Annotated in this window: 53 protein-coding genes (1 of these 53 running past the window's edge); 25 read left to right on the plus strand and 28 right to left on the minus strand. The window is 45.9% G+C overall.

Going from position 1 to position 57,671, the window contains the following annotated elements; all coding sequences use genetic code 11:
- The first annotated feature begins 313 nt into the window (after window positions 1–313).
- From QUA34_RS04975 to QUA34_RS04995, 5 genes are all read left to right on the plus strand, one after another.
- The gene (locus QUA34_RS04975; RefSeq protein ID WP_333384511.1) at window positions 314–580 is read left to right on the plus strand and encodes a hypothetical protein; all 267 of its coding nucleotides are present in this window, start codon (window positions 314–316) and stop codon (window positions 578–580) included.
- Between the two features lie 475 nt (window positions 581–1,055).
- The gene (locus QUA34_RS04980; protein WP_333327596.1) at window positions 1,056–1,562 is read left to right on the plus strand and encodes a hypothetical protein; all 507 of its coding nucleotides are present in this window, start codon (window positions 1,056–1,058) and stop codon (window positions 1,560–1,562) included.
- A 280-nt stretch (window positions 1,563–1,842) separates the two neighbouring features.
- Window positions 1,843–3,876: an ABC transporter ATP-binding protein gene (locus QUA34_RS04985; RefSeq protein ID WP_333327599.1), complete on the plus strand. Its 2,034-nt coding sequence runs from the start codon at window positions 1,843–1,845 to the stop codon at window positions 3,874–3,876.
- Between the two features lie 645 nt (window positions 3,877–4,521).
- Window positions 4,522–8,472: a GAF domain-containing protein gene (locus tag QUA34_RS04990; RefSeq protein ID WP_333384515.1), complete on the plus strand. Its 3,951-nt coding sequence runs from the start codon at window positions 4,522–4,524 to the stop codon at window positions 8,470–8,472.
- A gap of 327 nt (window positions 8,473–8,799) precedes the next feature.
- Window positions 8,800–10,098, plus strand: coding sequence for a cytochrome P450 (locus tag QUA34_RS04995; protein ID WP_333327605.1), 1,299 nt, complete (start codon window positions 8,800–8,802; stop codon window positions 10,096–10,098).
- 111 nt (window positions 10,099–10,209) lie between these two features.
- Here QUA34_RS04995 and QUA34_RS05000 read toward each other — a convergent pair whose 3' ends face one another.
- Together QUA34_RS05000 and QUA34_RS05005 are read right to left on the minus strand one after the other, a co-directional pair.
- Window positions 10,210–10,815: a chorismate lyase gene (locus QUA34_RS05000; protein ID WP_333072653.1), complete on the minus strand. Its 606-nt coding sequence runs from the start codon at window positions 10,813–10,815 to the stop codon at window positions 10,210–10,212.
- Between the two features lie 62 nt (window positions 10,816–10,877).
- Window positions 10,878–11,051 (minus strand): hypothetical protein, encoded by a 174-nt coding sequence (locus tag QUA34_RS05005; RefSeq protein WP_333384518.1) that lies wholly within the window; start codon window positions 11,049–11,051, stop codon window positions 10,878–10,880.
- A gap of 3 nt (window positions 11,052–11,054) precedes the next feature.
- Here QUA34_RS05005 and QUA34_RS05010 point away from each other — a divergent pair, with 3 nt between their 5' ends.
- Complete coding sequence (locus tag QUA34_RS05010; protein WP_333384521.1) at window positions 11,055–12,674, plus strand: NAD(P)/FAD-dependent oxidoreductase; 1,620 nt, start codon at window positions 11,055–11,057, stop codon at window positions 12,672–12,674.
- Between the two features lie 76 nt (window positions 12,675–12,750).
- Here QUA34_RS05010 and QUA34_RS05015 read toward each other — a convergent pair whose 3' ends face one another.
- On the minus strand, window positions 12,751–13,302 hold the full coding sequence (locus QUA34_RS05015) for an acireductone dioxygenase (protein ID WP_333327613.1): 552 nt from the start codon (window positions 13,300–13,302) through the stop codon (window positions 12,751–12,753).
- Between the two features lie 227 nt (window positions 13,303–13,529).
- Here QUA34_RS05015 and QUA34_RS05020 point away from each other — a divergent pair, with 227 nt between their 5' ends.
- The 3 genes from QUA34_RS05020 to QUA34_RS05030 all read left to right on the plus strand — a co-directional run bounded on the left by QUA34_RS05020 (window position 13,530) and on the right by QUA34_RS05030 (window position 15,934).
- Entirely contained in the window at window positions 13,530–14,495 is a 966-nt protein-coding gene (locus QUA34_RS05020; RefSeq protein ID WP_333384524.1) for a M48 family metallopeptidase, read from the plus strand.
- Between the two features lie 219 nt (window positions 14,496–14,714).
- Window positions 14,715–15,140: a DUF4359 domain-containing protein gene (locus tag QUA34_RS05025; protein ID WP_333384527.1), complete on the plus strand. Its 426-nt coding sequence runs from the start codon at window positions 14,715–14,717 to the stop codon at window positions 15,138–15,140.
- 227 nt (window positions 15,141–15,367) lie between these two features.
- Entirely contained in the window at window positions 15,368–15,934 is a 567-nt protein-coding gene (locus tag QUA34_RS05030) for a TerD family protein (RefSeq protein WP_333384530.1), read from the plus strand.
- A 157-nt stretch (window positions 15,935–16,091) separates the two neighbouring features.
- Here QUA34_RS05030 and hpsP read toward each other — a convergent pair whose 3' ends face one another.
- From hpsP to hisH, 9 genes are all read right to left on the minus strand, one after another.
- Window positions 16,092–17,312: a hormogonium polysaccharide biosynthesis glycosyltransferase HpsP gene (gene hpsP, locus QUA34_RS05035; RefSeq protein ID WP_333384532.1), complete on the minus strand. Its 1,221-nt coding sequence runs from the start codon at window positions 17,310–17,312 to the stop codon at window positions 16,092–16,094.
- A 47-nt stretch (window positions 17,313–17,359) separates the two neighbouring features.
- Entirely contained in the window at window positions 17,360–17,539 is a 180-nt protein-coding gene (locus tag QUA34_RS05040; protein ID WP_332977946.1) for a hypothetical protein, read from the minus strand.
- Window positions 17,536–17,883: a hypothetical protein gene (locus tag QUA34_RS05045; RefSeq protein WP_333156010.1), complete on the minus strand. Its 348-nt coding sequence runs from the start codon at window positions 17,881–17,883 to the stop codon at window positions 17,536–17,538. Before QUA34_RS05045 ends, QUA34_RS05040 begins: the two co-directional genes overlap by 4 nt.
- A 41-nt stretch (window positions 17,884–17,924) precedes the next feature.
- Entirely contained in the window at window positions 17,925–19,094 is a 1,170-nt protein-coding gene (gene hpsO / locus QUA34_RS05050) for a hormogonium polysaccharide biosynthesis glycosyltransferase HpsO (RefSeq protein WP_333384535.1), read from the minus strand.
- Between the two features lie 30 nt (window positions 19,095–19,124).
- Window positions 19,125–20,099, minus strand: coding sequence for a hormogonium polysaccharide biosynthesis glycosyltransferase HpsN (hpsN, locus tag QUA34_RS05055; RefSeq protein ID WP_333229987.1), 975 nt, complete (start codon window positions 20,097–20,099; stop codon window positions 19,125–19,127).
- Between the two features lie 18 nt (window positions 20,100–20,117).
- Complete coding sequence (locus QUA34_RS05060; RefSeq protein WP_333229988.1) at window positions 20,118–21,743, minus strand: glycosyltransferase family 39 protein; 1,626 nt, start codon at window positions 21,741–21,743, stop codon at window positions 20,118–20,120.
- Between the two features lie 211 nt (window positions 21,744–21,954).
- Entirely contained in the window at window positions 21,955–23,415 is a 1,461-nt protein-coding gene (glmM, locus tag QUA34_RS05065; protein WP_333230027.1) for a phosphoglucosamine mutase, read from the minus strand.
- 256 nt (window positions 23,416–23,671) lie between these two features.
- Complete coding sequence (gene rsmD / locus QUA34_RS05070) at window positions 23,672–24,214, minus strand: 16S rRNA (guanine(966)-N(2))-methyltransferase RsmD (protein ID WP_333229990.1); 543 nt, start codon at window positions 24,212–24,214, stop codon at window positions 23,672–23,674.
- 156 nt (window positions 24,215–24,370) lie between these two features.
- Complete coding sequence (gene hisH / locus QUA34_RS05075) at window positions 24,371–25,006, minus strand: imidazole glycerol phosphate synthase subunit HisH (protein WP_333327634.1); 636 nt, start codon at window positions 25,004–25,006, stop codon at window positions 24,371–24,373.
- Here hisH and QUA34_RS05080 point away from each other — a divergent pair.
- Window positions 24,996–25,559: a pyroglutamyl-peptidase I family protein gene (locus QUA34_RS05080; RefSeq protein ID WP_445242799.1), complete on the plus strand. Its 564-nt coding sequence runs from the start codon at window positions 24,996–24,998 to the stop codon at window positions 25,557–25,559. The genes hisH and QUA34_RS05080 overlap by 11 nt on opposite strands.
- Before the next feature lie 63 nt (window positions 25,560–25,622).
- On the opposite strand, the gene QUA34_RS05085 is transcribed toward QUA34_RS05080, so the two are convergent.
- The 4 genes from QUA34_RS05085 to lgt all read right to left on the minus strand — a co-directional run bounded on the left by QUA34_RS05085 (window position 25,623) and on the right by lgt (window position 29,029).
- Complete coding sequence (locus QUA34_RS05085) at window positions 25,623–26,105, minus strand: flavin reductase family protein (RefSeq protein ID WP_333084418.1); 483 nt, start codon at window positions 26,103–26,105, stop codon at window positions 25,623–25,625.
- A 149-nt stretch (window positions 26,106–26,254) separates the two neighbouring features.
- Window positions 26,255–27,094, minus strand: coding sequence for a dienelactone hydrolase family protein (locus tag QUA34_RS05090; protein WP_333327637.1), 840 nt, complete (start codon window positions 27,092–27,094; stop codon window positions 26,255–26,257).
- Between the two features lie 141 nt (window positions 27,095–27,235).
- Window positions 27,236–28,015, minus strand: a complete 780-nt coding sequence (cobM, locus tag QUA34_RS05095; protein WP_333384541.1) for a precorrin-4 C(11)-methyltransferase — start codon at window positions 28,013–28,015, stop codon at window positions 27,236–27,238.
- Between the two features lie 120 nt (window positions 28,016–28,135).
- Window positions 28,136–29,029 (minus strand): prolipoprotein diacylglyceryl transferase, encoded by an 894-nt coding sequence (gene lgt / locus QUA34_RS05100; RefSeq protein ID WP_333084423.1) that lies wholly within the window; start codon window positions 29,027–29,029, stop codon window positions 28,136–28,138.
- Between the two features lie 346 nt (window positions 29,030–29,375).
- On the opposite strand from lgt, the gene rlmN reads away from it, so the two are divergent.
- Window positions 29,376–30,491 carry a 23S rRNA (adenine(2503)-C(2))-methyltransferase RlmN gene (rlmN, locus tag QUA34_RS05105; RefSeq protein WP_333384544.1) on the plus strand — a complete coding sequence of 372 codons (1,116 nt, stop codon included), beginning with the start codon at window positions 29,376–29,378 and terminating at the stop codon, window positions 30,489–30,491.
- A gap of 235 nt (window positions 30,492–30,726) precedes the next feature.
- Here the strand turns inward: rlmN and QUA34_RS05110 are convergent, their stop codons facing one another.
- The 3 genes from QUA34_RS05110 to QUA34_RS05120 form a co-directional block, all read right to left on the minus strand.
- On the minus strand, window positions 30,727–31,836 hold the full coding sequence (locus QUA34_RS05110) for a class I SAM-dependent methyltransferase (protein ID WP_333384547.1): 1,110 nt from the start codon (window positions 31,834–31,836) through the stop codon (window positions 30,727–30,729).
- A complete protein-coding gene (purN, locus tag QUA34_RS05115) occupies window positions 31,829–32,542 on the minus strand; it encodes a phosphoribosylglycinamide formyltransferase (protein WP_333384550.1) in 714 nt (237 codons plus the stop codon). The genes QUA34_RS05110 and purN overlap by 8 nt, the downstream gene beginning before the upstream one ends.
- A gap of 261 nt (window positions 32,543–32,803) precedes the next feature.
- The gene (locus tag QUA34_RS05120) at window positions 32,804–33,379 is read right to left on the minus strand and encodes a GNAT family protein (protein ID WP_333327652.1); all 576 of its coding nucleotides are present in this window, start codon (window positions 33,377–33,379) and stop codon (window positions 32,804–32,806) included.
- A gap of 59 nt (window positions 33,380–33,438) precedes the next feature.
- On the opposite strand from QUA34_RS05120, the gene QUA34_RS05125 reads away from it, so the two are divergent.
- The gene (locus QUA34_RS05125; RefSeq protein WP_333384553.1) at window positions 33,439–34,329 is read left to right on the plus strand and encodes a sugar ABC transporter permease; all 891 of its coding nucleotides are present in this window, start codon (window positions 33,439–33,441) and stop codon (window positions 34,327–34,329) included.
- A gap of 132 nt (window positions 34,330–34,461) precedes the next feature.
- Here the strand turns inward: QUA34_RS05125 and QUA34_RS05130 are convergent, their stop codons facing one another.
- Window positions 34,462–35,052, minus strand: a complete 591-nt coding sequence (locus QUA34_RS05130; RefSeq protein WP_333384556.1) for a DJ-1/PfpI family protein — start codon at window positions 35,050–35,052, stop codon at window positions 34,462–34,464.
- Between the two features lie 78 nt (window positions 35,053–35,130).
- On the opposite strand from QUA34_RS05130, the gene QUA34_RS05135 reads away from it, so the two are divergent.
- Window positions 35,131–35,496 carry a hypothetical protein gene (locus tag QUA34_RS05135; RefSeq protein WP_333384559.1) on the plus strand — a complete coding sequence of 122 codons (366 nt, stop codon included), beginning with the start codon at window positions 35,131–35,133 and terminating at the stop codon, window positions 35,494–35,496.
- Window positions 35,497–35,795: 299 nt separating this feature from the next.
- Here QUA34_RS05135 and QUA34_RS05140 read toward each other — a convergent pair whose 3' ends face one another.
- Entirely contained in the window at window positions 35,796–35,942 is a 147-nt protein-coding gene (locus QUA34_RS05140; protein ID WP_332954628.1) for a photosystem I protein PsaX, read from the minus strand.
- A 126-nt stretch (window positions 35,943–36,068) separates the two neighbouring features.
- The gene (gene lipA / locus QUA34_RS05145) at window positions 36,069–37,025 is read right to left on the minus strand and encodes a lipoyl synthase (protein ID WP_333384563.1); all 957 of its coding nucleotides are present in this window, start codon (window positions 37,023–37,025) and stop codon (window positions 36,069–36,071) included.
- Window positions 37,026–37,223: 198 nt separating this feature from the next.
- On the opposite strand from lipA, the gene QUA34_RS05150 reads away from it, so the two are divergent.
- Both QUA34_RS05150 and QUA34_RS05155 read left to right on the plus strand, forming a co-directional pair.
- Window positions 37,224–37,775 carry a response regulator gene (locus QUA34_RS05150; protein ID WP_333384565.1) on the plus strand — a complete coding sequence of 184 codons (552 nt, stop codon included), beginning with the start codon at window positions 37,224–37,226 and terminating at the stop codon, window positions 37,773–37,775.
- Between the two features lie 286 nt (window positions 37,776–38,061).
- Window positions 38,062–39,153 carry a PfkB family carbohydrate kinase gene (locus QUA34_RS05155; protein ID WP_333384568.1) on the plus strand — a complete coding sequence of 364 codons (1,092 nt, stop codon included), beginning with the start codon at window positions 38,062–38,064 and terminating at the stop codon, window positions 39,151–39,153.
- A 163-nt stretch (window positions 39,154–39,316) separates the two neighbouring features.
- Here QUA34_RS05155 and QUA34_RS05160 read toward each other — a convergent pair whose 3' ends face one another.
- On the minus strand, window positions 39,317–41,059 hold the full coding sequence (locus QUA34_RS05160; RefSeq protein ID WP_333384570.1) for a CapA family protein: 1,743 nt from the start codon (window positions 41,057–41,059) through the stop codon (window positions 39,317–39,319).
- Between the two features lie 1,017 nt (window positions 41,060–42,076).
- Between QUA34_RS05160 and QUA34_RS05165 the strand changes: the two genes are divergently transcribed.
- The 6 genes from QUA34_RS05165 to QUA34_RS05190 all read left to right on the plus strand — a co-directional run bounded on the left by QUA34_RS05165 (window position 42,077) and on the right by QUA34_RS05190 (window position 47,953).
- Window positions 42,077–43,276: a HEAT repeat domain-containing protein gene (locus tag QUA34_RS05165; protein ID WP_333384573.1), complete on the plus strand. Its 1,200-nt coding sequence runs from the start codon at window positions 42,077–42,079 to the stop codon at window positions 43,274–43,276.
- Window positions 43,277–43,381: 105 nt separating this feature from the next.
- Window positions 43,382–44,467 (plus strand): glycosyltransferase family 4 protein, encoded by a 1,086-nt coding sequence (locus QUA34_RS05170; protein WP_333384575.1) that lies wholly within the window; start codon window positions 43,382–43,384, stop codon window positions 44,465–44,467.
- 136 nt (window positions 44,468–44,603) lie between these two features.
- A complete protein-coding gene (map, locus tag QUA34_RS05175; RefSeq protein WP_006635181.1) occupies window positions 44,604–45,365 on the plus strand; it encodes a type I methionyl aminopeptidase in 762 nt (253 codons plus the stop codon).
- Window positions 45,366–45,582: 217 nt separating this feature from the next.
- Entirely contained in the window at window positions 45,583–46,512 is a 930-nt protein-coding gene (locus QUA34_RS05180) for an LD-carboxypeptidase (RefSeq protein WP_333384578.1), read from the plus strand.
- Window positions 46,513–46,677: 165 nt separating this feature from the next.
- Window positions 46,678–47,460, plus strand: a complete 783-nt coding sequence (locus tag QUA34_RS05185; RefSeq protein ID WP_333384581.1) for a hypothetical protein — start codon at window positions 46,678–46,680, stop codon at window positions 47,458–47,460.
- Between the two features lie 355 nt (window positions 47,461–47,815).
- Complete coding sequence (locus QUA34_RS05190) at window positions 47,816–47,953, plus strand: hypothetical protein (RefSeq protein WP_333327691.1); 138 nt, start codon at window positions 47,816–47,818, stop codon at window positions 47,951–47,953.
- On the opposite strand, the gene QUA34_RS05195 is transcribed toward QUA34_RS05190, so the two are convergent.
- On the minus strand, window positions 47,950–48,453 hold the full coding sequence (locus tag QUA34_RS05195) for a YetF domain-containing protein (RefSeq protein ID WP_333327694.1): 504 nt from the start codon (window positions 48,451–48,453) through the stop codon (window positions 47,950–47,952). The two genes, QUA34_RS05190 and QUA34_RS05195, sit on opposite strands and share 4 nt — an antisense overlap.
- A 315-nt stretch (window positions 48,454–48,768) precedes the next feature.
- Between QUA34_RS05195 and hemE the strand changes: the two genes are divergently transcribed.
- From hemE to QUA34_RS05215, 4 genes are all read left to right on the plus strand, one after another.
- Window positions 48,769–49,833 (plus strand): uroporphyrinogen decarboxylase, encoded by a 1,065-nt coding sequence (hemE, locus tag QUA34_RS05200; protein ID WP_333327696.1) that lies wholly within the window; start codon window positions 48,769–48,771, stop codon window positions 49,831–49,833.
- 295 nt (window positions 49,834–50,128) lie between these two features.
- A complete protein-coding gene (locus QUA34_RS05205) occupies window positions 50,129–51,094 on the plus strand; it encodes an NAD(P)-dependent oxidoreductase (RefSeq protein WP_333327699.1) in 966 nt (321 codons plus the stop codon).
- A gap of 433 nt (window positions 51,095–51,527) precedes the next feature.
- Complete coding sequence (locus QUA34_RS05210; RefSeq protein WP_333327702.1) at window positions 51,528–53,120, plus strand: B12-binding domain-containing radical SAM protein; 1,593 nt, start codon at window positions 51,528–51,530, stop codon at window positions 53,118–53,120.
- Window positions 53,121–53,426: 306 nt separating this feature from the next.
- Window positions 53,427–54,323: a M48 family metalloprotease gene (locus QUA34_RS05215; protein ID WP_333327705.1), complete on the plus strand. Its 897-nt coding sequence runs from the start codon at window positions 53,427–53,429 to the stop codon at window positions 54,321–54,323.
- 128 nt (window positions 54,324–54,451) lie between these two features.
- On the opposite strand, the gene QUA34_RS05220 is transcribed toward QUA34_RS05215, so the two are convergent.
- The 4 genes from QUA34_RS05220 to QUA34_RS05235 form a co-directional block, all read right to left on the minus strand.
- Window positions 54,452–54,835 carry a type II toxin-antitoxin system VapC family toxin gene (locus QUA34_RS05220; protein WP_190743312.1) on the minus strand — a complete coding sequence of 128 codons (384 nt, stop codon included), beginning with the start codon at window positions 54,833–54,835 and terminating at the stop codon, window positions 54,452–54,454.
- A gap of 1 nt (window position 54,836) precedes the next feature.
- Window positions 54,837–55,058 (minus strand): type II toxin-antitoxin system VapB family antitoxin, encoded by a 222-nt coding sequence (vapB, locus tag QUA34_RS05225; protein WP_333225032.1) that lies wholly within the window; start codon window positions 55,056–55,058, stop codon window positions 54,837–54,839.
- A 244-nt stretch (window positions 55,059–55,302) separates the two neighbouring features.
- Window positions 55,303–57,177, minus strand: coding sequence for an ATP-dependent zinc metalloprotease FtsH4 (gene ftsH4 / locus QUA34_RS05230; protein WP_333384586.1), 1,875 nt, complete (start codon window positions 57,175–57,177; stop codon window positions 55,303–55,305).
- A 228-nt stretch (window positions 57,178–57,405) separates the two neighbouring features.
- Window positions 57,406–57,671, minus strand: partial view of a tryptophan-rich sensory protein gene (locus tag QUA34_RS05235; protein ID WP_333384588.1) — the 3' portion only. The gene runs 241 nt beyond the window's last position; only the last 266 of its 507 coding nucleotides appear in the window; its start codon lies beyond the right edge, outside the window; the stop codon is at window positions 57,406–57,408.

The following is a 57,671-nucleotide window of genomic DNA, read 5'->3' on the forward strand; positions in this document are numbered from 1 at the left end:
AGATTGCACTCACTTTTTTCACTTCTCTATTTTATTGCGATCGCATTCCTCTTTAAAAACTGTCCGGAGTATTGTAAAATAAATAGTTATTTTAATTTATGAAAGTAGTCCGGCAAAGAATCAAGCTATTCATGAAATTATCGAAACTTACAAGCGCACTTACCAGCAATAGTCAGTGTGGCGGGCTACCAGCGAAGTTAAGGTTTCTTTCTGATGCGGTCATCGAATCAGTGTATTTATGATATTATTTGTGCTGAGCAAGGTCATATCCTCAAAGATAAGTAGGGTGCGGGTGCAAGAAAAATCATAATTTGTGGGTATCGATCGCACACTGCAAAAAATCGCTAGAAAAACCTGCCCGGGAGAAAACAAAAACATGATGAACGACGGCAACCAAAAAGCTGAAGCGCCTGAAACCGAGGATGCACAAAATTTGTCCGGCATGGCGAAAGCTTTTCTTGTGAGCGTGGCTTGGTCTTACGCAGAGGCATTGGAGCGAATGAAACGATCGCGAAATCCACAGCAACCCGCGCCGGAATCTCCGACAGAACAAGTCGAACCCGATCCTGAAAAAAATTAATGAAAGACTATTAATGCGAGCGATTTGCCAAACTATCTGGGGGTGCGATCGAACGCAATAGTCAATTAGCTGTTTTGAGTTAAGAACAATCTACTCAGAACAGCGAACTGTGCAGCTTAAGCCGGATTTGTATTGGATTTTACAACAATAAAAAAAACTGAAAGCCCCGTGACAAGCGAATTTCAAAGGTGGTACCCGCCACGTGATTTATCCGTGGAATCAATCCACAATCTAAAATCTAAAATCCTCAAGCCCCCAAATTTATCCGTGGGGTCAATCCAAAATCTAAAATCTAAAATCTAAAATCGAATGACCCTTCAACAAGCTCAGGAAAAGCTTTAGTCCGGCGATGACAACTGCGTTGCAGGTTTGAACCTCAACCTATATCTGTCCCTAAAAGGGATTTAAACTAAACTAATGTACGGTTTTACCGCTACAGTGTACAAAACAAATAACCAATTTTTAGATCTGTCTCATGTCTAATTCAAAAATGATTGGTAAAGCGATCGCAGGTAGCCTTTGCTTGGGCATCCTCATTAGCTTCAACGCCTCACTCGGCCCCGCATCAGCAGCAACACCAACAATTGCTGAAGCTACAGCCCCGGCCACCAGCAACATCGACACGCAACTTCTAGGCCAATGGCAAGGCACAGCCTCAGGTCAGTCTTTCACCTTCATCTTTGCCCCAGAAGGCAAATTGTTCCTCATGGCTAAAGGCCCCGACGGAGCTGTCCGCGCCCAAGAAATGAGGTACAAAGTTAATCTCGGTGAAAAACCGATGCACCTTGATGTCGGCCTCAGCAGCACACAAACCGTTGAGACTGTTTTTGAGTTGACTGCTGAAGGTCAAATGCGCCTTCAGTTGCAAGGCACCAATCCCGGACAGGCGAGACCTAATGCCTTAAACGAACAGGCAACCGTGTTTAAAAAGGTCTCCGAAGCCACTGCACTTCCTGCTGACACTCAAATCATCGGTTTTTGAGGAAAATTGCAGGCAGAAGGCACTTATGGCAATTGTCAATTGAGTGAGGTACTGATTGGGATTTTCGATTTTCGATTGCGAAATTGCGAAATTGCGAAATTGCTAAGACAGCCGGCGAGTACCTCACCTGGTTGAGATCCGCTATAACTAGCTCTGAGTTTTCTGATTGCCACGCTTCGCGAGGAACGAAGCAATCTTAAAACTTTCCCCGTGCCTTCTGCCTTGAACAGGCCCTGCTACAATCCACTTAATCTCCCTTTAATTTTTGCCATAGACTTCCATGAGTGAAACCGTCCTAGAAGTTCGCAACCTGCGGGTTCAATTTCAATCTGCGGACGCAGGCGATGCGTCTGCAACCGTCAAAGCGGTTGACGGCATTTCCTTTGAGGTCAAGCGAGGGCAAACTCTGGGCATCGTGGGAGAGTCGGGATCGGGAAAATCGGTAACATCCCTCGCTGTTATGGGTTTGCTGTCGAGTTCGTCAACGAAAATCGACGGCGAAATTTGGTTTTATTCCACAAAAGACGGCGCTAGCAATGGGCCTGTGAATCTGCTGGAAATGCCGGACAGGGAAAAACAAACATACCGGGGCAGCCAGATTGCGACGATTTTTCAAGAGCCGATGAGTTCGCTAAATCCCGTTTATACGATCGGATTTCAACTCACAGAAGCCATTTGTTTGCACCAACAGGTGTCGCAGACAGAAGCGCGGCGCCAAGCTGCTTCTCTGCTGCAAGAAGTGAAGCTGCTACCGGCCGACGATGAGATCAGGCAGCGGTGTTTGGCTTTGCGGCAAGAGCATTCCCGGACTGCTGCGGGGAATCAAGCACTTATGGAGGACGATCGCGATTTGATGCAGCTCGTCAACGGTCAAAAACAAGCTATGCTCGATCGCTATCCCCACGAACTCTCAGGCGGCCAAATCCAGCGCGTGATGATTGCAATGGCCATTTCTTGCAATCCAACTTTATTAATTGCTGATGAACCTACCACGGCTTTGGACGTAACCGTGCAGGCAACAATCTTAGCTTTGCTGCGCGAGTTGCGCGACTCTAGAGGCATGGCAATGATTTTTATTACCCACGATTTGGGCGTCATTGCTGAAATTGGCGATACGGTGGCGGTGATGTACCGAGGCAAGATTGTTGAGTGCGGTGCGATCGAACAAATTTTCAGCAATCCCCAACATCCTTACACAAAAGGTCTGTTAGCTTGCCGCCCAACTCTCGATCGGCAACTGCGCCGCTTGCCGACAGTTTCCGATTTTATGGATGTCACCACAAATGCTAGCGGCGAATTAGTAATTGTCGAGAAAAATGCCGATTTAGACGGCGACAACAGCGGGGGAAATCCCGCTTTTGTCACAGGAAAACCGCCTCGGCTGCCGCATATTTCCGGCCCTTTGCTAGCTGTTAATAACTTGCGCGTCGGTTTTCCGGTGCAGGGGATATTTGGCGAAACTCAACGCTTGTTTATGGCGGTAAATGATATTTCTTTTGAGGTTTACCCGGGCGAGACTTTGGGTTTGGTGGGCGAGTCGGGCTGCGGCAAATCAACTTTGGCGAGAGCCTTGCTGCAATTAATTCCGATCGCCAGCGGTAAAGTGTTTTTTGAAGGTCAAGAAATTACGCCTCCTACGAAAAGTAGTTCGGCATCGCAGTGGATGGCTAATTATCGGATGAAAAAAGAGTACGATCGCAAATTGCGCTGGCTGCGGCGCGATATGCAAATTATTTTTCAAGACCCTTTTAGTTCTCTCGATCCACGCCTAAATGTTGGGGATGCGGTGATGGAACCGATGGTGATTCACCGCTTTGGTAAGAACCAGAAAGAACAGCGCGATCGCGGGGCTTATTTGTTGGATAGAGTGGGTTTAAATCCCGATTTTATGCGGCGCTACCCTCACGAGTTTTCCGGGGGACAGCGGCAGCGAATTTGTATTGCTAGAGCTTTGGCTTTGAATCCTAAGTTTATTATTTGCGATGAGTCGGTTTCGGCCTTAGATGTGTCGGTGCAGGCGCAAGTTTTAAATTTGCTGAAGGAGTTGCAAACAGAGTTTGGACTGACTTATATTTTTATTTCTCACGATTTGAGCGTGGTCAAGTTTATGAGCGATCGCGCGATCGTCATGAACAAAGGTAAAATCGAGGAAATTGGCACTGCCGAGCGCATTTACCGCCAACCGCAGCAAGCTTACACGCGACAACTTATAGCTTCTATTCCAGCAGGGAATTTGGAGCGAATTCGGCAACAGCAACTAGGTCGCCAAGCTGCGTGGCCCCCGTCGCCTGCAGATGAATCAGAACAAAATTGATATTTAGTGTTTTAAACTCGTATCAATTACCAATTACTAATTAGCCATTACGCGCGAACATATCGGGCTACCAAAAACTGCTACGAAATTTTTTTTCATTTTATCTTCCCAAATTAGCAGTTTATCTTGATTTTAACTTCATAATTTCTGGTGAAATTCTACCTGCTTGAACTTGACTAACATTCCGGGTTGTTCAAGCCACAGCCAGGGAACTCCACGCAGTATTTTCCTACATCAAACCCTGTTATTTCTAGACGCAAAAAGTGGGGTATAACACGCTACTCTAACACAGTAAGCAGCTTCAGGCTTAGCCTACATAATTAGGTTATGCACCCAGGAGTGCGAGTTTCTGCGTCCAGGACTAGCTAAATTAGGCCAAATGTCCAATGACTAACAACAATATGTCGCGTAGTATTATATGTAAACTCTCTTTCTCTGAGTCGGAAAAATTAGAAAATGCCTACCCCAGCTAAAAAAAGATTGATTGCTACTTCCGTAAAGACACTTAATTGTTTAGCCGGGTTGCGTAAATTTACGCAAATTTTAAAAGGCTAGATTTTGCAAGTTAGAAAAATTTTATAATATTTAAATATTTTTATGGTTATTTTGAATCACTGCAAGTAAAACGCAATCAAGAGTAAAAAAATGAAATCTTCTGTTCGTATTGAAGAATCGAAAAGCACTAAACTATCGAACCTACTGCAACTGTTGTTGATAAAAATTACCGCAGCAGTCACCCGAATAGAAAAGGCAGAAGGCAGAAAGCAGTATGAAAAAAAAATCAGCTTAGGGACGATCGCCCCTGGCAGTGTATTCTCAATTTTGATAATTGTACTGCTTGTCTTAAACGGGTGGCTCGTAGCTGGCAGCGGTGATAATTTCTACGATAGCCAACTCGCCCTGGGATTTTTGGCAATAGCAAATATTGTCTTTTTGGCAGTATCGGCGCGCTCAAACGCATCTGCTGTCGTAGCCCAAAACGATCGCCCATCCAGCGAACCCAACGGGGGCGATCGCTTTTTTAGCCTCTCGCTAGATATGCTGTGCGTCCTTAGTTTTGACGGTTATATAACACTCATCAACCCAGCAGCAGAAAAAATCCTCGGCTATTCCCCAGGAGAAATGATTGGCCAACTCTTCATTGAATTCGTGCATCCAGACGATCGCGAAATTACTTTAAAAGAAGCTGAAAGTATTGCTGCGGGGAATAATACCGTTGGGTTTGAAAACCGCTGGCGCTGTCGAAACGGTTATTACAAGTGGATAGCCTGGACTGCTACCCGTTTCTGCGAGGAAGAATTGATCTATGGTGTTGGCCGCGACATTACCGATAGCAAACAAGCAGAAGCAGCACTGCAAGAGAGTCAGCATTTTGTTGAGCGAATTGCCAATACCAGTCCGAATCTTCTCTTTGTTTACGACGAAACCGAGCAGCGAAATGTCTACAGCAACCGCGAAATCACTGATACCCTCGGCTACACCGCCGAAGAAGTTGAAAACATGGGCAGCAATCTACTGCCCACCATCATCCACCCTGACGACTTAGCTAAATTTCCAGGATATTTTCAGCAATTAGAAAATGCTCCCGACGGCGAAGTTATTGAGTACGAATATCGGGTGCGCGATCGACAAAATTCTTGGCACTGGTTAGTCAGCCGGAATATTGTATTTAGCAGAACCGAGGAGGGAACAATTAAGCAGCGTCTCGGTGCTGCTACGGACATTACAGAGCGCAAAATAGCAGAACAAGCTTTAGCAGAACAATTGAAACTTTCTCTATTCACAGCAGATGTGGGAATTGCTCTAACTCAAAACCAGACTTTGCTTGCAACTTTGCAATATTGCGCCGATGCAGTTGTGCGCCATTTGGATGTTGCCTTTGCTCGGATTTGGACGCTGAATGAAGAGGGAAATGTATTGCAACTGCAAGCAAGCGCGGGGATATATACTCATATTGACGGCGCTCACAGCCGCATTCCTGTCGGTGAGTTCAAGATTGGTTTAATCGCCCTGGAGCGACAACCTCACATCACTAATTCTGTGCAAGAAGATCCCCGAATCAAGGACAAAGAATGGGCCTCACGAGAAGGAATGGTTGCTTTTGCTGGATATCCGCTAATTGTTGACAATCAGTTGCTGGGAGTAATCGCGATGTTTGCTCGCCAGGAGTTGAACGAATCAACGCTGGTTGCTTTAGCGTTAAGTGCCGATGCGATCGCCCTGGGAATTAAGCGCAAACAAACAGAAGAAGCTCTCGCCAGACAAAAGCAAACTTTGAGGGCAATTATTGACAACGCTCCGATTTGGGTGTGGATGGCAAATGCTAGCGGGCGGATGTTATTAGTTAACAAAACTTTCTGCGAAGATGTGGGTATACCTGAATCAAGATTTTTAGCAGCCTCTCACTATTCCGAAGTTTTGGGCTTAGAACAATCTGCTAACTGCATGGCATCTGACGCGCAAGCGTGGAGCCAAGATATTCCATGTTATACGGAAGAAATTATAGAGCTTACTGATGGTGACTATCACCAGTTTGACACAATTAAAACTAAGGTCAAAGATGATTGTGGTAACGCGATCGGCTTAATCGGTTTGGGTTTGGACGTTACAAAACAAAAAGAAGCTCAAAGACAGTTGCAAAAGTCGGAAGCGAGATTCCGCAAATTAGCTGAGCAGGAAGCGCTGCTGAACCAGCTAGCTAGCAATATCCGCCAATCTCTGGATTTAGATACTATTTTGGCGACAACTGTGCAGCAAATTCGCGAGTTGCTCCTGCTCGATCGCTGTCAGTTTATCTGGTATTTACCCGACGCTTCGCCGCCGGTTTGGAATGTGAGATACGAGGCAAAGAATGCCGATTTGCCCTCGCGTTTGGGTTTATATCCTGTCGAGCCAACTGCTTCTATCGGTGAGCGGATTGCCAATTTGGAAATAATTCAGATCGACGATGTTGAGGCATTAACCGATCCAGCCGAACGGGAATTTTTAATGTCTGTAGGGCTTAATTCTCTGCTGGACATTCCCCTTCAAACACCGTCGGGTCAAATTGGCGCGATCCTCTGCGGTTCTTGCAGCGGGGTGCGGCTGTGGAGAGACGAAGAAGTGGAACTGTTAATGGCAGTAGGAACTCAATTGGCGATCGCCATTAATCAAGCCGAACTTTACGAAAAATCTCGCCTCGCCGCCGCCGAATCAAAAGCAGCAGCAATGCAGCAAAAATTGCTCAACCAGCTAGGCAGTCAAATCCGCGCTTCTCTTGATTTAGATACTATCTTGGCAACAACTGTGCGGCAAATTCGCGACTTGCTGCAACTCGATCGCTGTCTATTTATGTGGTATACGCCCGAGGCCGAGACGCCCGCTTGGGATATCATCCACGAAGCTAAAAATGATGACTTGCTGTCGCTTTTGGGTTATTACCCTGCTGAGGTAACGGGGACGCTGGCGCAAAAGATAGCTAATTTGGAAATCTATCAAATAGATGATGTTACAACTTTCAGCGATCCAGTAGAAAGGGAATTCTTTTTGCAGGTGGGTTACAAGTCTGTCTTGGATTTGCCGGTTAAGAGTGCAGGGGGTTTAACTGGAGTTGTTGGCTGCACTTCTTGCCGCGAGGTGCACAGGTGGACAAAAGACGAAGTGGAGTTGCTATCGGCAATTTGCGATCAATTGTCGATCGCCATCAGTCAATCCGAACTCTACACTAAAAGCGTCGATTCAGCCCGGATAGCGCAAGAACAAGCTGCCAAACTCGAAGTAACTCTGTGCGAACTCCAGCAAGCTCAAACTCAGCTCGTGCAGGCAGAAAAAATGTCGAGTCTCGGTCAGATGGTAGCAGGAATTGCCCACGAAATCAATAACCCGGTCAGCTTTATTTTCGGCAATCTTACCTACACAGAAGAATACACCAGAACCCTGATGAAACTGCTGCAAATGTATCGAGATGAATACCCGGAACCTTCTCCAGCGATTCAGGAGGAAATAGAAGTTTTAGAGCTGGATTTTGTGCTAGACGACTTGCCGAAAATGCTGTCTTCTATGCAGGTGGGAGCAACTCGCATCCGGGATATCGTGAGGAGTTTGCGGAATTTCTCTCGCCTCGATGAATCTGACATGAAAAAGGTTAACATTCACGAAGGCATCGACAGCACATTGATGATTTTAGAACACCGTCTGAAAGTTCAGCCTGAGCGCCCCGCAATTCAACTCGTTAAAGAATACGGACAATTGCCACTGGTGGAGTGCTACGCCGGACTCTTAAATCAGGTGTTTATGAATATTATTGCTAACGCTATTGACGTGTTACAAGAACCGCTCGAAAATCCGGGAATTATCCGCATTCGTACAGAGGTAGAAGGTACTCTCGCTGTGATTAAAATTTTTGATAATGGTGCAGGGATGACCGATCAAGTCAAGCAACGGATATTTGATCCCTTCTATACTACCAAACGTATCGGTTCGGGAACGGGGATGGGTTTAGCGATTTCCCATTCAATTATTGTCGAAAAACATAAAGGTGAAATTAAGTGTTTCTCGGTGGTGGGGAAAGGCACGGAATTTAGAATCGAGATTCCGATTAAAAGAACAGAAAATTAAATTGGTTTGTCGGCAAAAATACGAAGGTACATCAGTTGGAAAAACCGGATTTTTTTTACTAACCTTAAGACTGACGCACCCTACAGGCTACCAACCGAGAAAAGTTATTTGACCAGAAATTTGTCGGGTTGACAATATGCACGAGACAACTAAAATGGATATGATATTAAAAATCTAAAATCTAAAATTTAAAATCTAAAATCTCAAGACTCACCCTACAGGCTACCAACAGAGAAAACTTATTTTACCAGAAATTTGTCGGTGCGTATTGCCCACCCTCCAACTAAAATTGATATGATATTAAAAATCTAAAATCTAAAATCTAAAATGGCATTACCTCCCGGCAGTTTCGGTTTACCCCTAATTGGCGATAGCCTCAACTTTTTGCGAGATTCCCAATTTGCCAAAAAACGCCACCAGCAGTACGGGCCCATTTTCAAAACCAGCCTTTTCGGACAGCCTACCGTGTTTATGCGTGGCCAAGAGGCTAGTTTGTTTGTTTTAAGCAATGACAACCGATATTTTGTTGTGACTTGGCCTGCCAGCACGAGAGCGCTTTTAGGGTCGCTTTCCTTGGCACTGCAAACGGGTGCTAACCACCAAAATCGGCGCAAGTTGCTGTACCAAGCGTTTCAGCCGCGAGCGCTGGCGGGCTACATCGGCGGGATGGAAGATATCACTCAGCGCTATTTGGAAAAATGGGCTAAAATGGAAACCATAACTTGGTATCCCGAACTGAGAAATTATACTTTTGATGTGGCGGGTAAGTTGTTAGTAGGGATTGAAAATGGTTCGGAAACGGCGCTGGGACATTATTTTGAAACTTGGTGCAATGGTTTATTTTCAATTCCTTTAGATGTGCCGTGGAGTCAGTTTGGTAAAGCTAAAAAGTGCCGAAAGCTGCTGTTGGCAGAACTTGAAAAGATTATTCGCGATCGCCAGCAAGGAACCCCTAGTGGCAATGATGCTTTGAGTTTGCTGATTTCGGCTCGCGATGACGAGGGAAATAGTTTGAGTTTGGATGAGTTAAAAGATCAAGTGCTGTTGCTGCTGTTTGCGGGACACGAAACTTTAACTTCGGCGATCGCCTCTTTTTGCCTTCTCCTAGCTCAACATCCCGATGTGATGGCAAAAGTCCGCACCGAACAGCAGCAGTTCCCCGCTACGGAACCCCTAACATTGGAGCAACTCAAACAAATGACCTATTTAGAACAGGTGCTGCAAGAAGTGCTGCGTTTAGTTCCACCGGTGGGAGGTATTTTTCGGACAGTCATTAATGCTTGTGAGTTCGGCGGCTATGAAATTCCCAAGGGCTGGACTGTGCTTTCTCAGATAAATCAAACCCATCAGGATAGTCAACTTTATCCTGAACCCGATCGCTTCGATCCCGATCGATTTAACTCCGAGCGATCGGCTAAACCGTTCAGTTACGTGCCATTTGGTGGAGGTTTGCGAGAATGTTTGGGCAAAGAATTTGCCAGGTTAGAAATGAAGTTGTTTGCGGCAAAGATTGTTCGGGAGTTTGAATGGGAGCTTTTACCGGATCAGGATTTGAATTTAATCCGAGTACCGACTCCCCATCCCCGCGATGGTTTGCGAGTAAAATTTCGGCGGAACTATTCTTAAGAACAGGCAAGATGCCTGTTCCACAAGAGATGAATTTTATTGTGGGGAGTAAGGGTTGGGCACGCGAGCCCGCCCTGAAAGCCTGATTGATAATGGTGCAAGATCTCAGCCTCAATCAACATCCAATTGCATCGGCCCCAAATACTTAGTTAAATAAGGAGAAAAAACCTCATAAATCAGAGTCAATGGCTTCCCGTGATGCCAAAACAAATAGTGTCGCCCCCAAAAAGGCCCCGACTCTTCAAACGCTGATTCCAAAGCAGCCGAATTACCGCAATAAATGCCCTGCACATCGCGATACAATTCTGTCCGCAGTCTCGCTAAACTAGCCCAAATTGGCAAAGATTTATTTTGTAAATATTCGTCTACGTGGCTCGCTTCCCACCAAGAAGTTGCATAGGCTAAGCGCTGTCCCGAAGCAGTCCGCAGCCACACTTGTCGGCGCAGGCGCGGCCCCGGAACCGCGACAATTTGCTGGGGCGCGCCGTCTGCGTCTTCACCCACTAAAGACATATCGATCACATCTACTTCTGTTGGTTCCCCTGTCAGCAGTTGCAGGTGACGGGTGGGGGAACCGTCGCCCAAGAGCAGTATTTGCCACGCCGGTGCGAGCTTGGTGTGGGGCAAACCCTTCTGTACTGCGTCTTCGGCTCCTTGCCACAGGGGGTTGAGAGCGTGCCAGGTGCGGCTGTTTTTGGGGGTGAATGTTGCAGTCAAGGGTCTTTACAAAACTTAATTTTTTGTTTATTATAACGCTTCTGCAATTATCCACTCAAAAATTAAAAATTGATCGCCCAATGACGATCGCCCATAGGATGCCCGGTTAAATAGTTATAATACTTCTGTTCGGGATTTTTATTCTTCCTTCTTCCTTCTTCCTTCTTCCTGACATCCGTTACATCCGTTACATCCGTTACATCCGTTACATAATCCGTTGCCGAACTTCCTTCCACTATATGTTACGAATAACCGAAATAAAACTCCCCCTCGATCATCCTCAAGATGCGATCGCCAGCGCCATTCTCAAAAAGCTGCAAATTCCCCCCGAAGAATTGCTCAGCTATTCCATCTTCAAGCGCAGCTACGATGCTCGTAAAAAAGCAGAAATCCTCCTTGTCTATATTGTGGATGTAGAAACGACACAGGAAAAGCAACTTTTGGCGCGCTTCAAAAAAGATCCTCATGTAATGGTGACACCAGACACGAGTTATCGCTATGTAGCCAAAGCCCCCAGCAATTTGACGATTCGCCCCATTGTGATTGGTACAGGGCCGTGCGGGATGTTTGCAGGTCTGATGCTGGCAAAAATGGGGTTTCGCCCCATCCTTTTAGAACGCGGAAAAGCAGTGCGCGATCGCACGGCTGACACCTTTGGATTTTGGAAGAAAAAAACAGAATTCAACCCAGAATCTAACGCCCAGTTTGGCGAAGGTGGTGCGGGTACTTTTTCCGATGGCAAGCTCTACAGCCAAGTTAAAGATCCTCAGCATTATGGACGCAAGGTGTTGACGGAACTTGTGAATGCAGGAGCTTCACCGGAAATTTTATATATTAATAAACCGCATATTGGCACGTTCAAACTGGTGGGAATTGTCCAAAGTCTTCGCGCCCAAATAGAAGCATTAGGCGGAGAAATTCGGTTTCAAAGTCGTGTAGAAGATATCCACATCGAAAATGGAAAAGTGCAGGGACTTACCCTCGCCAGCGGAGAATATATTGCTAGTAATTATATAGTTCTGGCGGTGGGACACAGCGCCCGCGATACTTTTGAAATGTTGTTTTCGCGCGGGGTTTACATCGAGGCTAAACCTTTTTCTATTGGTTTTCGGGTGGAACATCCCCAAACTATCATCGATCGCTGTCGTTTTGGCGATCGCGCGGGCCATAAGCTTTTGGGTGCCGCCGATTACAAACTGGTTCACCATTGCCAAAACAATCGTTCTGTGTATAGTTTCTGTATGTGTCCCGGTGGTTTGGTAGTGGCGGCTGCGTCAGAACCGGGGCGACTTGTCACTAATGGGATGAGTCAATATTCTCGCAATGAACGCAATGCTAACAGCGGGATTGTGGTGGGTATCACGCCGGAGGATTATCCCGGTCATCCCTTAGCAGGAATTGAGTTTCAACGTCGCCTAGAAGAACGGGCATTTGAGTTAGGAGGTGGCACTTACAACGCCCCTGGGCAGCTTGTGGGGGATTTTTTGGCGAATCGTCCTTCCACGGCGCTAGGCAGTGTGCAGCCGTCTTATACGCCGGGAGTTGTGATGACTGATTTGAGCGAAAGTTTGCCAGATTATGCGATCGCAGCTATCCGCGAAGCACTTCCGGCTTTTGACAAACAGATTAAAGGATTTGCGATGGATGATGCGGTTTTGACTGGGGTGGAAACGCGCACTTCTTCACCAATTCGGATTAAACGCAAGGAAGATTATCAGAGTTTGAATACAGAAGGTCTTTATCCTGCTGGGGAAGGTGCAGGATATGCGGGTGGAATCCTGTCGGCTGGGATTGATGGGATTAAGGTGGCGGAGGCGGTTGCTTTGAGTATTTTGCAATCTTCAAACCACAAAATTTGAGGCTGGATTTGAGGATTTTTAGATGATTTGAAGATTGCCCTCAACCGTCAACTGTCAACCGTCAACTGTCAAGTGTTCAAACAGCAGCTAAACGCGATCGAATTTCCGTATCCGTGTACTCCGGCGTCCAGCCTTCTGTGGTGGTAAAATAGCGCACCGCTTTAATTTTCCGGGCTGCTGTCAAATAAAACCAGTGTTCTGTATTCGCCGGCACGTTGATAAATTCTTCCGGCTGCACTGTGAGTTCGACTTGGCTGCCGTCGGGCCGCACGAAGCCGAAAATGCCCTCGCCTGCTACGATATAGCGGACTTCATCATCGGCGTGGATGTGGCACTTGTTGAATTTGGACAGCATGGTGTCCAGGTTGGGAATGTCTGGGTGCAGTACGATTAAGTCTCGCGACTGATAGCCTGCACTTTCCGATAATTGTTGAAAGTAGCCGTCGAGGGCTTGCAGCACTTGCTCTTTTTGATTGTCGTCAAGAGCATCTTTAGCTAACAAATTTTGAATTTCAGCGCTGTCACCCACGGGCCAGCGGTTGAGTTGAATGTTTAAGGAAGCGAGTTCGCGGGTAATGTCGTTTTGTTGAGTGTAGGTTGTACCGTTTTCGAGTTGCAGGATAGCCATTTTTGCACGTTCCAATTTTTGGGTGAGGCGATACACAGGCACTGTGAAAGATGTTTGTCGATCGCGCCTGTACCAGATTCACAATTTTAACGCTAATTTGAACAGGCTTTCCGCCCTGTTCCACAACAGTTCAATATTTGTCGCGATAACATTGATAAGTCAGGCGCCAGCTAGCACCAGCAGCGATCGGCAATCCTGATATCTTAAATGTAACTTTTGCAACAACTATGCCTACTTATACGGGAATTTCTAGTGAAGCATTTCAGCATCCCCTTGATCGCCAAGCTGAGGAAGCGTTACGCAGTGTGCCTGGATTTGACTTAATTGCCAGCAAATTTGTAGAATTTGTCTACGAACGACCGCAATTCGTTTACCTAATGGGAAATAGCATTCAAGTCGGCCCGCGCCAATATGCCAGCATTTATCATATATTTCGCGAGTGCGTGCAGGCTTTAGATGTTTTTCCAGAACCGGGTTTGTTTGTTTCTCAGAATCCCTCAGTTAACAGCTATGCCCTGGGAAAAAACCAGCCTTATGTAGAATTAAACACTGGTCTTTTAGACTTGTTGGACGAGGCGGAACTGCGGGTAGTCTTGGCTCACGAGTTGGGACACATTAAATGCGGCCATCCAACTTTAAATCAAATGGCGATGTGGGCGATGAGCGTTGCCTCGACAATTGGCGAGATGACTTTCGGTTTGGGAAATATGGTCGGTAGCGGTTTAATTTTCGCTTTTTACGAGTGGCGGCGCAAGGCTGAATTGTCGGCGGATCGGGCGGCTTTGTTGGTGACGGATGATTTGAACACTGTGATGAAGACGATGATGCAACTGGCGGGAGTTAGCAGTAAATATGCTGATCAATGCAGTTTGCAAGAATTTATCCGCCAGTCTGACAACTATCAAGAGCTCGATCGAGACAATCTCAACCAAGTGTATAAATTTTTACTTTACAACGGGGGCCAAGGCGTGATGCTGAGTCACCCTTTCCCCGTGGAAAGGCTGAGGTATTTGCGAGACTGGGCCAGTTCCGAGGAATACCGCCAAATTAAGCTGGGGAACTACAAGCGGGCTGTATCCGAGGGCGCGGTTGATGTCAAGTCGCAAACGCCTAACAGTGAGACGGAGGCTTTGCGCCGTCAGATTGAAGAGTTGCAGCGGGAGATCGAGAGGCAAAAATCAAAGCGAAACTAAGTTTCCTCGTCCCCAGGCTCTGCCTGGGAACCAGCTAAATGTTTGTTGAAGATTTACCGGATTTGAGGGAGGGGGAAACGTAAAAGGAAGGTAAACCAGTGAGAGACTTACTCACAACTGGCCTCCAATCTAAAAACTGTCCCCTCCTTTCGGAAATCTGTTTCTGAGGAGGTGTAGTTTAAATCAAGAGAAGCTTATAAATCAACGGGGCTAAAAAAAATGAATATTGATAACGCAATGAATACTAACCAACCAACTTCTAGTTTTTTCGGCAATGTGGGAAAAGTTGCGATCGCGCTGACTCTTCTAGCTGCCGGTATGGCATTTACAAATCCTGGGAGAGACAAATACCTAACTTATGCTTCCGGGGTGCTACAAACCGAGTTGGAAAGCACTGTGTGTAAAGATTCTCGCGTTCCGAAAGCTTTGAGCGGCATTACAGATACTTTGATCGGCAGTTGCAAGAATTTGCTGACTTCGCAGCGCGACACGATCGAAAGCTTGCTCGACAATACAACGCAGCGTCATAATTTAGGCGTTGCCAGTATTTACACAACTGAATTAGGTAAAAAAAGCTATCAAACGGTTGGAGCTTTTGGTAATTTTGTTACCCTGCCACCTAGTTCTGAAAATGTTCAAAATTAGAGTCAAATTAAGTTCACGTGTTGAAACCGGGTTTTTTAGAAAGCCCGGTTTTTGCTTACGTAATCCTCTCTCAGTAAATCTCAATAAATTCGGAGAGCAATAGCACATATTTTTAATGAGACCCGCTATTAGAGAGAAAATATTAAGTTTTCTTAAAGAAGAAAAGTTATTGTCCCACTTAATATTAACATGAACGCTATAAAGTTTGATGTTTAACAAATAAGCAGATGGTAATGCAATTAAGTAAGGGTGAGAGATTTAATATATCTAAAGAAGCGCCCGGTTTGAAAAAAATGGCGATCGCCCTCGGTTGGCAGGTGACAGAGGCAGGACAAAGCTACGAGATTGATGTCTCTGCCTTTATGCTAGGTGCTGACGGCAAAATCCCTAACGATAAATATTTGATATTTTACAATAATCTGCAATCCGGTGACAGTTCGGTACTGCAAGTGATTCGAGATAAAAACAACAGAAGTCAAGAGAATAAAACGATTTACGGCGTTATTTTAAAAAGAGTTAATCCTGAAATTGAGGAAATAACTTTTGTTGTGACTATTCACGAAGCCGATAAAATTAATGGAAATTTTAGCAATATAAAAAATGCTTTTATCAAAATTAGAAATTTGGATACAGGAAACGAACTTGTTCGTTATGAATTAAAAGAGAATTTTTCGCGAGAGACTGCTGTAGAATTTGGTCGCTTGTATAGAAAGAATGGAGAGTGGAGATTTCAAGCGGTAGGAGCAGGATATCAGGCAGGATTGCAGAGTTTTGTTGACAAGTATTGCACCTAAAGTAGCAGCGTTGAAAAAATCTCGCCTGCAAATTCTGATAGCATCAGTACAACAACTCGCAGCAGGAGAAGAAGTAAAAGGTAAACCCCAGTCACATTAGTCAATATAGCAACCGTCAAGACAGTTAGGACGTTGTTAATGGCTGAAACGATAGATTTTACTGCTTCTTCCCTCTTCCTTCTTCCTTCTTCCTTCTTCCTTCTGCTATAGATGACAAAATCTCCTGGTAAGCATCGATGGTTTGTTGGGCGATCGCCTCCCAGTTATAATGCTTTCTTGCATACTCTTGGCCGTTCAATCCCCGGCGTTGACGTTCCTGTGGATTCAGGAGTGCTGATTTGATTGAATTGGCGATCGCCCCTACTTCCAAAGGCCCCACCCAACCAGCTTCTGCTTGCTGTATGTCTTCCGCAATATGTATGCGATCGGAAATGGCGACAGCTACACCAGCGGCCATCGCTTCTGCTACAGCAATGCCAAAGTTTTCGTAATAAGAAGGCAATACAAATAAGTCGGCTTTTGTCAACAGTTCAAGTTTTAAATCACCGCTCACAAAGCCAGTTATTCTTGTGTATTTTGCTAAGCTTGAATTCTGAATTTGTACTTTAATTTGTGTTTCATAATCAGCATCTTGGGGATTTGAACCAGCTAAAATAAAGTGAAACTCTATGCCCGATGCCAAAATACTTTCTAATGCTGGAATTAACAAATTAAGCCCTTTTTTAGGTTCAATTCGCGACATAAATAAGATGATTGGCACTTCTGATTCCCGCAATCTCTGAGGAAACAAACCTGCTCTCACCCCCAATGGAATCACCAAATCCCGTGGCACAGGCATCTTGCCTGTGCTACCCAAACCAAATCTTTCTGAGATTTTAGCCTCTTCTTTACTTGTGAAATGAATTGCGGCAGCGCCTGCTAAATTAGGGCCTTCTAAAAGCGTGGCATAAATCCGTTTCAAGCGCTTTTTTTTCTGCAAATCAGCGGGATCAAGCATACCGCAGGGACGCATAATATATGGCAACTTGTGATATCTAGCAATTGTGGCGGCAAAGGTAGTTACTGGTGAGAAAAGAGCGTGAATATGAGCCAGGTCAAATTGTCGCGCGTTTTCATTTAACCACTGCAATAACGAGAGTGAAAATTTATATCTGCGCCAGGGATAACAGCGGAAATAAATAATCTGATAACCGTTTTGTTGTATTGGTTGATTTAGAGGAACATCTAAAGGAAGTTGACCGATATCTCCGTTAGAATCTGTGGTGATAATGGTGACATCAATGTTTTTTGCTGCGAGGGCCGCAGAAAGTCCGAGTACCATTTGACTTGGCCCGCCGTATACCAAGGAAATTGAGGGGATAATTTGGAGAATCCGCATCAGGGATAGTTATTTAAATCAACATACCAACATCTCCCCTTACAAATTTAATTATCTGCAAAAGGCTGCCCGTCTAGCTGTTCAGCTTCCTCTCTTTTTGTTGCTGTAATTTGGGTATTGTGAGCCATTGTCTTGGAAAATTCATACATTTCACTGGCTTTTGCTTCCGCAGCTTTCACAATTTCAAGGATTTCCAGGAGTAGGCTTTCATCGGGTAATTGTTTCATGGCAATGCTTCTAATCTCTCAACTACTTTGTCTATCATAATTTTCGATTCAGGAGCCATCTTTAGCAAGGCTGCTAAATAATCTCCGGCTTTTTGAACATCTTCATCGGGCACACCAGCCATCAATACATTGCCCACAATGTGCTCGGCTTGTAAGCGAGTACCTGCTACGTTGAATTGAAAATTGGTGATGGAAGAAAAGTATTGCATCAGTATTTCATTCTGGGGAAAAAGAGACATTGCTCTTCTAAGTGCAAAAAGTCCCTGCGTTGCTTGGCGCTCGCTATCGTCTAGTACCTGGTAGAGCTCGTCAACCAAAGAGCGTATCTCGGAAGGAATAGACATTTACCAAAGTTTTTATTTAACACTTGCATTATAGCTAAAAGTTACAATAATTCTTTGTAGAATTCCAACAACTGCTCAGCTAAAGCTTTATTGGTATAATTGCTCATCGCTCTATGATAACCCCGATCGCCCAAATCAGCCGCCAACTCGCGCCGCTCCATCAATTGCTGCAAACACTCTCGCAAAACCCCTGCATTTCCTTCTGGGAATAATAACCCCGCATCGCCGATAACGTGGGGAATTTCCCCGCAGTCGGAACCAATCACCGGAATGTGACAGGCCATCGCTTCAATTAAAACGTGACCAAATTGTTCTTTCCAGCCCACGGTGGTCAAAGTTTTGAATTTATAGCTAGTTTGCGAAGGCAATACCAAACAGTTCATTAAGTTAATGTAAGGGGGAATTTCTTCGTGGGAAACGCTTTCAACCCAGATTATTCGGTCGCTGATTCCCCATTCTCTACATTTTTCGGCGAGGTGCGCTCGCAATTTTCCTTGTCCTACTAACAGCCACTTCCAAGAGATTTTTTTTAACCCTGCCAAGGCTTCAGCTAAAGTCAACAATCCTTTTTCTTCGACAAATCGCCCTACAAATCCTACCACAAAATCGGTCGGTTTAATTCCTAACCTGCGCGATAAATCAGCGTCTTTACCAGTGCGGCGAAACAAAGTTTCATCTACTCCGAGTTGTGGCATTACTTTTACCGCACCTTGATAGCCGCGCTGCCGCAAAATTTTAGCTCCATCTAAGTTGCCTGCAATAATTCCGTCGGTGTGCTGAAGATTGTAATTTTCTAAGACTGAAATGGGCCAATTCAATTGATAAGGCAGATTCCACCAAGTAAATAATATATTTTTTGCTTGCAGTTTTAGGAGTTTATTGAGTAAGATTAACTGAGCGCAAGCGAGAGATTTTGAACCTTGTTCAACTTGAATTATCTGCGGCTTAATTTTTTGCAAAAGTTCAATTAAATCTCTACCAAAAGTTAGCAATCCTTGATTGTTTTGACTAAAGTTGGAGACGGGGACTACTTTAAATGAGCCTTTTTGATAAAATTGCGTTTCTATAATTTTATTTTGTACGCCTCCAGGCTTCCAACGCTGCGGCACTACAACTGTTACTTCAATATCGGGTTCTAGGTTGGCTAATATCTTGAATTTTTCCCGATTAATGTCCACAATATAGGTGTGACTAGCCACGAGAATTCTCATTTATTGGGAAGGGCGAATGGGAATAGGTAATTATTGAGCGTTAATCTTGTCTTGATGGCTATAACTTTGTCCATCATTCCACAGAGATTGAATTAGTGTATTGATAGCACTGAGAAAACCCAGGATATAAAAAGCAAATCTAGTTATAATTTTAATGGGCGAGTGGCTTTTATAACAAGGTGGATTTCCCAAAACGTGGCAGTCAAATAGTTTGGCAAAAAATCGCAGGCATTGAAAAGCTGTTAAATTTTTCAATCCCATGAGGAAATGGTTGTGATAAAATGTTACTTGATATTCGATCGATCGCGTACTGACATCGTGACATCCGCCGCTCTCTTCCCCCAAGTGAACTAAAGACGCATTGGGATCGTACCAAATTTTCATGCCAGTCGATCGCAATCTCAAACAAAAATCCGACTCCTCCCGCACCGCACTCCCTGCAAACCGCTCATCAAACCTCAGCCCCCATTCGGCAAAAACCTGCCTGCGAAATGACATATTGCAGCCTCTAGCCGAGAGCACCTGCTGCGGTTTTACTGTATGCACCAAATCGATAAAATACCAGGCAATGCCCGCATCCATCGCTTCTGAGGGCAAATATTCGATCGCCAAATCGCCTCCAGAATTATCCAGTTTCATTCTGTCAAAAACCCTGCCCGCCACACATCCCACATCGGGTTTTTCTAAATAGTTGTCAGCGTGAGCTGCCAAAAAACCATCTGGCAATTGTACATCATCATCAATAAATAAAATAATCTCTCCAACTGCGCGCCGGACTGCATAATTTCGAGCAGCAGGCAAACTCGCCCAATCTACTCTAAACCAGCGAATTTGGCCAGCATTTGCCAATTGCTCTAAATAAACTTGAGTTTCCGATTCGTGGCTGCGAGTTTGATCAATTACCAGCACTTCAAAATTCGGGTAATTTTGCCGAATCGCATCAGCCAATGTCTCTCGCAGAGGTTGTTCACGGTTGTAGGTAGGTATCACAACAGAAATCATCATTTGCAGTTGCCACTTTGCTTATTTCTCTACACGCCAAAGCCAGCCATCGCCTGGTTTGTAAATTAATGTAATTTTATATTTTTGCACTTTTTCTAGTTCAAATTTTAATGCTTCTGTAGCTCGGTAGAGAAATACATCGCTAAAACCATCAGGAATTTTGACTTGTTCGGGTTTAACTGCCAGCAAAAGCTGTACTTGTGGCTTCAGCATATAGCTGACAGACAGTATTTTTCCTGTGATGTTGTTGCCTCCGTGAGTGATTACTAAAGGTTTTTTCGCTTGATTTACAATCGCCGCTACTTGCGGATTGTATTTAGTGCTAGAAGGATATTTGTTCCACCACAGTTGGGACTGTGAGCTGACGGCACAAGAAACTATTCCACTCGATATTAGCGCTATTAAACCGAACTGCCATAGCTTTTGTTGGCGGGGATTGGTAGCGACTTTAATTTTAGCGGTGAATAGGTAGGCAACAGCTATCTGGATTGCTAAAATATAGGGAACCAGATAGCGATCGGCAACGCCTCGCACTGCTATCAATACTATCGCTGTAATTCCGATCGCTGTCAAGACAAACAGCCAAACTCGTTTAGGACTTGAGCGGCAGAGCGAGTATATTGAATGTGCGATCGCTAACAGCAATACGGCTACTACAATCACTCGGATTAAATCTGTAGTCATATTTATAGAACCAGATTTGATGATTCCGCCTTCCCAATGCGTGTCGATAAACATTCGGCAGGTGATGAGAATTAAAGGTTGAAGTGAAGATATCAAAGGCATGAAAAAGCGGGGAAAGCCTACTGTTGACTTAATTTCTTCCGAATTATCAAGTAATACCCAAATCCAAGGAGCAAAAAGAATTATTGCTATCGCTGAAGCTAGTAAATAAGCAATTAATGTTTTGCTAAAACGCCAATTCTCCTTAATAATTACATAGATGCCGTGGGCGAATACTACTAAAAAAAATAATAAACTAGAATAGAGTCCTAAAGTCAGGGCGATCGCATAAATAGACCAAACAGCCTTGCTCAATTTAGATGTGATCGGAGAATTTTGTAGGGTGATAGCCCGCAGCAGAATTGCATTCGACAGCAAAACCAGGACTGCAAACATCATGTAGGGTCTTGCCTCTTGCGCGTACAAGACGTGAAAGGGGGAAACAGCAACGATTGTAACAGCCACCCATCCCACAGACGCAGAGCGAAATAATTCCCAGCACAGCCAATAAATGCTGGGAAAAACTAACAAACTAATCAAAGCTGAAAGACTTCTGACAGTCGCCACTTGCGGGTCGAACAACTGCACCCAAAACCTGGCTAAAATAAAATACAGTGGCGACAGTTGAGGTTCTTCTGTAGCTAAACCTTTAACAGTATCCAACCAAGTTTTTTCGGGATTTATCTGCTGGTATTTCCGCTGCAAATCTCCGACGCTAATTGTTTTGCCTTGAAAATCTTGCTGCACCATTTCCGTCCAAGTGTAGCCAGAAATTCGCAGCGAGGTGATAGATTCGTCGAACGAGTAGACTTTGCGATCCAGATTAGTAAAGCGAAACCATATCCCCGTTATTAATATGACGACAATTAAAAATTTTAACGAAACTCGATGCAGCCGCCCATTTTGAATTGATTTGGTGTTCATACAATCAGAAATGGGGAAATGAAGAAAGAAGGATTTAGTTATTTAGGAAAGAGGGAATAAAGAATGAGAAATTAGTTTCAATAGCGCCTATATTTATCTAGAGGCTTCTTCCTTCTTCCTGACATCCGTTACATCCGTTACATCCGTTACATCCGTCGAGCGAATCCGTTGCCGAACTTCCTTCTTCCTTCAGATTAATTCCCCATTTCCATCAGATAGCTATGTGTTGCTGAACGGCTAAAACTAAATTTTCAGTCCAGAAATTAGCCAATTCGGCACTGGCAGCTTCCACCATAACTCGAATTAGCGGTTCAGTGCCAGAAGCGCGCACCAAAACCCGTCCCTGTTCTCCCATTGCTGTTGTAGCACGATCGATCGCACTTTGCATTGCCTCGCACTCCTGCCATTTCAGGCGTTTTTCGCGATCCTCAACCCGAATATTTCGCAGCAACTGCGGATAAGTTTGGAAACTGCCACTTACCAATTGTGCTAAAGATTGCCCGGACTGGCGCACCAGCGAAGCCAAATGCAAAGCTGTCAGCAAACCGTCGCCGCTGACACCGTAATGCGGACAAAGAATGTGTCCCGACTGTTCGCCGCCCAACATCGCACCAGTGCGCTGCATTTCAGCGTGAACGTACTGATCTCCGACGTTGGTTCTAGTTAGTTTGCCGCCCAATTCTTCCCAAGCTCGCTCGAAGCCGAGGTTAGCCATTACAGTAGAAATAATTAAATTGGATGGTAACTGTTCGGAGTCGCGCAACTGCCGGCCCCACAGATAAAGAATGTAATCGCCGTCAATCGTTCGACCTTGGTTGTCAACACACAAAACTCGATCGGCATCGCCGTCAAAAGCAAAACCCAAATCGGCATTGTGTTCCAAAACAGCCGCTTGCAAACTGTCAAGATGAGTAGAACCGCAGTTAACATTAATACGAGATCCATCAGGAGAGTCGTGCAAACAGATCACATCCGCCCCCATTTGCGCGAACACCGCCGGCGCCAAACCCGCGGCCGCCCCCCAAGCCAAATCCAAAACTATCCGCATTCCCTCCAAATTCATCTGTTGCAGCGAATCACAGAGCGAAGTGGCATAATCTTTAACCAACTCAGAGCGATGGTAGTGGTGTCCCCAAGCCAAGCTAGCCACCGGAACCTTTGCCCCTCGGATTCCCGCTTCGATTTGTTCCTGCAACTGCTGCGACAGCTTCGAGCCGTTTGAGTCGAAAAACTTAATGCCGTTGTCTTCTGGGGGATTGTGAGAAGCCGAAATCATCACTCCGCCGACCGACTCCGAAACGCTTGCCAGATAAGCAACGCAGGGAGTGGGACACAATCCCAAATTCCACACTTCCAAACCGGCGGCCGTCAAACCCGCTGACAGTGCCATTGCCAGCATATCGCTGGAATTCCTGCTGTCTTGCCCCAAAATCACAGGCCCCTGGTTGGAGGTATTTTGGCGTAGAACTTGTCCAGCCCAGAAGCCGACTTGCAGGGCTAGGGGTGCATTCAGCAATTCTCCAACTTTCCCGCGAATGCCGTCTGTGCCGAAGAGTTTGGTATTGGGCAGGGGGAGGCTATCTCCCAGCAGAATCGTATCGCGTTTGACTGGCTGTACCGAGTTAGCAGCCGGAAACTCGCTGCCACGAGGGCGCGAAGGTGTCTGAACCATATTCACTCCTTTAGGAATATTCACACTCACACTTTGGGTTCATGTTACAACTGAAAGTCTTTATTTTCAGCGTAAACTCCATTTATTTCGTCAATTGCTTAAGCAACTTGCTTTGACAACCTACGCACAAAGCTTAACTTCATCGGAAAAATTTGTATTGTACCCAAGGGAAAAACTTTTAGTCCCGGGCGCGCCAACGCCATAAAACCCGGTTTCTTTCTGCGTCGAGGAATGATGCTGCTGCTGTTTGAGCCTGTCAGGCACTGCGTGTGTAGAAGGTTAATGCTGTATTGCCGTATACTTTCTGGCGGCAAATTTCTAGGCCGGAAATCGCTTGTGCCGATCGCTCCGGGCTGTGTTCGATCGCGATTTCGCCGAGGAGTGCTAGCATTTCTTGGCTGGCGATCGTGTTTAACACAGGTTCGTACAAGTCGCTGGCGTAGGGCGGATCGAAGTAAATGCGATCGAACTGCTGCCCCGCTAGTGCCGCCAATTTCGCCGTCGCGTTTCCCCGCAGTATTTGGAATGTTTGGGACGAGTCTGCTACTTGCTCCCAGTTTTCGCGGATAATCGCACAAGCTTTCGCCGACTGTTCGATGCCAGTGACACTCGCGGCTTGCCGACACAAAGCTTCTGCACCCATCGAACCGCTGCCGGTACAAATGTCAAGCCATCTGCAATCTGCGATCGTCCCTTGCCAAATATTAAATAAAGCTTCTCTGACTCGCGAAGGTGTAGGGCGAGTTGCGAGTCCCGGCAGGGTTTTTATTTGGCGGTTGCCAGAGATTCTCAGACTCATATAATTTTAGATTTTAGATTTTAGATTTTAGATTGGGGATGACTGAATGAATATAAATTTGGTGCATACTTACAGTTGCATTCTTTATTGAAACTGGTATCATATAAAACTATAAACACCCGGTTTATACTACAAACCGGGTTTTGCACAAATCGCCTAAGCAGGTACTTTTTCCCTCACCAGACTGACAAAATTTGACAGCATTTGCAATCCCGTACTCGAAGACTTTTCCGGGTGAAATTGCACGGCCATCAGATTGTCTTTAGCTATAGCCGCCGTCACGTTTTGACTACCGTGAGTCACAATTGCCGATCGCACTTCCCAATCAACTGGATCGACATAATAAGAATGCACGAAATAAACCCAAGGATCGGACGGTAAATTTTGCCACAGCGGCAAATCCGGCTGAGGAAATTGCAATTGATTCCATCCCATGTGCGGAATTGTCAAACCCGGTTCCGACCGAAATCGGCGCACTTTTCCGGCAATAACGCCCAATCCCGGTTCTACGCCTTCTTCGGAACTTTCAAACAGAATTTGCAAACCCAAACAAATGCCTAAAAAAGGTTTTCCCGATGCGATCGCCCTTTTTATCGGTTCTATCAAATTGCGCGATCGTAAATTCTGCATTGCCGGGTCAAACGAACCCACTCCCGGCAAAACCACCGCATCAGCCTGCTCGATTATAGCAGGAGAATCTGTAATTTGTGGCACTGCACCCACATTTTCCAAGCCTTTACAGACTGAGTGCAGATTGCCCATGTCATAGTCTACTACTGCAATGACAGACATTGACTTACTTGCCTTATATTATCAATATCAGTATTATTGCACAAATATGACGGCGAAAATCCTGCTAACCTCATTTGATACTTGGCTTCCCCATCAGAAATCCAACTCTTCGGACGACTTATTAGCTAAGATTTCCCAAATCAAATCTTTGCCTGATTCCCTGACTTTTTTGAGGAAACTGCCAGTAGATTTTCAGCTAGCACCTAATTTAGCGATCGCCAAAATCAACCAACTCCAACCCGACACTATTATCTGCTGCGGCATGGCCGAAAGCAGGCAAAAATTAACTATAGAATCTTGCGCTTGCTGCGATCGCGACATTCGGCAAACATCAGTTAATCTCGAACCGCTAGTCGCTGATTTAGCTGCAACAGAAATCAGTCACGAAGCCGGAAAATTTGTATGCGAAGCCCTCTATTATGCAGTTTTAAAACACCTTGCAGATTCTCAACTTAGCACCAAATGTATTTTCGTACACGTACCAATTTTGACAGAAGAAAATGCCGACCAAATTGTCGCCGATTTTTTATTAATTTTAACTCGCCTCCCTTAACAACCGACAACTAACAACTGACAACTGACAACTGACAACTGCCAGTTGCCAACTGCCAAGTCTTTAGCCGCCGTAATTCCAACCGGTGCTTTCTAGCAGCAACGGATTGCCTTCTCGGTGGACGCCGGCTGCCAAAACTTCTCCCACATAAACTGTGTGGTCTCCGTGTTCCACAGAACCGACAACTTTGCACTCGATGTAACCTAGAGAATCCGAGATAATCGGACAACCAGTTTCCGCGCCCGGATAAAATTCTACATCTTCAAATTTATTGCCAACGCGGCGCTGCTGCTTGAAGAATTTCTGGGCTAACTCTTTTTGCCCTGCTTCTAGGAAACTCAAAGCAAAGACACCGCTGGCTTTGATCATGCCGTGGGATTTGGAGTCTTGCTTAACGCAGTTGACAACTAAGGGAGGGGTAAAGGAAGATTGCATCACCCAGCTAGCGGTGAAACCGTTGACTTCCTCCCCGTCTTTGACACCGCAGATGTACAATCCGTGAGGGATTTTCCGCAAGATGGTCTTTTTAGCTTGTTCGTCTAGCACGGGCTTACCTGTTCGATCGATAATTCTACACCGCCCAGTTTACCAATATCGGGATCGCAAACCCACCTGTCTTAAGGGCTATTCGCTAATATTGCCTTTTTAGATCCCAAACTTGACACCAGTTTTAAGTCAAAATTAACAACTCACAACTATGATGAAACTCCATACTTTTTAAACCAATCTTGCATCCGTTTCCAACCATCCTCAGCTTCTTTTTTCCGGTAACTGGGGCGATAGTCGGCGTTAAAAGCGTGCGGCGCATCTGGATAAAGCACAATTTCCGAACCGCTGCTACCAGTTTTGAGAACTTCCCGCATTTTCTCGACTGTATCGTTGGGAATTGACTCGTCTTTGCCACCGTAAAGCCCCAATACAGGCACTTTCAAAGTTGCTGCAATGTCGATCGGCTGTTTGGGGGTTAAATCCGTAGAATTGCCAACCACACGCCCGTACCAAGCTACTCCCGCTGTGACTTTAGGGTTGTGGGAAGAGTACAGCCAAACAATTCTGCCACCCCAGCAAAATCCTGTAATTCCTAACTTATTAGTATTGCCTTTTCCTGACTTTTGTGCCCACTCTACGGTTGCATCTAAATCGGACATAACTTGAGCGTCAGGAACTTTCGAGACAACTTTACTAATAATTTCGGGAATCTCGGTGAGTTTAGAAACATCACCTTGACGGGAAAACATTTCTGGGGCGATCGCTAAATAACCTAATTTTGCCAAACGGCGGCAAATATCTTGAAGGTGGGCGTGAACTCCGAAGATTTCTTGAATTACTAAAATTACTGGAAAATTGCTGCCGCTGGCTGGCATGGCTCTGTATGCTGGAATTGAGCCGTCTTTTACAGGAATTTTTACCTCACCTGCAACTAAACCAGCAGCATCAGTATTGATAACGGCAGCCGCAATAGGATGAACTGCTAAGGTAAATCCGGCGCTTAATGCGGTGACAATGATAAATTGTCTGCGAGTTAAATCTTTCATCGGTAATGGGGAATGGGGAATGGGGAATGGGGAATGGGGAATGGGGAATTGGCCAAACAGGGCATTGGCCAAACAGGGCATTGGCCAAACAGGGCATTGCAACTGCCAACTGCCAACTGCCAACTGCCAACTGCCAACTGACTAATGACGGAAAAGCCGATCGTGCTCTGGATGGTACAAGCGCGATCGTCCTGCTGCTGATTTTCCCAACGCCGGACTAATCACATACATTGTCGTTCTGATCAAATTATTTTCGCGCGTAGCAACGGCCATTTGGTCAAGGGGAACTAGCACAATTTTTTCATCCGGCCAGCCCAACCGATAACAAATCGCTACAGGCAAATCCGATGGGTAATGTTCCATCAATTTAGCTTGAGCTTTTTCCACATGGCGGGCACTCAAATACAGGCACAAACTCGCTTGATGAGCCGCTAAACACGCCAATTCTTCGCGTTCCGGTACTTCGGTTCTGCCGCTAATTCGCGTCAAAATAATTGTCTGCACAACTCCCGGAACTGTCAACTCAATTTTAAGTTTAGCCGCGGCAAGTTGGAAAGCGCTAATTCCCGGAATTACCTCAAAAGCAATTCCCTCGGAAGCCAAAGCTTGCATTTGTTCCCCGACAGCACCGTAGAGACAGGGATCGCCGGAATGGAGGCGGACGACGCTTTTTCCGGCCTGCACTCGTTCCACCATCAAAGGTACAATCTCTTCGAGGGTCTTATCCGCAGTTTGAATAACTTCAGCATCTGCGCGCACCCCCTGCAAAATTTGCTCTGGGACTAGCGAGTCAGCAAATAATATGACATCGGCCGCAGCCAGTAATTTTTGAGCCTTAACAGTCAACAAATCCGGGTCTCCCGGGCCTGCACCTACAATGTATACCCCTGGAATTAGGGATTCAATCTCTGTCAAACTCATGGCTGCTAAAAAATTTGCTAAATTTACGAACGCTTCCGGATGTACCTATTTTGGTTGGAAGTAAGAGATGGTAGATGCACCCTGGTTTTGAACCCTAGAGACTAACCTCTCTGGGGTTTTTTATTGATCCTCTGGGGATTTCTGAGTGATCTTTCCCCGATCGCTATTGGGGGAGACAACATCGGGTAAAGGTCGATCGAGCAAATAAAGCCAAGCTAACCCGCCCAACCCTAAAACAATCCCAGTCAAGCTTACCATCTGTGCCGTCCGCAGCGGCCCGAACATCAAACTATCAGTCCGCAACCCTTCAATCCAGACTCGACCGGAACTGTAAGCTGCGATATAAACCAAAAATAAAGCACCAATTTTCAAGCGAATTTTACCCTGCAAATCTCGGAAAAACAAAGTCAGAAGCAACCCAAATACTGTCAAATTCCACAGAGATTCGTAGAGAAATGTGGGGTGGAAGTATTCAAAATTAGCGTAGGCGGGCGGGCGGCTGCTGGGGGGAATATAAAGTTTCCAGGGCAAATCCGTAGGACTGCCAAAAGCTTCCGAGTTAAAGAAATTTCCCCAACGTCCGATCGCCTGACCGAGAATTGCCGAAGGTGCGATTAAATCTGCCAATTGCCAAAAAGAAACTCGCTGGATTTTCGCAAAAATTAAAGCTGCGATCATTCCACCCAAAATCGCCCCGTGAATGGCAATTCCGCCTTTCCAAATTGCAATAATATCTTCAGGCCTCTGGGCGTATTGCTGCCACTCAAAAGCCACGTAATAAATTCGAGCACAGGGAATAGCACCGATAACCAGCCAAATTGCCAAATCACCCAATAATTCCGGGTTGACGCGGCGCTTTTCGGCCAAGTATTGGGACAGACTGACCCCAATCAAGACGGCAGAAGCTATTAACAGCCCGTACCAGCGAATGGCTACGGGGCCAAGTTGAAAGATAATTGGGCCCGGCGATGTAAATTGAAACGCTAAGGGCAACGCAAGAATATTTAGCACCATAAAAGTTGCATTAATTGTGATGGAAAGCTGTCAAATTTGCATACCCTTTAACAAACTCCAGAGTTTATTTTAGGGGGCTGTGGTCATTTACACGCAATATTTGGGGAATTGTACCAAAAATTAACTGGATTCTTGATTGTGCAGATTTCTGTCTGGAGTTTTCTTTGTGAGTCCACAATAAGAGCCCCCCTAACCCCCTTTTTTAAGGGGGGAACCGGATTATTCTCAAAGTTCGCCTGATTAAGGGGGATTTAGGGGGATCGAGACTTCTCCTTTTTGACGATTAACTGCCACTTGGGTCGAGAAGTTTTAATATAGAAGGTGGCTTTAAATTTTCTGATGACCTATGTCTCCTACTTCCGTTTCTCAAGTGTACTCTTCTGGTAATTCCAAGGGTGCGAATCAGTCTCGCAAGACTGCTGCTTTGGCTGTTGAGTCGCATAAAATTCCGCCTCTGTTGGGGGCGAGTTTGGCTGAGTTAACGGAGTGGGTGCAGCAAAACGGGCAACCTGCTTATCGCGGAAAGCAGTTGTACCAATGGATTTACGAGAGAGGTGCGCGATCGATCTCTGACATTTCTGTATTCTCGAAACAGTGGCGCGAGACTGTTGCTAAAATCCCGATCGGGCGATCGACTATTCACTATCGATCGGTCGCACCAGACGCCACGGTAAAGTATCTCTTAAAATTGGCAGACGGTCAAATCATTGAAACAGTCGGCATTCCCACCGATAAACGGCTGACTGTGTGCGTCTCAGCCCAAGTTGGCTGCGCGATGGGCTGCGACTTTTGCGCTACCGGAAAAGGTGGTTTCAAGCGCAATTTAGAAGTAAACGAAATCGTCGATCAAGTCTTGACAGTACAGCAAGATTTCGGCCGCCGAGTCAGCCACATCGTATTTATGGGAATGGGCGAACCCCTACTGAATTTCGATAATGTTGTAGCTGCTGTCAAGTGTTTGAATCAAGACGTAGGAATTGGACAGCGAAATATCACCATTTCCACAGTAGGAATTCGCAATCGCATCAGCCAACTAGCTGAACATCAACTGCAAGTTACCCTCGCCGTCAGCCTCCACGCTTCCAATCAAAGATTGCGGGAAGAGTTAATTCCTAGCGCCCGCCCTTATCCTTTGGGTGAGTTAATCGCAGAATGCCGGGAATATGTGCGATCGACGGGGCGCAGATTAAGTTTTGAATACGTACTTTTAGCAGGTGTGAATGACTTACCAGAACACGCATCCGAGTTAGCTAGTCAGTTGCGCGGCTTTCAGTGTCACGTCAATTTGATTCCTTACAATCCGATTCAGGAAGCTGAATATAAGCGACCGACTCCCAATCGAATTAACAGTTTCGTTGCGACTTTGAAGGAAAAGAAAATTGCAGTTAGCGTGCGGTATTCTCGCGGCTTAGAAGCAGATGCCGCCTGCGGACAATTGCGGGCTTCCGAGGTTGAAAATTGAATTTTTAATCCCTAAAAATTGTCGTAGGGTGCGTTAGGCTTGAGATGTTGCACCATTCTCAATTAGCCTTTTGCGGGCGGGCAGGATGCCCAACCCCTACTCCCCACAAGAAGAAAACTCCATCTTTGTGGAACAGGCATCTTGCCTGTTCTTAAGAATGGTGCAAGATGTGAGTTAGACCGCGTTATTTTATCAATCATGGATCAACTACATTGTGACGCACCCTACTAACTCTTTACAAGCGTTTAACAAGTATCCACCGCAACTCTAACGGCGGTGTTTGTTGCACAGAAAATAAATCGCGCCCGCTAGCCCAACTGACAAACCAAGGTGTCGGCGGCCACGCAGAGTCAGGCAAATGTTTCTGTTCGTATTCAATCACAGATTCATCAGAAATAATTTCTAACGGCAAACCCTCTATTGCTGCTTGCAATTCTTGTCTGGTAATCAGATAAGACCAACACAATTCAGACATTTGTTTTGCCATCTCGTCGGGTTCGTAACCCTCTACAGCTAAGAAAGCACTGAATAATATAAACCCGCCACTTAAAACGGCATCGGACATTTTGCCCAGGAACAAACGAATTTGTTCGGGGTAGCGGAAATGAGAGAGAACTTCGGTAGCAATGGCTAATTTGTACCGATAAGTTTTCATCCTCAATAATGGATCTAAAACGTCGCCTTGGGTGACATTTATCGGTAAGTCTTCGGCGGTTGCGGCGGATGATAGCTTCTCGGCAAATATCGGTGTTAGTTCGATCGCATCCACGGAATGACCTAACCTTGCTAAAGGCAGACTATTGCGCCCTGGGCCCGCACCAACATCTAAAATAGGTGCTTTTCCCGGTTCGCCTAATTCGGCGGCAATGGTGATGACTTTAGCATCGGGATGGCTGCCGAATAAAGGTTCGGGGCGAATATCCGGCCAGCTATGATATTTCTGGGCCATCGATTCGATTTGAATCTTGGTATTCAGAGTAATGCCGCCGGCTAAACCGCTTTGGGAATTGGCGGGAAAATATGAGACTATTAGATTAGCATGGGGGGAATTTTTGAATCCTTCTGTTAAGGCGTTGGCGATTAATGTTCGCAAGTTTTCGGCTTGGGCAGCGTCGATATTTTGTCCGAGAATGTTTAAGAAGTCTGAGAGTAATTTAAGATAGTCGTCTAGCATCGATGGCAAGCAAGGCAGATAGAATTCTCCCTTGAGGCCGATGCTCTTTTTGAGCCTTTCTTTGAGAATTAATTTCAGGCGATTCGAGTCTGTCAACGGCGGGCCTGTTTCGGGTGATTCGCTGACGGGCAATTTGGGGGTAGATGCGGCACTGGTAAGGTTTTTAGTCACAATATTTTCGATTAGATTCGGCAATAAGTGCGATCGCACCGAGCATAATCTTGTGCTCTTGCACCTGAATTCGAGCGTGCAGTGTTTCTGCGGTATCATCAGGCAATACCGGCACCGCAGCCTGCATTAAAATCGGCCCGCTGTCTACTTCTAAACGGGCGATATGCACCGTACATCCGGTGATTTTAACCTTGGCAGCTAGTGCTTGCTCGACGGCCCGAATTCCTGGGAAACTCGGCAGTAAGCTGGGGTGAATGTTAATAACGCGATCGGGAAAAGCATCAAACAAAACTTTGGTAACAATTCGCATCCAACCCGCCATCACCACCCATTCTACATCATAATTTTGAAAAGTTTTGACAATTTTTGTATCTAATTCTTCGCGACTTTTGCAGTCGCGGTGATTGAGAAGAATCGAGGGAATGCCGTATTTTTCGGCTCTGGCTGCGGCTTTGGCTTCGGGATTGTTGTAAATTAATACTGGGATTTGAGCGTTGAGTTGTTGGTTTTGGATGGCTTGGGCAATTACCTCGAAATTGCTGCCGCTTCCTGATGCCAAAACTCCTAATTTTAATGGAGTGTGAGCGGGAGCGATTCTCTTCGTTGGCGTAGCCCCCGTAGGGGCGGGCTTCGCTAACGAACTTTTGCCAATCTCAGGAGAAATCAGGCAGGCATTGGAATTAACAGATACTGGATTAGCGGTCATTCGATTTTAGATTTTAGATTTTAGATTTTGGAGGCGACCCCACGGATAAATTCGGGGGCTTGAGGATTTTAGATTTTAGATTTTGGATTGATTCCACGGATAAATCACGTGGCGGGTACTATCAAGAAATTCGCTTGTCATAAAGATAAAAACTATTCACTCGTATTCTACTATAGAGGTAAAGGGTGCTTGGTCGCACTCTACATGGAAATATTGGCTAAGTCCTAAGTATATTTGGTTATGTGACTTACTGATTCAACCCTATTCTACAATATTACCAAAAAACTCTTCCCTGAGAATAGAATAAAGTTTTAGATCCCAATATCTGCCTTTTACAAATAGCTGCTGTCGCAATATCCCTTCCAATTGCATCCCCACTTTTTCCATCACCCTAGCTGAAGCAATATTGTTAACTTCACATCGAGCCACAATTCGATTCAGCAACATCTCCCGAAAACCGAATTCAATCACTGCATTGACAGCCTCGCTCATGTATCCTTCGCCCCAATATCTTCTAGAAAGTGCGTAGCCAATTTCCGCCCGGCTGTGCGTCATGCTCCATTCCACAAATCCGCAAGTGCCGATAAATTTTTTCTCGGCTTTGTGGACGATTCCCCAATCTACCAGCTCTCGTCTTTTGTACATTTTAGTAATGGATTTTAGAAAGTATTTAGTATCTTCGATAGATGTGTGAGTTGACCACATTGTGTATTCTGATACTTCCGGGTTGCAAGCATACTCAAACATATCGCTAGCATCGTTTAAAGTAATTTTCCTGAGCAGGAGCCTTTCAGTTTCTATAGTGGGTAAATGAGCTAATATATCGAGAAGATTCATTTTGACATTGACCTATATTGTGATACCATTGAAAACTAAAAGCTAAAATTTACAAGCCAATGGTTCGGATTAAATTTGGGCGTTTTAACTGGTTGGATAATGATACGATCGCAGCTTGGACTTTCTTGACCCCAGCTTTGCTGTTTTTGGGTACTTTTTTGATTTGGCCGATCGCCTATTTATTTTACCTCAGCTTTACCAGCGGTAGCTTTACCCAGTCGGGAGTGCGTTGGATTGGCTTCAACAACTACTGGCGTCTAGTCACAAACCCGGATTTCTGGCAAATTCTCCAAAACACGCTCTATTTTACTACTGCAACAGTCATTCCCAGTTTAGGGATTCCATTGGGTTTGGCAGTTTTGCTAAATCGCTCGTTTGCTTGGCGAGGAGCTCTCCGCACCGCTTATTTTATTCCTTCGATTACCTCTCTAGTTGCAGTTGGCTTGGGTTGGCGGTGGTTGTTTCAAACCGAAGGCCCGGTGAATAATGCCCTAAGTGCGATCGGCTTAAATCCAATTCCTTGGCTGAGTAGCACAGTTTGGGCAATGCCAGTGATCATTCTGCTCAGTGTTTGGAAACAATTAGGCTTTAATATGGTAGTATTTTTAGCAGGATTACAAGCAATTCCGGTAAATCGTTACGAAGCCGCAGAATTGGATGGAGCTAATGCTTGGCAGCAATTTTTGTACATCACTTTACCCGGTTTGCGGCCGACTTTAGTATTTGCTACAGTCACTACTGCTATTTTTACCCTGCGGAGTTTCGAGCAAGTTTACGTCATCACCGGCGGCGGCCCTTTGAACTCTACTAATTTGCTAGTTTATTATATTTACGAGCAAGCTTTTTCGCAATTTGATTTTGGCTATGCAGCCGCAGCAGCAACTTTCCTGATGGCTATCGCTTTGATATTAGTCTATTTACAACTAAAAGTTTGGGGCGAAGATGCTTGATATCACGCCCGGTAGCATCCTTCGTGTATGGGCGGGGCGGGTTTACGAGATTGTTTGTTTTAGGCAATTATTGTTGGTAAAACTCGCCCATACGCGCAAATTATACAATTAACTATGCCCAATGCCCAATTACTAATTCCCAATTTTATACTCCATGTGCTCTGCTGTTTGTTCAGCTTGTGCTGTACCCAAAAGTTTCCAGACAACGTGCAAAGACATATCAATTCCCGCAGCAATTCCCCCAGAAGTGATGATTTTGCCGTTATCTACAAATCGCTGATTTTCGATAATAGTTGTGTTGGGAGCTAATTCTCTCAATAACTCCAATGCCTGATGGTGGGTAGTTGCTGCCAAACCTTCCAACAAGCCAGCTTTTGCTAAAAGCAGCGAACCCGTACAGACAGAAAGCACTAATTCTGCTGTTGGTGCACAATCTTTTATCCAATTAACAACTGCTGAATTATTGATTAACTTTCTCGTACCTTGCCCTCCCGGTACAATTAAAATATCCGGTGGCGGACAATCGAAAATGGTGCAGTCGGGATTTATGCTCAAACCGTTGCGGGCGTTGACAGCACCGGGATGTTGGGCTACGGTAGAGATGGCAAAAGGTTGATCGCCTTTACTTAATTCTGATGTCACCGAAAACACTTCAAAAGGACCTGCAAAGTCCAGTACCTCGACATCATCGAACATTAAAATAGCTACATTCCTACTTGCCATAAGACATACTTCTGATAGAGACCAAAAATATCGGCGATTTGTTATCGTAGAACTGGTATAATTTAAATTATTAAAGCTATGCCGAAAAAAAATCGCCATCGCGCCCTAAAAATCAGTTTTTTGTGTCTGGCTTGTGCCTTAGCAATTGCTGTAGCACCAATTTTAACACCAGCTCAATCCACAAGTCAATTAGAATTTCGCATTACTCAATTAGAACGTCAAATTTCTGAACTCCGAGGACAAATCTACAGTTTGCAGAATCAAGGTTCTAGAGTTAACCGGCCTCAGTCTGCTTCCCCTTCAGGTTCTGATCGCACAACTCCTAGAACGCTGTCGGGAGACCCGATGTTTGATAATTTAGCAACTTTGGCAATTGAAAACAAGCAAGATATTATCAAAATTCAAGAGCGGTTGTCAAAGCTAGAAGCGTCGAGAAATCGCTAGAGAAGTCAGAAGGAAGTTCGGCAACGGATTCGCTTTCTTCGGATGTAACGGATGTCAGGAAGAAGGAAGAAGGAAGGACACGGATTTTGACAGGGATACACGGATTAATTATTAAGCAAAAGTCAGGAGTCAGGAGTCAGGGGTCAGAAGGAAGAGGGAAGAAGTCAGTAGTAATTAGTTAGAAGGATGAAGTCATATTCTCCCCAACTCAAAACTCACAACTCTCCCCTCTCCCTCTGTCCCATTCTCTGACGTTGAGGTCGAGAACAGCAGGGTCTGCTAAAAATTAACTTGCAGAACTATTCAATGATATGGAAATAATAGGCTGCAACCAGAAAATTGATTGCTAACAGCAAGAGAAACCAGCCTGCGCGAAATGTGTAAGGGAATTTGCCCGTTTTCATCACGGAGTCGGATTTTAATTGGTTCTTCGCTATCTCTGCCATAGGTAAAGCTCCTAATTCATAATGTCACTCTATTTACAAATAGCAGAGAGCGTCGCACTTATGCACAATCCTCTAGAGTTATTTTTTGTAACAAGGAGTTTATACCGAGTGGAATTCAAATTAATTTCAATCGCTCTCTCCGGCGTGGTAGGAACTGCGGACGAGAGGCCCCGATCGCACGCGCTCAAACCCCATCTCCCGCGCGATCGACCCAAAACGGTCAAATTCGGCCGGCGTCCAGTATTTACGCACTGGGAGGTGCTCTAGAGATGGTCTCATGTATTGACCGAGGGTGAGCCGATCGCACTTGGCGTCCCGCAAATCAATCATCGCTTCCACTATCTCGGCTTCGGTTTCCCCGTGCCCCAACATCAAACCGGATTTGGTGGGAATAGTTGGGTCATATTGCTTAACAATACGCAGAACGTCGATCGAGCGATCGTACTTGGCCCCCCTCCGCACCGACCCTTGCAAGCGACGCACCGTCTCAATATTGTGGTTGTAACAAGCCGGTTTAGCCTCCACCACCGTGCGAATCCGATCTCGCTGCAACTCATCGAGGCTGGAATTCTCCCCCTCTGAACTCCTGGCGATTCCCCCCCAAAAATCCGGCGTCAGCACCTCCACTTCAGTATGCGGGTTAAGAAGGCGGATTTGGGCGATCGTCCTGGCAAACCAACTCGCACCCCCATCCGGCAAATCATCCCTCGCCACCGAAGTCAGCACCGCATAGCGCAAACCCAACAACTGCACAGCCTCCGCCACCTTTTGCGGTTCCTCCGGGTCTAGTGGCATCGGAGAATGACCTTTATCTACTTGACAAAAAGCACAAGCGCGGGTACACGTCGGCCCCATCAACAAAAAAGTCGCCGTTTTTTGGGCGTAGCACTCGCCCCGGTTGGGACATCTCCCCTCCTCACAAATCGTGTGAATTTGCCGCTGTTTAATAATTTTTTGCACTTGGGAAAGTTCGCTAGCTTTGCCAACGGGCCTACGCAACCACTCCGGCATCGCCTCGATTTCACCCCGCATTTGGGCGGCAATTGCTTTGACTGTAGGAGTTTGAGGAATTTGGGGCGACATATAATTAAGTGGCGAGCGAGTTAATTCCTTCGATCGTATCCGAAATCAAAGCCCCTGAACTTGTAGAAGTATCACCCGAAATCAGAATCGCGCCGACGTGCAACAAAACTAAACTCGCCCAGAATTATGGGTAGAATTCTGTTAGGGATATACTGAAGGTTGCAAATCATCACTCATTCATTACTGAAGGAGTCAGTCGTGGCTGGTCAAAAAATCTTGGTAATCGATGACAGTAAAGTCATCCGCCTCCGAGTCCGAGAGATGTTGCCTCAGGGTAACTTTGAAATTCTAGAAGCAAAAGACGGCGAAGAGGGACTCAAACTGATCCGTCAAGCCCGGCCAAATCTAATTATGTTAGATTTCCTACTGCCCAAAGTCAGCGGTTGGGAAGTGTATCAAAAAGTGCAAGCCCATCCTGAGCTTTCTAAGATACCTTTGGTGATCATGTCGGGCCGCGAAGAAGAGGTGATGGAAAAAATTCCGAAACCCTTTGAGAAGCATTTTTTTGCATTCATCGCCAAACCGTTTGAGAAAAAGCAGCTAACCGAGGCGATCAAATCGGCGATGGTACTGGCCAAAAAGAAACCAGTGCCGGAAGCCCCAGCAGCCGCCGCTGCACCCAGCTCTGGAGCGGGCGCCGCCGAAATTCAGGCGATGACTGTGAAAATGGCGAAAATGCAAGCGGAAATTGATGCACTCAAAAAACAAATGACTCAGGTGATTACGATCATCAAGCAGAAATTGAAATAATTCTGCTGTTTTTTGAAGGCACTTATGTAGAAGGAAACTTCCACACCGTGAAACTTTCAGTTGAGTCTCAAAGGCTGCGATTTTATCTGCATTTTTTTGCCAAATTGTTGGAGCGAGTGCGATCGCCAATAGCCTGCAACTGGTTGCTCAAAATCCCAGTGAGGAAATCAATTAAAAGTTAAACATAAAACAAGGGAGGAAATTAATTATTAATTAATATTAGGATTTTTAATTCCCGCTCGTTCTACACTCAATTATCAACTCCTCAGTCTCATTTTTTTGGTTAATGACTAACGACTATTCCGATTTTTTGCCTCAACTGCGTGCCTCAACAGAGCAATTATTGAAAAGATTAGACTGCTTCGATCAAGCGCAGGTATTAGCGATCGGAGATTTGACCTTGGACGAGTTTCTTACCGGACAAGTAGAGCGAATTTCCCGCGAAGCACCTGTGTTGATTTTGCGCTACGAAAATACTCAGCAAGTACCCGGAGGTGGCGCAAATGCTGTCTATAATTTAGCCAAACTGGGAGGCAAAGTAAAAGTTGCTGGTTTGGTGGGAAAAGACGACCAGGGAAAGGCTTTGTGCGGTATTTTTGAGGCAGCGGGAATTGATACGGGTGGGATTTTAATCGATTCGCAGCGTCCAACTGTCACCAAAACTCGAATCTCCGGGCACGCGCGGCAGTCGGTGACTCAGCAAATTGTTCGAGTCGATCGCAAATCGGACGAGTTGCCGGATTTAGATTTGCAGTTGCAACTGGCAGACTACATCCGGCAGCAAATACCGACAGTAGATGCCGTGGTTTGTTCCGACTACGGGGACGGAGTTTTGACGAATTTGGCGATCGCATCGGCAGTGGTTCCCGGCAAAACAATTGTAGACGCTCAAACCAATTTGCAGCGATATTGTGGAGCAATGTTATTTACTCCGAACTTGCCCGAAGCCGAGCAAGCCGTCGGATATGCTATCAAAAACCCTCAAACTTTAATGCAAGCAGGACGCGATTTATTGAACTTAACTCAAGCTCAAAAAATCCTGATTACTCGCGGCGAAGAAGGGATGACTTTGTTTGAAAGAGCCAACGGCGAAGAAATCAAAAATTCACCCCCTCCAACATCCATTTGTGAAAAGGGGGAATTTGCCATTCAAAGTTGGGACATTCCCCCTTTTAACAAGACTGATGTATTCGACGTAACCGGTGCTGGAGATACAGTTGTAGCAGCAATGACTTTAGCTTTGTGCGTCGGTGCATCGGGTTGGGAAGCGGCAGTTTTGGGCAATTTGGCGGCTAGTATTGTCGTGCGTCAATTCGGTACGGCAACGACGACTGTAGAGGAGATGAAAGAAGCTTTGAAAGCAATGATTGATGACTAATTATTGGTAATGGGAATCGGGAATTGGGAATGGGGAATGGGGAATTGGTTATGGGTTATTTGTGATTAGTTATTGGTTATGGGTTATTGATTATTAGTTACTCGTTACCCATGCCCCATGCCCCATGCCCCATGCCCCATGCCCCATGCCCAATTGCCAATAACTACTTACTTTTTTTCAAAATTTGCCCCTTGTCATCAATTGTCAAACCGCTATTGGGAAAATCGCTCTTGGTCAAACGGTTAATCAACCCCACAGTTCTAAATTTGTTATCAACAGCCGGAACACCTCGCCCGTCAAGTTGGACGGGGATAATCTTACCAGAAACAAAATCCCCTTGCGGAGTCATTTTCACATCCAAAATTAGAGATTGACCGAGTGCTCCTGCTGTAGACAAAGTGCGATAACCCAAAAAATTTCCCAGAGAGTAAGCAATCAATTTACCTTTATAAAGTTCCATTGCTCGCGGAACGTGCGGGCCATGTCCCAAAATCAAATCAGCTCCCGCATCAATCATCGTCCGCGAAAACAAAACCATATTTCCCCGGTTTTCTCCGTAAAAGAACTCAGTTTTATTTCTCACATTGATAGCTCCCGTTCCTTCAGCTCCAGCATGAACTGATATCACTACAATATCAGCGTTTTCCTTAGCTTTTTTGACAACTTCGGCTCCCGCTTTCAGTTCCAGCAAAGAATTGTGAACGTCGCCGTAGTTGCTGAAACCGATAAATGCAAAATTCACACCCTTGACATTTTGATAAACAATTTGATCTCTTTTACCGACAGCCTTCATGCCATTGCTGTCGATGTTTTTAATCGTGTCCTTAAATCCCTGCTCGTTAAAATCGTAAGAGTGATTGTTGGCAATACTCAAAATATCAAAACCAACATCTTTGAAAATTTTCGCATAACTCGGAGGCGTCCGAAAGGCAAACAGCATTCGTCCGCCGCCTGCTTTGGAACTGTAAGGATAATCGGTCATCGTGCTTTCAAAATTGCCAAACAGAATATCAGCTCCTTTGAGGTACGGTTTTACCGACTCTAATAACATCTCTTTTTTTGCCGGCAGTTTGTTGTAGGGATAATTTGTGCCGGGGATCATGTCGCCAACTGCTTTGATACTGACAGTTGCGGGCAAAATGGCAGGTTTTTTGGCAGCCGGGGAGGGCGATTTTGGAGCGGGAAGGGGTTTGGCTGCGGGTGTCGAACTCACTTCTTGTACCGCAGGCTTTGACGTGGGAGGGTTATTAGTAGCGGGGGGTGAGGATTTGTAAAGTTGAGAAGCCAGTACAAGGCCGGATATGGGTACGAGAATTAGACTCAGAGCACCGACTGACAGCCCTGATTTTTTAGTTTTAGTGCCTGCTAATGCTGGCTGCGGCGATGGCTTTTGCTGCCTTTGGTTTGGGGGTTTTGGAGTTGGGATTTGAGGGGGTTGGGGCGGAGATTTTTCTGGTGTTTGAGGGGGCGCCGTTGTGACATTTTGAGTTTTTTCTAGCTTGGGCAAAGTCACAGGAATGGGAGAAGCGGCTACACTAGCAGCTACTGCTGCACTCGCAGCTACTGCTGCATTCACGGCAACTAATGGACTCACGGGTACGGAAGTCAAGCGTTTTTTTAATTCTACTGTCTGAGTCCAAGCGGGCAATTGCTCGCCGTCGCGCCGCCCGTAAACTGTCACTGAGTAAAGGTTATTTGGTTGCAGCCGCTGCAACCCTTTGACTGCGACTCGGAGACAGGCTTCTTCTGCGGGTAAATGTTCTGCTTCCAGCAGCAGGTGCAGGGTGTCATTTTCCCGGCTGGCTTTAGCCGTGACGCCGAAGCTTTGGAGTGCTTGGCTGATCAGAAATGCGATCGCCCTGGCATCGCCTTCTTTTGCTAAATTTAAAATATCTTGTTGGCTCACAAACGCCTCTACTCTCACACTAAAAATTTAGCTCGATCTTATATCAAATTTGGCGGCACAGCATTAAATACCGATTGATTTAACTTAACTAAGTGGGTACAAATAAACAGAACGTGGGGACAGGGCGCGTGCGTGAAAGGGTATACTCGCTCTCACTATAGCAATCCTTGCAGGAGTCGTAAACTTTTTACCCTACCCCAACCCTCCCCTTATCAAGGGGAGGGAGTAAGAAATTCACAAATGATGCGAGGATTGCTATATAGCTCCTAACTAAATCCGACCCTACTTTTACCAGATAGTAGGATTTTTGGCGCTGGCTAGCTGAATACAATATTTCCTAACGGTTATCTTAGTCGATCGCCCAAACACTTCTATCCGGCATAATTGCCCCCTTCAAATTAACATCGGTCAAATCAGCGCTCTCTTTCTTACAGCATTTTTGGTAAATAAAACTGGTTTGTGAGCGTCGAGAGTGCGTCCTGGAATGTACGGAAAATATGCGGTTTAGCAGCGAAGAATTAACGAAAAAACCGGGTTTCTCGTTACCAGTGCCTATCTTCCTGTCCCACTTCCACCCAAATTCACACAAAAACGATCGACCTGCAGGCTCGGAAGCTTGTTAAACTCTTGGTCATGTCACGCTATTGGTGAGAAATCGACGGCTAGCCACAATCGTCTGCTAACGCCCCCGCAGTGCTGGGCTGCGGGGCCTGCATTGCACACTGCACGTAGGTGAGATTAGCTGCAATCAACTTTCGGGATGCCGCTGCTAAAGTCGCGGCCGCCAATGTAGTTGTTCGTTTTAAACTAATTAAACTAATTATTTAAAGGAGTTGCACGTCAATGACACAATTGTGCTTATAATATCTGGCTCGGTGCCCTCTCAAACCAGGGTTTTTCGCTAGTCTGGTGGTATTTGTGAGTTAGTTAAGCCCATAGCAGCTAGGATCGAGCTAACTCAAGGTTAAACTAAAGCTCGTCATGCGGCGTTGCCTCTCAAAACCCGGATTGAGTCTTATGGCGCATTACCGCTCCTCTGTATGTTTGTTCACCTGCATTGCCTGTCTGGGCGCTGCGTTCAGTCCAAGTGCCGACGGAGGGCAACAGGTACTCAATGCCTCTGCGCGTGCTGTTTCCCAAGAAATTGCTCAGGCGAACTCTCCCCCGGACGATCGCCAGGATTCCAAGCCTCCAAAACCGTCTCCAGCGCCCGATAAAAACAAATCTCAGCCGTCCAAAAGGTCCAAATCTAATTCTAAGATCCCGAAATCGGTATCCAATTTGATCGTCATTTTGTCTCGTCAGCGAGGGTTCTTAATGTTGGGTTTGGCAGCAGTTGTCGTCACGGCAGCGGCAGTATTTATCATGCTCAAATTAGTTAGTAGTGACGAGTCAAATTATTCTAAGCGAAGACGGGGACGATTTGAGCGCCACAACCCAAGAAACTCTCAATTTACTAATAATCCCGATTCTCCTACAAACTCCCACGCAATTACACAGCACAAGGCTTCTTTTGGGCTATCAAAACCGCTGTCAGCCTTGCCCTACCCTTTGGATTTGCCAAAAGACAACAGTATCGAGAACAGCGATCGACCTTTTCCGTTAAATATGGAATCCGGGGAACCAGAATCCCAGGATGCAGCAGTCGAGGGCGATCAAATTAATTCCGACACCTCGCCCTTGGAAACTCACAGCAACGGATACAGTAACACAGGTTTCAACATTCCCGAAACAACTAATCAAACCGATTCCCTAGCTAAGAAGAAAGGTATTGCCCTTCCCGAAACGGATGGTAGACCTAAAGTTGATATTATTGAAGCACTGATTGAAGATTTGCAGCAGCTAAATCCGGCAAAGAGAGGCAAAGCAATTTGGGAACTAGGTCAGCGGGGAGATTCCAGAGCAGTTGAGCCGTTGCTCGATTTGCTAGCAAATTCCGACTCCAAGCAGTACAGTTTAATTTTGGCAAGTCTCTCGGAAATTGGCATTCGCACCCTCAAACCCATGAATAATGCGTGGTCAATTTCGCTGCAAAATGAAAATCCTGAAGTGCGTAAAAATGCAATTCGCGACTTGACGCGGATTTACGAATTGGTGAATCAAATCAGTTACTTGTTGCACCGTGCAACGGACGATCCAGATCCAGAAGTTCAGGAAACTGCTCGCTGGGCAATCAATCAGTTGAATCGCATCCGTCCGCGTTCTGGGATGGATTAATAAACGTAGCAATTTTCAAATAATTTGAACTTGAGATTTGAAATGGGAAATTGATAATTTAGATTATGTTAAAATTAGTGAATGCTGATTAATGACTAATGACTAATGACTAATGACACTTTAAAACTATTGTTCCTGTCAACTTCGGTCGGTAAACTCGGTTCGGGGTTGGGTGGCGGAGTCGAACTTACAGTCCTTAACATCGCTAAAGAATTACAGAGTCGCGGTCATAAAATAGCAGTTGTAGCACCGATAGGTTCAATTTTAGAATCAATTCCAGTAATCGAAATAACGGGTGATTTGCAAGTAACCGCCCAAACACAAGATTACAATGATCCTATTGTGATGCCCGCCGATTCTGTGCTGGCGAATATGTGGGAATATGCTCGCCAAGTTCAGGATGAATGGGATGTCATTGTTAATTTTGCCTACGATTGGCTGCCGTTTTATTTGACACCATTTTTTAGGACTCCGATCGCACATTTGATCAGCATGGGCTCCCTTTCCGCCGCCCTCGATCGCATTGCCGGACAAACCGCCCTCCAGTTTCCTGGTACGATCGGAGTTCACACCGCTTCTCAAGCCAACACATTCGCCTTTGCCGATGAATGTCAGTTGTTGGGAAATGGCATAGATTTATCCCTGTACAAATTTTGCGACAAACCGCAGTCTAAATTAGCTTGGCTAGGCCGCATCGCCCCGGAAAAAGGCTTAGAAGATGCAGTAGCAGCAGCGAAAATTACAGGCATTCCCCTGAAAATTATGGGCAAAATGCAAGATGAGGATTATTGGCAAAAAATTTGTGCAGATTACCCGGATGCTCCGGTAGAATATTTAGGGTTTCTGACAACAACTCAAATGCAAGAGCAAGTCCGTCAGTGCCGAGCATTGTTGATGACACCGCGCTGGGTGGAAGCTTTTGGAAATGTCGCGATCGAGGCTTTAGCGTGCGGTGTACCTGTGATTGCTTACAAGCGCGGGGGGCCGGCGGAAATTGTTCGAGACGGGCTGACGGGCTTTTTAGTGGCTCCTGACAGTGTAAATGGCTTGGTAGGTGCGATCGCCCGCTTAGACCAAATTGACCGCAGCGCTTGCCGGCGACAAGTAGAGGTAGAATACTCTTTGGAAGCTTTGGGCGATCGTTGTGAACACTGGTTCAAATCTATCACTGCTAGTAGGGTGCGTCAGTAATAATACTGGCCAATTTTTAGAAAGATTCGCTGACTGACGCACCTTACAAGTTTATGGAACAGCAATTCAAATCTATTCTCAAAGTGAGTTAAATAAACTCTTAATTGACTGCCCAAAAAAGAAAACAGAAAAAACTATGGCAACCGAACGTTTAGTGCTTTTATCCAGTAGAGAAATCGAAAAAATGCGCCAAGCAGGCCGTTTAGCGGCCGAACTTCTGCTACATCTCGAACCGATGGTTAAACCGGGAGTAAGCACTCTAGAAATTAACGATGAAGCCGAACGCTGGACTTTGGCACACGGAGCAAAAAGCGCTCCGCTAGGCTATAAAGGATTTCCTAAATCTCTGTGTGCTAGCGTCAATGAAGTAGTCTGTCACGGCATCCCTAATGCTAAACAAATTCTTAAAGAAGGTGACATTATTAATATTGATGTAACACCTTTAGTTGATGGTTATCATGGCGATACTTCCAAAACTTTTTTTGTGGGCCAACCTTCACCTGTAGCGAAAAAGTTAGTTGAAGTAACCGAGGAATGTTTAAGAAGAGGAATTGCGGAAGTCAAACCGGGTGCCCGTACCGGCGACATCGGTGCAGCAATTCAAGAATATGCTGAAGCACAGGGTTTTTCGGTAGTGCGAAATTTTGCGGGGCACGGGATTCACCGAGTCTTTCACACTGAACCGGAAATTTTGCATTACGGCAAGCGGGGCACAGGAAAGAAGCTCAGACAAGGCATGGTTTTTACGATCGAGCCGATGATTAATGAGGGTACTTGGGAAGTGGAAATTCTCGCCGATGGTTGGACTTCTATCACCAAGGATGGAAAGCTTTCGGCTCAATTTGAGCACACTCTGGCTGTGACTGATTCTGGGGTGGAAATTCTGACTTTACCTTAATTGTTGACGGTTGACTGTTGACGGTTGACAGTCAATGGTTTGCCATCAACTATCGCTCGCAATCTTTTGACTCAAGAACAAATCGATCGAGTGCATCCTTTATTAAATGAACTTTCACCAACACTTAATGCCTATCTTAACTCACTAAAACAAAAAGCCAAAGGTTAACAATCAACCGCAAACAGTCAACAGTCAACAGTCAACAATCAACCTACTAATGACTAACATAAAATTTCTGCAACCAGGAGATTTGCTCAAAGTAATTGCCCCTAGTGGCACTTTGCGAGAATCAACCAACTTTGAAAAGGGTGTAGAAATTTGGAAATCTCGCGGCTATCGACTTGAATTAACACCGGGTTTTGACGATCGCTGGGGCTATTTAGCCGGTTCCGACGAAAACCGCGTCCGACAGCTAGCAGATGCCCTCAATGACCCGGATTGTCGCGGTATTCTCTGTGTTCGAGGCGGTTTCGGCAGCACTCGACTTTTGGAAAAAGGAAATGTGGGAAAGGCGGAAAATTCCCAATTTCCAACTCCCGATTCCCATTCGCCGAAATGGTTAATCGGCTTTTCCGACATTACTGCTTTGCTGTGGAATCACGACAAATTGGGGATTTGGGGGGTTCACGGGCCGATGCTGACAACTTTGGCGGATGAACCGGATTGGTCTGTCGATCGACTTTTTGACTGCATCGAAGGTCGTCCCTTACAATCTTTGCAAGGTAAAGGATGGGGCAGCAGAAAAGCCACCGGGCGGCTGTTTCCGGCGAATCTGACGGTTGCTTCTCACTTGCTCGGAACCCCGTATCAACCGGATTTGACGGGGGTTATTCTCGCATTTGAGGATGTTTCCGAGGCTCCTTACAGGGTCGATCGAATGCTGACTTTGTGGCGGATGGCGGGGGCTTTCGCAGGCGTGCGGGGCATTGCTTTGGGGCGCTTCAGTCGCTGCGAGATTGAGCCGAGTATTCCCAGTTTTAGCATTGAAGAGGTTTTGCGCGATCGGCTGGGGGATTTGAATATTCCGATTGTCTCGGATTTGCCCTTCGGGCACGAGGGAGTTAACGCTGCTTTACCCATGGGAATTATAGCTAGTCTCGACGCTGAATCGGGATTGCTGATTTGTGGCGATCAATCGCAACTTTAGATTAGGGTTCAACGTCTATAACTTTAACATGAGATTTTGCACCCGCTAAATAGCCGGGTTGGGTGAGGTTTACACGGTGGGCAGAAATTACATTTAAAATGGATTGTGTATGCAAATGTCGGCGCCAAGAAAGCAAAAAGATTTTAAATTTTTCCAGAGGTTGATATGAAAGCACACAACTTGTTAAACAGTATTGCTGCCGCAGTCCTAGTTACGGGATTGGCAATTACCGGGATTTCCTCAATTGCGGTTGGCGAACAGATACAGAATAACGATCGCATTGACGGAGTAATTCGCCGCACTTCCCCGATTTACCGTTTCCGAAATATGTGGGTTCCGGGATCTCCGACGGAAGAATTGCGTGGTCAAGAATACACCTTTAGCGCGAGGGAAGGCGACAACATTGAAGTGTTTTTAGATACAGATAGAAGTCGCGGTTTTACTCCCGTCATGGTGCTATTTTACGGGAACAACAAACAAGTCGCTTTTACGCAAGACCGTTCTTTTAATTATCAAATTCCCCGTAGTGGCGATTACAAACTGTTAGTGTTAGCAAAAGATGCTGCCCGAGGCGGTAGCTACACGCTGGAAGTTTCGGGAATTGATGGGGGCGACAGACGATCTCGCAATTCGCGGGACGATTGGTACACGAGGCGAGATAACGATCGATATGACGGTCAATATGACAGAGCACAGCTTCTGCAAGATGATTTTGACTTGCGGCCTGTTGATTGTCGCGAGAGACGTTCTATGGTGAGAGTAAGGTTTGACGAGGGTAATCAAGATTCAACTTACTGCGCTGTCCCGAATAGAAGGTTTCCGGCGGGAGATTATTACTACAATTCGCGGACTAGAAATTTAGACTCGGCGCGGCGGAATGATAGTAGATTCGATGCGGGCCGAGATCAATGTCGGGTAGTGGTGGGCGGAGTTTGTGTGACGAGATAGTTTCGATTTAACTCAATTGGCGTAAGTCCCACACCGTAACTGTACCCGGTTCGGTGTTGGGATATAAGCCAAACAAAAATATAGAAAGAGTGGGCATATAGAGTTGATTTGAGTTAATATATAGATGGTTGCGACCCACTTACTCGGCTGTAATAACAAAACGGTCATAGTAGCAGTAATATGCTTACCGGGAAACTGCGAGAGAAAGGAGGAAAAGGCAGACCGCTGGTTAGTATGGTATGCCCTGCTGTAAAAAATAACCCATGTTTGTTGTACGAAAAGAGTTTTTGGTCTTAGGAAATAGGACTTCTGCGTGGGTTCCCTACGAGGGATAAAGGGCGTAAAAGCCTTTCTTATGCTGTGTAAGACTCCGATCGTCTTTGATGACGAATATTCAGCAATGAATATCCCCAATAGAGCGACGGCAAACGAGACACGAAGCCCGAATTATCACGGTACTCCGTTTAGTTTGGGTATTTCAGAGATCGACTAAGTTACATCTTTGAGAGCCGAGCGCGAATTGTTTGGAGATTTTTTGACAACGCTCATGCTGCCGTCGGTTTCTAGCACGACTGCTTCGATTTCTTCGATCGACGCGCTGCCCGTCCCCCGAATCGCCGCCCGAATTTCCTCTTCACTCACGCGCTGCTGCCGCATCGCCACAGGCAGAAATTGGCCTTGGTTGAGCAGCATAGTAGGTTCGGCTTTGATGAGATTTTTTACCCACTTTACCCGCACGGCAAGCCAGGTGACGATGAATTGCAGCCCGATGAGTAAGCCGAGGGCGAAAACGCCCTCGACCAACGAAACGTCTTTTGACATGATGACAGTCGCCAGCGTGGAACCGAGCGCGATGGTAACGATGAAATCGAAGGCATTCCACTTCGACAGAGTTCGCTTGCCGGAGGCCAGCAGCAAAAAAATCAGCGCGGCGTAAGCGGAAATGCCGAGCGTCAAAATCCGAATTATTTCCAACCAATTGTCAAAAAACATATTTTTATTTCGCCGTGCTGATTTTGGACGCTTCGCTGCTGCGCCAGTCCTAGATGCTTCGTCTGCTTGAGGTCGCGGTCGCGGATTCTGTTAGTTTGCATTGTCATTGTAGCAGAAGCGTGGATGGGAAAATTCCCTATTAGCAATAGTTTCAGCTATTAAGAATTCCTTAACCGTGCCAGAAGGTTGCTATCGAACTCAGCCACTCCCCTCATCTCCCTCCCCGCTGACAGATGAATTTTTTGTCAAAAAGGACGATCGCACAGTGGTAAGCTACCAAAGGCATTGAAATATCTAAGGTAGAGAAAAGTTAAAATGTCGGCATTAAATGAAGTTCCCTTGTTGTTGCGGGCAGCCCGCGGCGAAACCCTAGACCGCCCGCCCGTGTGGATGATGCGTCAAGCCGGCCGCTACATGAAGGCTTATCGAGATTTGCGAGAAAAGTATCCCTCGTTTCGCGAACGTTCCGAAATCCCCGAAGTGGCGATCGAAGTTTCCCTTCAGCCGTGGCGCGCGTTTCAACCCGACGGCGTAATTCTGTTTTCCGATATTGTCACCCCGATGCCCGGTTTGGGGATCGACATGGACATCGCCGAAGGCAAAGGCCCGATTATCCACTCACCCATCCGCACTCAGCAGCAAATCGACGCGCTGCAACCGCTGAACCCGGACGAAAGCTTGCCGTTTATCAAAACAATCCTGAAATCCCTGCGCGAAGAAGTCGGCAACAAATCCACCGTGCTCGGTTTTGTCGGCGCGCCGTGGACTTTGGCGGCCTATGCGGTTGAGGGCAAAGGTTCTAAGGATTATGCCATCATCAAAAACATGGCATTTTCCGATCCAACTTTACTGCATCAGTTGCTGTCGAAATTCGCCGATGCGATCGCCGTTTACGTGCGCTATCAAATCGACTGCGGCGCGCAAGTAGTGCAAATGTTCGACTCCTGGGCTGGCCAACTCTCCCCGCAGGACTACGACACCTTCGCTCTACCTTACCAGAAACAAGTATTCGAGCAAGTCAAAAAAACCCATCCCGACACCCCGCTAATTCTGTTAGTCACCGGTAGCGCCGGCCTCCTCGAACGCATGACAACATCCGGCGCGGATATCATCAGCGTCGATTGGACAGTGGATATGGCCGACGCGCGCAAGCGTTTGGGCCCGAATATGAACGTTCAGGGAAATCTCGATCCCGGCGTTTTGTTTGGTTCTCAACCGTTTATTCGCGATCGAATTCTTGATACAATTCGCAAAGCGGGCCCGCGCGGACACATCCTCAATTTGGGACACGGCGTATTACCGGGTACTCCCGAAGATAACGTGCGTTTCTTCTTTGAAACCGCAAAACAAGCCGACAAATTGCTTGCAGTTGCTGCTTGAAATTGATTGCGAACTGGTTTTAACTGGTTCCCCGGCTCTGCCTGGTGAACCCATATCCAGAGGCTCTGCCTCGCGTAAAATGGAGGCAGAGCCTCCTGATCTGCCTTACCAGGTCAGAGCCTGGTAACGAGTAACAACCCCTGACAAATCTCGCTTATAACCGAGTAGAGATCCCCCTAAATCCCCCTTAAGAAGCGGGACTTTGACAATAATCTTGTCCCCCCTTAAGAAGGGGGGCGAGGGGGGATCTTAGCCTCAGCATCAAGTCAAAAAAACCCTCTTCCCCTGCGGCAAAATGAACTCAAAAAAAATTTTTGTGACGGGTGCAAGTGGCTGTATCGGTCACTACATGGCCGAAACTTTGATTCAAGAAACAAACCACGAACTTTACTTATTAGTTCGCAACCCAGAAAAATTAAAATTTGACTGGAAAGCCCGCCCCGGCATCCATATATTACAAGGCGATATGCGAGATATCGAGCAACACGCCGAACTTTTGCAAACAATTAATGTCGCAATTTTAGCTGCCACTGCTTGGGGAGGAACTCAAGAAGTGTTTGACGTTAACGTAACGAAAACTCTCCAGCTAATTCAACTACTTTCGCCACAGACTTGCCAACAAGTAATTTATTTTTCAACCGCCAGTATTCTCGGTCGAGACAACAATTTGCTGAAAGAAGCCGGAGAACTGGGGACAGATTATATTAGCTCAAAATACAACTGCATGGTGCATTTGTCAGCTTTGACAAATGTGCCTCCAATTACGGCACTTTACCCGACATTAGTACTGGGAGGAGACGCAGAAAAACCAGTCTCTCACTTGTCCTCTGGTCTGCCACTTGTCGCAAAATGGATTGGTTTGATTCGCTGGTTTAAGGCAGATGGCAGTTTTCACTTCATCCACGGCGCAGATATTGCTAAAGTAGTTAATTATTTAGTTCAACATCCGCCTGCTTCCGAGGAAACGCGACATTTTGTGCTAGGAAATCCCCCGATTACAGCTAACGAAGTGGTAGAACAAGCTTGCAAGTATTTGAATAAAAACATATTTTTTCGGATTACTCTGTCACCTTGGCTAGCCGATTTCTTTATTTGGCTGTTCCGAATTCAAGTGGCTGCTTGGGATAGATTTTGCATCAGCTACCGCCATTTTACCTATCAAAATCTTGTGAATCCCGAAAGCATAGGAATGCCGAGTTACTGCGGCACAGTTGCCGATATGTTAAGAACTAGCGGGATTCCCGGCAAAGATTCAAATTAGAAGGAAGAGGGAAGTTCGGCAGCGGATTTTATAACGGATGTAACGGATGTAACGGATGTAACGGATGAATGTTGAGGAAAAAGGAAGAGAAAATGTGCATTAAACAACTAATGTAGGGTTCTTATGGCGCACCAAAGCAGTAATTTACTGTTTCCAGTTTTTTTTGCCTTAATCCCATGCTTTTTAAATGCGATTATCGTCAATTAAGGGTCAAATACGATAAGATATCAGCATTTGCAAACTTTAACAGGGAACTGCAAGCTAAAAATTGCGCTCATTGTGTGTGGCTTAGGGGGTGTCACCCCTCGCCAGATATTTGATCGAGTGCAAGATCGTAATTTTAGCCTTAACATGAAGTCTTGAGAGTCGATCGAACTCTCACGCCCCGCCAGCCCGATCGCAAGTTGTTTACTGATGTGAGGTTTAACATATAATGCGAGTTCTTCTAGTTTACCCGCTGTTTCCGAAAACATTTTGGTCTTACGAGAAAATCCTAGAATTAGTTGATCGTAAAGTGCTGCTGCCACCGCTGGGTTTGGTAACAGTAGCAGCTATTTTACCCCAAGAATGGGAATTTAAGTTAGTCGATCGCAACATCAGACAAATCACAGAAGCAGAATGGGAATGGGCAGAGCTCGTTATTCTGTCCGCCATGATTGTCCAAAAAGAAGATTTGCTAGACATCATTCGCGAAGCAAAACGGCGCGGTAAATCCGTAGCTTGCGGAGGCCCCTACCCCACTTCCGTACCCGAAGAACCTCAAGCAGCGGGCATAGATTACCTGATTCTCGACGAAGGCGAAATCACCTTGCCGATGTTCGTCGAAGCAATCGGGCGTGGCGAAAAAAGCGGAATTTATCGATCGGACGGCGTAAAACCCGATGTTACCACAACCCCCGTTCCCCGCTTCGACTTGCTGGAATTAGACGCCTACGACTCGATGTCGATTCAATTTTCGCGCGGCTGTCCTTTCCAGTGCGAATTCTGCGATATCATCGTCCTCTACGGCCGCAAACCTCGCACCAAAAACCCCCAACAATTGATAGCAGAATTAGACTATCTCTACAACTTGGGGTGGCGGCGCGGCGTGTTCATGGTAGACGACAACTTTATCGGCAACAAACGCAGCGTCAAACTGTTGCTAAAAGACTTAAAAGTCTGGCAAGAAGAACACAAATTCCCCTTTACTTTCAACACAGAAGCATCCATCGACTTAGCCCAAGATCAAGAATTGATGGACATGATGGTTGCTTGCAATTTCAATGCAGTGTTTCTAGGGATTGAAACTCCCGATGAAGAAAGCCTGCAAATGACCAAGAAATTCCAAAATACCCGCAATTCCCTGATCGAATCCGTAGAGTTAATTGCCAAATCCGGTTTGCGAGTAATGGCCGGATTTATCATTGGATTTGACGGCGAAAAACCCGGTGCCGGTCAGCGGATTGTCAAGTTTGCCGAAGCAGCAGCCATTCCGAGCACAACCTTTGGAATGCTGCAAGCTTTGCCGCACACGGCATTGTCCCACAGACTAGCAAAAGAAGGGCGGTTGCGCGACAAATCTGGCAACCTCAACCAGACTACCTTGATGAACTTTATCCCGACGCGGCCTCTCGAAGATATTGCCCGCGAATATGTCGAGGCATTCTGCGAAGTGTACGATGCTGAGAAATATTTAGACCGGACTTATCGCCATTTCTTAATGTTGGGTGCACCTACAGCAAAGATACCTGCGAGAGTTCCCAGTTGGATCGATTTGCGAGCACTGCTAACTGTGGTTTGGCGGCAGGGAGTCAAGCGCAAAACTCGCTGGAAGTTTTGGCATCATTTGTTCAGCATTCTCAAGCGCAATCCTGCAGTTTGGGATCACTATTTGACAGTCTGCGCTCACAACGAGCATTTCCTGGAATATCGCCAGATTGTGCGGGATGAAATTGAAGCTCAATTGGCTGAGTTTTTGGCTAATGAGTCTCAAACTGTATATCAAGAACCTGTTGCTGTTGAGGAAAAGGAAGTGCAAGCGGTTTAGGGTTGGAGAATTAAACCGCAGATGAACGCAGGTAAACGCAGATGAAAGTAAGATTGTCTGCGTTTATTTTGTGGATTGGATCTGGTTTCCACTCAGAGCCTGGAAATGTCATATCCTGCGACTCTACCGCCTTGTGAGAGCAGGCGACAGAGCCTCCCGAGGCATTCCCAGTTTCTGACAGAAAACTTGAAATACTACTATTGGCTGTAGCATTTATTTCGGCAGATAGAGGCGCGATCGCCCGCAACTATGAAAATCTAATTACAAGATAAAAAATATCAAAATAGCGATCGCCCTCAACCCGCCATGCTAGGAACAAATCAACTCAGAACAGCCGCTCTCTTAGGACTCCTAAGCGGCCTTCTCGTTTTAGGAAGTTATTATTTAATCGGCAACGAACAAGGACTTTACATCGGTTTAGCGCTAGCCGCCTTCTCAAGTTTTAGCTCTTGGTACTATTCCGACACGGCCGCGTTAATGGCTTACCGCGCTCAGCCGATCGCCCGCAGCGAAGCACCAGAAATCTACGATATGGTAGCATCGCTGAGCGAAAAAGCCCAAATTCCGGTGCCGAAAATATTTCTAGTTCCCACTCAATCTCCGAACGCCTTCGCAACAGGAAGAGACCCGGAACACGCAACAATAGCAGTTACTGAAGGCATCATCAAGCTGCTTTCCCGCGAAGAATTGGAAGGCGTTTTAGCGCACGAACTCACGCACATCCGCAACCGCGACACCCTCACTCAAGCAGTTGCAGGAACAATTGCCGGGGCTATTACATTTGTCGGGCGAATACTGACTTTTGGAGCGCTTTACGGCCCGGTAACGCGGGATAGCAGACAAGGCGCGAATCCGTTTGGTTTGCTGTTTTTAATCATTTTAGCACCGCTATCAGCAACCGTAATTCAATTGGCGATTTCTCGGACGAGGGAATTTGCAGCCGACAGCGGTGCGGTGGAAATTACAAATAACCCGATCGGCTTAGCAAACGCCCTGCAAAAATTAGAGAAAATGGGTCATGAAATTCCGATGCACGGCAATCCTGCGATGTCGCCGCTGCTAATTGTGAATCCTTTTTCGACTAAAGGTTTGCAGTCACTTTTCCGCACTCACCCGCCGACAGAGGATCGCATTCAACGCCTTTTGGAAATGGCGCAGCAGCAGCAAGGTACTCCAGTTATGGCTTACATAAACGGAGTTTGATCGGTCAAAAATGCAGCAACAATATGGAGAAACCCGGTGTTTTGAAGCAGCCGGGTTTCTGTATGTTTATTTTGTTTTTGGTTATTAATTAGGTAGGGGCGATCGCTAGTATAAAATTTTTGCCTTCTTTATGACCAAACTCGCTGAATTGGATAAGCATCAAAAGCCTCATCGCGACTAATCAAAACCAGCGAATGATTCATGGTCTGTGCTACCAGAATGCGATCGAAGGGATCTCGATGATGCAGAGGAAGGCCTGCGTAAATCTCAGTGTCTTCCAGTGTAATTGGTAGAATTTGAGCGTTAATGTATTGCAATTCCTTCGGCAGGTCTTCAAATGGTCGATTCAGGTGAAGCTTACCCACATTAATTTTAATAGAGATTTCCCACAGGCTGGCAATACTAAAATATAAACCTGTTTTAGTATCGATCGCTTCTTTTGCTTTACTACCTAGATTGGAATCGCCAAGCAAATACCACAGAAAGGCATGAGTATCTAAAAGGGATTCCATGTTACATATATTCCTTTAAATCTTCCAGGGGTTCATCGAAATCATCAGACATAACGATCTGACCTGCCCAACTACCATAACCATGAGGTTGTTCAATTTGTTCGGGAGATGATTCTGTTTTGGCGTGTTTTTCAAGTAGATATTTTGCATAATGCAATATCTCTTGTTTGAGAGATTCTGGCATTTTGACGACCGTTTGAAAAATCTGTAGCTCGATAGTCATGATTTCTGTACAATTTTTACTATGTCATATTCACCAATTCTACTGTAATTGCAGTCAGAAGGTATTTGGTGCGAAGGGAGAGCGCCCTGTGATTGTTCTCCCTTAATACGATTACTTGCGATCGCACAAACGCGGGTTTGTCAGTTTGCCGTTGTCTGTTTCCGTCGGCTCATCGTGGAGTGCGATCGCAAAACGCAGATGATTTGGAATCATCTGCGTTCATCTGCGGTTTAATTAAACCCTATTAAACTGAAGCCGCAACCTTATCTAAAGGCCGCACTTGACCGAGGAATTCGTGAAGTGCATCGCCTTCCACCACCTCAGTTTCCAACAGCTTCTGCGTAATTGTTTCCAACAATTCCCGATTGGCTTTCAGAATATCCAAAGCTTGCTGATGTGCAGTTTCGACAATTTCCTTCACTTCTTGGTCGATCGCCTCAGCAGTCTGAGCACTAACCGCACGGCGGGCATTTCCCATACCATCGTTGAGGAACATTGCTTGCTGACCTCGATCGTAAGCAAGAGGCCCCAACACCTTACTCATCCCGTAAGTTGTCACCATCCGTTCAGCTAAATCAGTCGCCCTTTGCAAGTCATTTGAAGCGCCAGTAGTAATGCTACCAAACACAACTTCCTCAGCCGATCGCCCTCCAAGCAGTGTAGCAATCTGACCGCGCAATTCCGATTCATCTAACAAGAAACGGTCTTCAGTCGGTACTTGCAACGTGTAACCCAATGCTGCCATACCGCGAGGGACGATCGAGATTTTCGCCACTTCGCCACCGCCAGTCATCGCGGCACCAACCATCGCGTGCCCGACTTCGTGGTAAGCCACAATCTTTTTCTCTTTTTCGTTGAGCACCCGGCTTTTCTTTTCCAAGCCAGCTACAACGCGCTCAAACGCCTCAAAAAAGTCTTCCTGCGCTACAGTTAGTCGTTTGTTGCGGGCCGCCAACAAAGCAGCTTCATTGACCAAATTTGCCAAATCTGCGCCCGAAAAACCGGGGGTACGAGTGGCGACGGCCTTCAAGTCAATATCCGGGCCCAACTTCACTTTTTGAGAGTGAATGTTCAAAATTGCTTCGCGGCCAGATAAGTCCGGGCGATCGACCAAAACTTGGCGATCGAAACGACCAGGACGCAACAAAGCAGCATCCAAACTTTCCGGGCGGTTAGTTGCAGCAAGCACAATTACCGTAGTATTGCCCGCAGCAAAACCATCCATTTCAGTTAACAATTGATTGAGAGTTTGTTCGCGTTCATCATTCCCACCGAAGCTAGCGTTACTGCTACGAGATTTGCCGATCGCGTCCAATTCATCAATGAAAATAATACAAGGAGCCTGTTTCTTAGCCTGCTCGAATAAATCTCTAACTCTGGCAGAACCAACACCTACAAACAGTTCCACAAACTCCGAACCGGAGATGCTAAAAAAGGGTACGCCAGCTTCACCAGCCACTGCTTTTGCTAACAGAGTTTTGCCAGTTCCCGGAGGCCCGACTAACAGCACGCCTTTGGGAATTCGTGCGCCTATTGCCGTAAATCTGTCGGGAGTTTTCAGGAATTCAACAACTTCGACTAATTCAGTTTTAGCCTCTTCTACTCCAGCCACATCAGCAAAAGTAATTTTCGCCGATTCGCCTTCTACATAGACCTTAGCTTTGCTTTTGCCGAGCGAGAGCGCACCCTGAGGCCCGCCACCCTGCCTGTTCATGAAAAATTGAAAAATCGCCACAAAAATCAGCGGCGGAACCACCCAGCTTAGAACACTGCCAATCCAGCCATTTTTGGCAGGGGGAGTTGCCGCAAATTCAACGCCTTTTTCTTGCAAAAGTTTAGGCAATTCCAGGTCAAAAATCGGCGTAGTTGACAGCACTTGACCTGGTTGATCGCCTTCGCCTTTGAGTTGGTAGCGAATTTCATTTTGACCTACCGAAGCTCGGACTACATCTTGTTCTTGTACTTGATGGACGAACAAGCTGTAAGGCACTTGCGGAATTTGCGGGCCGAACAAATTCGGTAAAAAGATGTTGGCCAGCAGAAACAAACTTGAGAGCAATAACAAGACATTGCTAATTTGTCGAAAACGAGGTGGTTGGGGCTGGTCTTTAATGGCCATTGATAGCTGTCATCCTTTGATTTAAAGCTGTTTTATTCATCTATTTTCTCATCAAATACCCACACACTGTTAAGCGGATTTCCTCACTTTTTCGGGTGGGTTAACCCGCTAGCACGGATTTGCTATTATTAACAATGTTTTTTACGAACCGCGAAGACGGTAAGGACACAAAGGAAGAGAAGAGAAGAGCGTTATAGTATGTAGGGTGCGCCGAAGATCACCGAATATTTATGCAGCTTCTGGGTTTAACTGAATCATTTCCCAAGTAGTATAAGTGCCGATCGCACCCCAAATCACGTAAGGCAAAAGTAACCAAGCCGCGGTTTGAGAAATCGGCAAAACAGCCAACGTCAACACAGCACCCACAATCTCGCCAGCCCCTCCCAAAATCGTCCCTACTTTGAGACTTTTGGCTCTGAGAGTAGCAGGAATATAAGCAACTGTGACAATTTCTAAAAGCAAGTATAAAGCCATCAACAGCCATGTTTTAAGGC

It is taken from the genome of Microcoleus sp. POL10_C6, assembly GCF_036701585.1.
Classification (GTDB): Bacteria; Cyanobacteriota; Cyanobacteriia; order Cyanobacteriales; family Microcoleaceae; genus Microcoleus.

Bases quoted from the DNA above. Each gene is read 5' to 3' on its own strand.
- QUA34_RS04980 (WP_333327596.1), top strand. From the start codon at position 1,056: ATGTCTAATTCAAAAATGATTGGTAAAGCGATCGCAGGTAGCCTTTGC.
- QUA34_RS04985 (WP_333327599.1), top strand. From the start codon at position 1,843: ATGAGTGAAACCGTCCTAGAAGTTCGCAACCTGCGGGTTCAATTTCAA.
- QUA34_RS04990 (WP_333384515.1), top strand. From the start codon at position 4,522: ATGAAATCTTCTGTTCGTATTGAAGAATCGAAAAGCACTAAACTATCG.
- QUA34_RS04995 (WP_333327605.1), top strand. From the start codon at position 8,800: ATGGCATTACCTCCCGGCAGTTTCGGTTTACCCCTAATTGGCGATAGC.
- QUA34_RS05010 (WP_333384521.1), top strand. From the start codon at position 11,055: ATGTTACGAATAACCGAAATAAAACTCCCCCTCGATCATCCTCAAGAT.
- QUA34_RS05015 (WP_333327613.1), bottom strand. From the start codon at position 13,302: ATGGCTATCCTGCAACTCGAAAACGGTACAACCTACACTCAACAAAAC.
- QUA34_RS05020 (WP_333384524.1), top strand. From the start codon at position 13,530: ATGCCTACTTATACGGGAATTTCTAGTGAAGCATTTCAGCATCCCCTT.
- QUA34_RS05025 (WP_333384527.1), top strand. From the start codon at position 14,715: ATGAATATTGATAACGCAATGAATACTAACCAACCAACTTCTAGTTTT.
- QUA34_RS05030 (WP_333384530.1), top strand. From the start codon at position 15,368: ATGGTAATGCAATTAAGTAAGGGTGAGAGATTTAATATATCTAAAGAA.
- hpsP (WP_333384532.1), bottom strand. From the start codon at position 17,312: ATGCGGATTCTCCAAATTATCCCCTCAATTTCCTTGGTATACGGCGGG.
- QUA34_RS05040 (WP_332977946.1), bottom strand. From the start codon at position 17,539: ATGAAACAATTACCCGATGAAAGCCTACTCCTGGAAATCCTTGAAATT.
- QUA34_RS05045 (WP_333156010.1), bottom strand. From the start codon at position 17,883: ATGTCTATTCCTTCCGAGATACGCTCTTTGGTTGACGAGCTCTACCAG.
- hpsO (WP_333384535.1), bottom strand. From the start codon at position 19,094: ATGAGAATTCTCGTGGCTAGTCACACCTATATTGTGGACATTAATCGG.
- hpsN (WP_333229987.1), bottom strand. From the start codon at position 20,099: ATGATGATTTCTGTTGTGATACCTACCTACAACCGTGAACAACCTCTG.
- QUA34_RS05060 (WP_333229988.1), bottom strand. From the start codon at position 21,743: ATGAACACCAAATCAATTCAAAATGGGCGGCTGCATCGAGTTTCGTTA.
- glmM (WP_333230027.1), bottom strand. From the start codon at position 23,415: ATGGTTCAGACACCTTCGCGCCCTCGTGGCAGCGAGTTTCCGGCTGCT.
- rsmD (WP_333229990.1), bottom strand. From the start codon at position 24,214: ATGAGTCTGAGAATCTCTGGCAACCGCCAAATAAAAACCCTGCCGGGA.
- QUA34_RS05080 (WP_445242799.1), top strand. From the start codon at position 24,996: ATGACAGACATTGACTTACTTGCCTTATATTATCAATATCAGTATTAT.
- hisH (WP_333327634.1), bottom strand. From the start codon at position 25,006: ATGTCTGTCATTGCAGTAGTAGACTATGACATGGGCAATCTGCACTCA.
- QUA34_RS05090 (WP_333327637.1), bottom strand. From the start codon at position 27,094: ATGAAAGATTTAACTCGCAGACAATTTATCATTGTCACCGCATTAAGC.
- cobM (WP_333384541.1), bottom strand. From the start codon at position 28,015: ATGAGTTTGACAGAGATTGAATCCCTAATTCCAGGGGTATACATTGTA.
- lgt (WP_333084423.1), bottom strand. From the start codon at position 29,029: ATGGTGCTAAATATTCTTGCGTTGCCCTTAGCGTTTCAATTTACATCG.
- rlmN (WP_333384544.1), top strand. From the start codon at position 29,376: ATGTCTCCTACTTCCGTTTCTCAAGTGTACTCTTCTGGTAATTCCAAG.
- purN (WP_333384550.1), bottom strand. From the start codon at position 32,542: ATGACCGCTAATCCAGTATCTGTTAATTCCAATGCCTGCCTGATTTCT.
- QUA34_RS05120 (WP_333327652.1), bottom strand. From the start codon at position 33,379: ATGAATCTTCTCGATATATTAGCTCATTTACCCACTATAGAAACTGAA.
- QUA34_RS05125 (WP_333384553.1), top strand. From the start codon at position 33,439: ATGGTTCGGATTAAATTTGGGCGTTTTAACTGGTTGGATAATGATACG.
- QUA34_RS05130 (WP_333384556.1), bottom strand. From the start codon at position 35,052: ATGGCAAGTAGGAATGTAGCTATTTTAATGTTCGATGATGTCGAGGTA.
- QUA34_RS05135 (WP_333384559.1), top strand. From the start codon at position 35,131: ATGCCGAAAAAAAATCGCCATCGCGCCCTAAAAATCAGTTTTTTGTGT.
- QUA34_RS05140 (WP_332954628.1), bottom strand. From the start codon at position 35,942: ATGGCAGAGATAGCGAAGAACCAATTAAAATCCGACTCCGTGATGAAA.
- lipA (WP_333384563.1), bottom strand. From the start codon at position 37,025: ATGTCGCCCCAAATTCCTCAAACTCCTACAGTCAAAGCAATTGCCGCC.
- QUA34_RS05155 (WP_333384568.1), top strand. From the start codon at position 38,062: ATGACTAACGACTATTCCGATTTTTTGCCTCAACTGCGTGCCTCAACA.
- QUA34_RS05165 (WP_333384573.1), top strand. From the start codon at position 42,077: ATGGCGCATTACCGCTCCTCTGTATGTTTGTTCACCTGCATTGCCTGT.
- QUA34_RS05170 (WP_333384575.1), top strand. From the start codon at position 43,382: ATGACTAATGACACTTTAAAACTATTGTTCCTGTCAACTTCGGTCGGT.
- map (WP_006635181.1), top strand. From the start codon at position 44,604: ATGGCAACCGAACGTTTAGTGCTTTTATCCAGTAGAGAAATCGAAAAA.
- QUA34_RS05180 (WP_333384578.1), top strand. From the start codon at position 45,583: ATGACTAACATAAAATTTCTGCAACCAGGAGATTTGCTCAAAGTAATT.
- QUA34_RS05185 (WP_333384581.1), top strand. From the start codon at position 46,678: ATGAAAGCACACAACTTGTTAAACAGTATTGCTGCCGCAGTCCTAGTT.
- QUA34_RS05190 (WP_333327691.1), top strand. From the start codon at position 47,816: ATGCTGTGTAAGACTCCGATCGTCTTTGATGACGAATATTCAGCAATG.
- QUA34_RS05195 (WP_333327694.1), bottom strand. From the start codon at position 48,453: ATGTTTTTTGACAATTGGTTGGAAATAATTCGGATTTTGACGCTCGGC.
- hemE (WP_333327696.1), top strand. From the start codon at position 48,769: ATGTCGGCATTAAATGAAGTTCCCTTGTTGTTGCGGGCAGCCCGCGGC.
- QUA34_RS05205 (WP_333327699.1), top strand. From the start codon at position 50,129: ATGAACTCAAAAAAAATTTTTGTGACGGGTGCAAGTGGCTGTATCGGT.
- QUA34_RS05210 (WP_333327702.1), top strand. From the start codon at position 51,528: ATGCGAGTTCTTCTAGTTTACCCGCTGTTTCCGAAAACATTTTGGTCT.
- QUA34_RS05215 (WP_333327705.1), top strand. From the start codon at position 53,427: ATGCTAGGAACAAATCAACTCAGAACAGCCGCTCTCTTAGGACTCCTA.
- QUA34_RS05220 (WP_190743312.1), bottom strand. From the start codon at position 54,835: ATGGAATCCCTTTTAGATACTCATGCCTTTCTGTGGTATTTGCTTGGC.
- vapB (WP_333225032.1), bottom strand. From the start codon at position 55,058: ATGACTATCGAGCTACAGATTTTTCAAACGGTCGTCAAAATGCCAGAA.
- ftsH4 (WP_333384586.1), bottom strand. From the start codon at position 57,177: ATGGCCATTAAAGACCAGCCCCAACCACCTCGTTTTCGACAAATTAGC.